The sequence below is a fragment of the Oscillospiraceae bacterium genome (assembly GCA_025758045.1).
Classification (GTDB): domain Bacteria; phylum Bacillota; class Clostridia; order Oscillospirales; family Ruminococcaceae; genus Gemmiger.
Genome location: CP107208.1, coordinates 1,608,726 through 1,666,396 on the forward strand (window position 1 = coordinate 1,608,726; position 57,671 = coordinate 1,666,396).

Genomic DNA, 57,671 nt, shown 5'->3' on the forward strand with positions numbered 1-57,671 from the left:
GAAAAGAAAGAGGGCAAACTCAAGGGCCACGATGACGTCGTGATCCAGGACCTGCCCGGTATCTACTCTCTGTCTCCCTACACGCTGGAGGAAGTTGTCGCCCGCGGCTACCTCGTCAACGAGAAGCCCGATGCCATCCTGAACATCATCGATGGTACCAACATCGAGCGTAACCTCTACCTGACCACACAGCTGATCGAGCTGGGCATCCCCGTTGTCATGGCAGTCAACATGATCGACCTGGTTCGCAAGAACGGCGACAAGATCGACCTGAACAAGCTCTCCAAGGAACTGGGCTGTAAGGCTGTTGAGATTTCCGCCCTGAAGGGCGAGGGCTGCCAGCAGGCTGCCGAGGCTGCCATCGCCGCCGCCAAAGAGGCCAAGGGTGTTGAGCTGCCCCATGTCTTTACCGGCAGCGTTGAGCATGCCATCGCTCATATCGAGGAGTCCATCCAGGGCAAGGTCGATGACCGCTTCCTGCGTTGGTACGCCGTTAAGCTGTTCGAGCGCGACGACAAGGTCGAGGCTGAGCTGAACCTCGGCAAAGACCTGCTGGATCACATCGGCCAGCATGTCACCGACTGCGAGAACGAGATGGATGACGATGCCGAGAGCATCATCACCAACCAGCGTTATGCTTACATCAACGGTGTTGTCGACAAGGCCGTCAAGAAGAAGGCCCGCGTCGAGCACCTGACCGTTTCCGATAAGATCGACCAGCTCGTTACCAACCGTATCCTGGCCCTGCCCATCTTCGCAGCCATCATGTGGCTGATGTACGCCATCGCCATGGGTACCTCTGTTGCTGACGGCGGCATCGGTATCGGCACCTTCGCTACCGACTGGACCAACGATGTTCTGTTCGGCGAGATCGTCCCCAACGCTCTGGGCGGCTTCCTGGAGGGCATCGGTGTTGCTGGCTGGCTGTACGGCCTGATCATGGACGGCATCGTCGCCGGTGTCGGCGCGGTCCTGGGCTTCGTTCCCCAGATGCTCGTTCTGTTCTTCCTGCTGTCCATTCTGGAGGACGTCGGCTACATGGCCCGTGTCGCCTTCATCATGGACCGTATCTTCCGCCGCTTCGGTCTGTCCGGCAAGAGCTTCATCCCCATTCTGGTTGGTACCGGCTGCGGCGTTCCCGGTGTTATGGCTTCCCGTACCATCGAGAACGAGCGTGACCGCCGTATGACCATCATGACCACCTGCTTCATCCCCTGCGGTGCTAAAATGCCCATCATCGGCCTGTTCGCGGGTGCCCTGTTCGGCGGCAGCAGCTGGGTCGCCACCTCTGCTTACTTCATTGGCTTTGCAGCCATCATCATCTCCGGCATCATCCTGAAAAAGACCAAGTTGTTCGCCGGTGATCCCGCTCCCTTCGTTATGGAGCTGCCTTCTTACCACGTGCCCGCCTGGGGCAACGTCCTGCGCGCCACCTGGGAGCGCGGCTGGTCCTTCATCAAGCGTGCCGGCACTGTCATTCTGGCTTCTACCATCATCCTGTGGTTCCTCCAGGGCTTCGGCTTCGAAGACGGCGTTTTCTGCATGGTCGAGGATCAGGACAATTCCATCCTGGCTATCGTTGCAAGCGCAATTTCCTGGATCTTCATCCCGCAGGGCTTCGGTGACTGGCGCGCAACCGTCGCTTCCATCTCCGGCCTGATCGCCAAGGAGAACGTCGTTGGTACCTTCGGTGTTCTGTATCACTATGCTGACGAGCTGTCTGAGAACGGCGACGAGATCTGGCCCGAGGTTGCTGCTAACTTCACCGCCATCTCCGCATACAGCTTCATGATCTTCAACCTGCTGTGCGCTCCCTGCTTCGCTGCTATGGGCGCCATCAAGCGTGAAATGAACAACGGCAAGTGGACTGCTATCGCCATCGGCTATATGTGCCTGCTGGCTTACTGCGCTTCCCTGGTTGTGTACCAGATCGGCGGCCTGATCGCTGGTGAGGTCAGCTTCAACATCTTCACGGTTGTTGCAATCGCCATCGTCGTCCTGGCCATCTACCTGCTGTTCCGTCCCAACAAGTACGAGGGTGTCAACGAAGTCAAGTTCGACGAGAAAAAGGCTGTTGCCTCCAAGTAATTGCTGAAGGAATGTCTGCCAACTCTTCAGAAAGGAGCGATTTTTTATGATGGAATTTCTGGCAACCAACTTTAACCTGCCTACGATCATTGTTTCGATCATCGTTTTCGGCGGTACGGGCTGGCTCATGGTTCACGAGCATAAGACCGGCGGCCTTGGCTGCTGCGACGGCTCCTGCGGGGGCGGCGGCTGCGGCGGCGGATGCCATAGCTGCGGTGGCAGTTGCCACGGCTGTGACGGCAGCTGCTGCCACGAAAAATAAGATTCCCAAAGAGTCCTAAGGCAACACCGCACAATTCCCGCCTTACGGCTTAAGCACCGCTCCGGCGGCTGCGGCACGGCATCTGCGTTGCCAAAATGCTCGATAATACACAAAGTATTATCTGCGCTTTTGGCTTAGCAGCTGCCGCACCTCGCTCGCCGTATCGGCACTTAGAATTGTGCGGTATTGCCCTAACGGGGGTGCGGGTGGATGCCCGCACCCTTTTTGTTGTAAAAGGAGGGAAAGCCCTTGACCCTGACCGATACAAACCTGCGGTATCTGCTGGCGATCTACCACCTGGCCAAAACCATGCCGGAGGTCACCCCCCTGGCAGTGGCCCAGGCCATGGGCGTGACCAAGCCTTCCGTTACCAGCATTTTAAGCTGCCTGATGAAACACGATGTCATTGTGCGCAAGCGCTACGGCAAAGTGTACCTGACCGACCGCGGTGTGCTGTATGCCCGCTACTACGACGACCTGCTGCAAAAAATTTTGCAGCACTTCCCGCTGGAGGGGGATTTTACCACCGAAGAAAAGGAAGATGCCGCCCTGGCCATGGCTGCCGCCCTGCCCGCACGGGAAGTGGATGCCCGCTGTGCGGTGTTGTACGGTGAATAAGCATAGGGCAACACCGCACAATTCCCGCCTAACGGCTTAAGCACCGCTCCGGCGGCTGCGGCACGGCAACTGCGTTGCCAAAATGCTCGATAATACACAAAGTATTATCTGCGCTTTTGGCTTAGCATCTGCCGCACCTCGCTCGCCGTATCGGCACTTAGAATTATGCGGTATTGCCATAGTTCTTTGCCGGCATTTGCTTGCAAAAAATTCCATGGCGTGGTATGATAAAGAAAATAAATTCCGTAAACCCGGAAAGGAGGCCACACCTGTGAATATTCACGAGTCGGCAGAAGATTACCTCGAAAAAATTTTGATGCTGCAGGAGCAAAAAGGCTCTGTGCGGTCCATCGACATTGCGGTGGCTATGGGGTACTCCAAACCCAGTGTCAGTGTGGCTATGAAGAATCTGCGCGAGAACGGCTATATCTCGATGGACAGCGACGGCTTCATCAAGCTGGAAGCCCCCGGTATGGAGATCGCCAACCGCATCTACGGCCGCCATCGTAAGCTGACCGCTTTCTTTATCGCCCTGGGCGTCGACCCCGACACCGCCGCCAAGGACGCCTGCAAAGTCGAGCACGACCTGAGCGAAGAGACCTACAGTAAAATGATCGCCTTCGCCGAGAAGAACCACGCGGAATAACTTAAAATAAGCAAGCCCTGCGCCATCAAAAGCGCAGGGCTTGTTTTGTTTGCTTTTACTGTTTCTCCCGGCAAATCTCCTGGATGATCTCCCGCTCCACAAAATGCACTTTTTTGCCTTCGATCAGCTGGTAATCCTCGTGGCCTTTGCCGGCAAACAGGATGATGTCCCCATCCTCGGCCATCCCGATGGCGGCGCGGATGGCACCGCGGCGGTCGGTGATGCAGGTGTAGGGGGCGCCCTCCGGCATGTGGGAGGCAATTTCTTTAATAACATCCTCCGGCGGCTCAAAGTCCGGGTTGTCACTGGTGATGATGCTGTAATCCGCAAACGCACCGGCGGCCTCGGCCAGCTCCCTGCGGCGCACCTGGGTACGCCCGCCCACCGAGCCGAACACGCAGAGCAGCTTGTGGGGGTTATAGGCCCGCAGGGTCTTCAGCGCACTGGTCAGCGCCAGGCCGTTGTGGGAGTAGTCGACGATGAAGGTCCGGCCGGGCAGTCCCTCCACGACTTCAAACCGCCCCTGCACCGGGGTGTGGGCCAGCGTTTGGGCGGCCTGGGCCGGGCTTACGCCAAAGGCCCCGCACAGCGCAATGGCGCACAGCGCGTCCGACGCGCTGAACTCGCCGGGGGAGAGCACCCGCACGGCGGTGGAACTGCCGCTATGCTCGCACAAAAAGTCGATGCCCAGCGCGGTCTCACTGCGGAACTGGGCCAGCGCAGTGCCGTGGTAGTCGGCGGCGCGCTCGATGCCGTAGCTGGTCTGGTGGCCGCCAAAGCCGATGCGCATGAATTCGCTGGTGTCGTCGTCGGCATTGTAGATCATTTCGCGAGCTTGGTAGTCCACAAACAGACGATGCTTCGCGTTTTTGTAGTCCTCGAAATCCGGGTGCTCGCCGGGGCCGATGTGGTCCTCGGACAGATTGGTGAAGGCCACTACCTCAAAGGGGATGCCGTCCACGCGGTTGTGGCGCAGGGCCTGGCTGCTCACTTCCAGCACCACATGGTGCACGTTGGCGTCCAGCATTTTGCGGAACAGCCGGTGCAGCTCCAGGCTTTCCGGCGTCGTATTGGCGGTAGCCTCGTGCACGCCCGCAATGTCCACGCCGTTCGAGCCAATGTAGGCACAGGGCAGGCCGGCCTCGGTCATGATGGCGGCGGTCAGCAGGGCGGTCGTCGTTTTGCCCTTGGTGCCGGTGATGCCGATGATGTGCAGCTGGTCAGCCGGATTGCCGTAAAAGTCGGCACCGATGACCGCCAGCGCGGCGCGGGTGTCTGCGGTGATGATTTGCGCGGCATCGGCAGGCAGATCCAGCGCATGCTCGCACAAAAAGGCGCGGCAGCCGTTTTTGTAGGCGCTGGCGGCGTAGGTGTGGCCGTCCAGCCAGGCACCCACCAGGCAGACGAACAGCGAACCGGCCGCCGCTTTGCGGGAATCGTAGGTGATGGCGGAGATCTCCGCGTCCGAAGCCCCGGTGTGGGGGATGTGCTGGACCAAATCGTTCAGTTTCATAGGAGACGTCCTCTTTTCACGTTGTCACAAAAGCACCGCTCCGGCGGCTGCGGCAGGCCATCTGCGTTGCAAAAATGCTAGGTAATACACAAAGTATTACCTATGGCAACACCGCACAATTCCCGCCTAACGGCTTAAGCACCGCTCCGGCGGCTGCGGCACGGCAACTGCGTTGCCAAAATGCTCGATAATACACAAAGTATTATCTGCGCTTTTGGCTTAGCATCTGCCGCACCTCGCTCGCCGTATCGGCACTTAGAATTATGCGGTATTGCCCTATGCTTTTCGCTTGGCAGCCGACACACCTTGCTCGCCGTATCGGCGCTTAGGAATGTGAGCTAAATATGTTAGTGCTGCTTCGGGTAGTAAGTCTTAAACTTCTTGAACTGGCGGCGCAGCTGTTCCAGCACGCAGGCGTAGCGCACCGGGTTCCAGGCCAGATCCGGCTTGTACAGCAGCGAGCAGGCCTCTTTGCCCTCGGCTTTCAACTGGCGGGCGTGTTCCACCAGGGCCTTGTCCTCGGTGTAGGTAAAGGCAACCTGGGCGGGCACATGGTGCCAGAACACCTCGTTGCGGTTCAGCACGCAGTCGCTGCCGCCGTCGTTCCACTTTTCCACCACCAGGCGGGCGATGTTCATGCCGGAGGCGGTGACATAGTAGTTGCTGCGGCCCTGGCGTAGGTTGATCTCAAACACGCGGAAGTCCGCCGGGTCGTCGCCTACCTTAATGTCAAAGTTGGAGAAGCCGGTGTAGTGGCAATCTTCCAGCATCCGGCGGATGTTCTCCACCAGGGGCAGGGCGGTGGTGTCCTCGGTCACGATGGCGGCATGGTTGCCCAGGCCGTGGGGGGTGTGCTCCTCGACCATCGTGTGGCCCAGGCACATGGCGCGGACCTTGCCGTTCTCGTCGGAGAAAGCAGTCAGCACCCGCATGTGGTCGTCGCCGCCCGGCACCATCTTTTGCAGGATCATCTTATCCGGGTAGCCGCTGGCGTAGATGTCCCGCACAATTTTGGCGGTTTCGTCCGGGCTTTTGGCGGTGTAGACTTTCTTCATGCCGTCAAAGGGAAACTTCCAATAGTCTACGCTGGAAGACGGCTTGACAATGATCGGATATGCAAAGCCCAGCTTGGCAGCAGACAGCTCGCTGGCCTCCACCGGCGCGGTCAGCACCTTGGTGGTGGGGTAGGGGATGCCGAACTTGTCGCACACTTCATAGAACTCGGCCTTTTTCTGCACGGTGGTGTACAGGTCGGCGGCGGGGCCGGGGGCGATATACTCCGGCAGCTCGGCCTTGCGGCGGATGATCATGGCGGCGTAGTCGTCAGTGCAGCCGAACAGATACAGCTTTTTGCCGGTGTGCTGGGCGGCAAACTCGTGCAGGATGCGCAGCATCGTGTCCTCGTTGTCCATGTCAGGCACGGTGGTAAAGTGCACGATTTTAGAATACTTGGTGGGGGCCATGGGGTAGCGGCCGTAGGCGTAGCTTTCCACGCCGTAAGCCTCGTGGAAGGCACGGGCGAAGTTGTAGCAGTTCAGGTCAGCGCCCAAAAATACGGGGATAATCTCGGACATTATTTCCATCTCCAAATGATAGGCGGGGCCGGGCGGCCCTGCTTAGAATTTACGCGTCAAATTTCTCAAAGAACTGTTCGTGCCAGGTCAGGAAGGTGTAGGCCGTCCAGATCTTGCGGCGCTCGTGCTTGGGGTCATCCAGCATGGCCAGCAGCTTATTCTGGTCAAAGTATTCCCCGGCTACGTCACCAGCAAAACTCTTGCGAACCTTGGCGGAAAATTCCGGGTCCTCCAGCCACTTGGCAATGGGTACGGGGAAGCCTTTCTTCGTGCGGTTGGCCCAGGCATCAGGCAGGGTCTTGTTGGCGGCGGTGCGCAGCACAGCCTTGGTGTCGCCCCGCAGTTTGTAGCTTACGGGGTAGGCTTCGGCCTCGCGGAATACCTCACGGTCGAGGTAGGGCACGCGCAGCTCCAGGCTGTGGGCCATGCTCATCTTGTCGGCTTTCAGCAAAATGTCGCCGGGCAGCCAGAGGTTCAGGTCAAGGTACTGCTTCTTTTCCAACTCGCTCAGGTCCTTCACGCGGTCATAGATCGGTGCAGCGACTTCGCGGGCCGTGGGGCCGACGCGGTACTTGGGTTTCAGGATGTCGTAGGCGTCCTTTTCCTCAAAGACGTGCGCCTGGCCGATGAACCAATCCTCGGGGCGGCCGCTGCCTTTAATAATGAAGTCGTGCCCCTTGAAGTAGGGCAGGTGCTGGCTCACATCGCTGGCCAGATGGCGCACACCGGCGGGCAGGCGCTTGTACTTCTGCATCAGCGGGGTGTCGGCGTACCACTCGTAACCGGCGTAGATCTCGTCGGCGCCCTCGCCGGAAAGCACCACGGTGACATGCTGGCGGGCCAGCTGGCACAGGAAGTACAGCGGCACGCTGGACGGGTTGGACTGCGGCTCATCCATGTGGTACTGGATGTCGGCAAAGGCGTCCAGGCACTGCTCTTTGGTCAGCATCTCGCGGTAGTTGTGGATGCCCAGCTTCTGGCTCAGCTCGCCGGCTTCGGTGGTCTCGTCGAATTTGTGGGTGCCGTCGGGGCTTTCAAAGCCGACCGAGAAGGTATCATCGGGCATCAGGCAGGCGGTGATATAGCTGGAATCCACGCCGCCGGACAGGAACGAGCCCAGCTTCACATCGCTGATGCGGTGGGCGGCCACGCTCTCCCGCACGCGGGCGTCGATCTCGTCCGCCGCCTGCTCGTAGGTCAGGCTGGTCTTGTGGCGGAAGTCCGCATCCCAGTAGCGCTCAATATGCATCTGGCCGTTCTTGTACTCAAACCAGTGGGCGGGGGGCAGCTTGTAGGTGCCTTTAAAAAAGGTCTCGTTCATGGCGCTGTACTGGAAGGTCAGGTAGGGGCGCAGGGCCTCGGCGTTGACCTCCCGGCGGAAACCGGGATGCTCCAGCAGGCTCTTGATCTCGCTGCCGAACAGCAGCTCCCCCTCGCTGGTCTGGGTGTAGTAGAACGGTTTGATGCCGAACATATCGCGGGCGCCGTACAGGGTATTCGTTTTGGTATCGCAGACAACAAAGGCGAACATGCCGCGCAGCTTTGCGGCCAGGGCGGTGCCGTATTCCTCGTAGCCGTGCAGGATGACCTCGGTATCGCAGTGGGTCTTGAAAATGTGACCCTTGGCCTGCAGCTCGGTGCGCAGATCCATAAAGTTGAAGATCTCGCCGTTGAAAACGACGACAACGGTGCCGTCCTCGTTATACATGGGCTGCTTGCCGGCGGCCAGGTCGATGATGCTCAGGCGGCGGAAGCCCAGGGCTACGGCGTTTTCGGGGGTGTCACCGCTCAGGTGGTAGCCCTCCATATCCGGCCCGCGGTGGATGATGCGGTCGGCCATCCGATGCAGGATAGCCTCACGCTCGGCGCGCATGCCGGTAAAACCAACAAAACCACACATAGTTTTTATTCCTTTCCCTTAGGGTGTATGTGGATGCTCACTACATTATATTTATAGGCTTTCCTATTGTACCACAAGAAATCCCCCCAGTACAATACAGAACCGCCAAAAACCGAAAAATGCCAACAAAAAAAGCCCCTGCTGCTGAAAAATGCGCAGGGGGAGCCTTTACCATACAAACTTGAATTTTCAAATTAGTCTTTGCAAATAACCTTTGAACCTTCACCATCAATTACAATTCCCTGACGGTTGTTAATTGGGCATAGATTCAAATCCGAAAACTCAGTCATTATTTTCTCGGTAACTTTCTTAAATGGTGCTGTAAGATAATGCGGAAGAACATAGAAATCAATCAAATCAAGCCCTGCATCATCTTCTTGTGAGTAGTCCTCCGGCTTTTCATCCATTTGCTCGATATATTGGATGCTTGGAGCGCATATAATTGCGCCTGCCGACTCGCCGATCATCAATTTTCCATTTGCCAATTCCTTTTTCAGCAGTCCATCAGTTCCCGTTTTACGGAGCTGGTCCATAAGAAAGAAAGAGTTTCCGCCGGTAAAATATATCACATCTGCTTCTTCAAAAACAGACTGTATCGTTGAATAAGCCTCCGTTGAAATATCAATTTCAGTTACGATCGCTCCCAACTTTTTGAATAATTTTCGAGCCGAGCCGACATAACCGGTGTAGCCTTCACGCAGTGAAGCTGTTGGAATAAATGCGACTTTCTTATTTTCAATTTCTTCCTTTATCAGACTTCCTACACTTGAAAAGTGCGAACATAAAAATAATTTCATCAATATTCTCCTTTATAAATTTCGATTTAGATGTCATCTTTCTTACGGTGAACAGAAGCCGGTGTATCAAAACCGTTTGGAAAACGTCTGTGCAGTTTGTCAAGATTCTCTTGAAATACGGTTTCCAACGGCACATCCAATGCGGTAGCTGCTTCTGCCAGATACCATGCTACGTCGCCAAGTTCCTTTATCAGATGTTCCTTGTCCAATTCGTGTCCCTGCATCAGCCATTTTTTCACAATATCAATTGCTTCCCCGGATTCACCGCATAAGCCCATTACGCTGTTGATAAGGACGTCTTTCCTGTCAAGCGTAGGATTCAAGGTGGTCATTGCAGACTTCTGATATTCATTGACATCCATTTACGATTCCCCCAAATACAACGCAAGCAAGAACGGACTTTTTGCACTGTGCTTTCTCCGGCTTTCGATTTATGGGAAAAAATCCCCGCGGTAAACACCATCAAAATTGTTAAATAAAAAACAAAAAAACGGGAAGGTTCAAAACTTTCTCAACTTCCCGCCCAGTATAGTTTAACAGATTTTTGTGCAAATTGCAATAGGTGATGCAAAAAAGTTTGTCTATTTTTCGGCTAAACTATTTAGCATTTTTTTAACAAACTACTGGAAATTCGTTTTGCAGTCTGTTATAATGGACTACGCAAACATGATATGTGATGCAAAACAAGTCACCCGGTGATGCAGAAAACATCACCCAAATTGGGAGGTAACTATGAGCAAGAAATTCTTGTATCTGTTCAAAGAGGGCCACGATGCCTTCGGCGGCGACCAGACCACCATGAAGAATACTCTTGGCGGCAAGGGCGCTGGCCTGGCAGAAATGACCCACGCCGGCATGCCGGTACCGCAGGGCTTCACCATCACCACCGAAGCCTGCACCCAGTACTACGCTGACAACCGCGAGATCAACGATGAGATCAAAGCGGACATCTTCAAATACATGGGCATCCTGGAGGAGCAGACTGGCAAGACCTTCGGCTCCATCGAGAACCCCCTGCTGGTTTCCGTCCGTTCCGGCGCACGTCAGTCCATGCCCGGCATGATGGACACCATCCTGAACCTGGGCCTGAACGATCAGGCTGTTGAGGGCCTGGCCAAAAAGACCGACAACCCCCGCTTTGCTTATGACTGCTACCGCCGCTTCATCCAGATGTACTCTGACGTCGTCATGGAGCTGGGCAAGAGCTTCTTTGAGGAGCGCATCGACGCCATGAAGGTGCGCAAGGGCGTTACCCAGGACGTTGAGCTGGACGCCGAGGATTTGAAGGAACTCGTCAAGGAGTTCAAGCAGATCTACCTGGAGAAGCAGGGCGAAGAGTTCCCGCAGGACCCCAAAGAGCAGCTGATCGGCGCCGTCAAGGCCGTCTTCCGCTCCTGGGACAACCCCCGCGCCAACGTCTATCGTAAGATGAACGAGATCCCCTACGAGTGGGGCACTGCCGTCAACGTGCAGCAGATGGCTTTCGGTAACTCCGGCATGCGTTCCGGCACCGGCGTTGCTTTCACCCGTAACCCCGCTACCGGCGAGAAGAAGCTGATGGGCGAGTACCTGATCAACGCCCAGGGCGAGGACGTCGTCGCTGGTATCCGTACTCCTTCTCCCATCAGCAAGCTGCATGAGGAGATGCCCGAGGTCTACGATCAGTTCGTTGAGATCGCAACCCGCCTCGAGAACTACTACAAGGATATGCAGGACATGGAGTTCACCATTGAGGATGGCAAGCTCTTCATGCTGCAGACCCGTAACGGCAAGCGTACCGCCCAGGCTGCTCTGCAGATCGCCTGCGACCTGGTGGACGAGGGCGTTATCGATGAAAAGACCGCTGTCCTGCGCGTTGAGCCCAAGCAGCTCGACACCCTGTTGCACCCGCAGTTCGATGCCGCTGCCCTGAAGGCCGCCCAGGCTATCGGCAAGGGCCTGGCCGCTTCTCCGGGATCTGCCTGCGGCCGCGTTGTCTTCTCTGCTGAGGACGCCGAGGAGAAGGTCAAGGACGATGCCTGGAAGAAGGTCGTCCTGGTTCGTCTTGAGACCAGCCCCGAGGACATCGTCGGCATGCAGGTCTCTCAGGGTATCCTGACCGTCCGCGGCGGTATGACCAGCCACGCTGCTGTCGTCGCCCGCGGCATGGGCACCTGCTGCGTTTCCGGCTGCGGCAACGACAACACCGTTGCTATCGACTATGATGCCAAGGTCATCACCATCAACGGCCATACCTTCCACGAGGGTGACTGGATGAGCATCGATGGCTCTACCGGCAACATCTACGAGGGCCAGATCGCTACCGTGGCTTCCACCGAGAATGCCAACTTCAAGCGCTTCATGGGCTGGGCTGACGCCAACCGCCAGATGAAGGTCATGACCAACGCCGACAACCCGCGCGACGCACAGAACGCCGTCGATATGGGTGCTGAGGGCATCGGCCTGTGCCGTACCGAGCATATGTTCTTCGCCGAGGACCGCATCGCTGCTGTCCGTGAGATGATCTGCGCTCGTACTGTTGAGGAGCGCAAGACCGCTCTGGCCAAGGTCGAGCCGTTCCAGGAAGCTGACTTCACCGCTATGTACCGCATCATGGGCGACCGTCCGATGACCATCCGTTATCTGGATCCGCCGCTGCATGAGTTCCTGCCCACCAAGGCCGAGGATATCGAGGCTTTGGCTAAGGACATGGGTATGACCACCGAAGAGCTGAACAACGTCGTTGTCAGCCTGCACGAGTTCAACCCCATGATGGGTCACCGTGGCTGCCGTCTGGCCGTCACTTACCCCGAAATCGCTGAGATGCAGACCAACGCTGTCATCAAGGCTGCCATCAAGGTTTCTGCCGAGACTGGCAAGATGATCACCCCGCACATCATGGTTCCTCTGGTTGGCGAAGTCAAGGAGTTGAAGTACGTCAAGGACGTCATCGTCAAGACTGCTGATGCCCTGATCGCCGCTGCCGGTGTTGACATGAAGTACGAGGTCGGCACCATGATCGAGATTCCTCGTGCAGCCCTGACTGCCGGTGAAATCGCCAAGGAAGCTGACTTCTTCAGCTTCGGCACCAACGACCTGACCCAGATGACCTTCGGCTTCAGCCGTGACGATGCTGCTAAGTTCCTGACCGCTTACTACGATAACAAAATCTACGAGAGCGATCCGTTCCAGCACCTGGATCAGATCGGCGTTGGCAAGCTGGTCAAGATGGCTGCCCATGACGGCCGCGAGACCAACCCCAACCTGGGTCTGGGCATCTGCGGTGAGCACGGCGGCGATCCCAGCAGTGTTGAGTTCTGCCACAACGTTGGCCTGGACTACGTCAGCTGCTCTCCCTACCGTGTTCCCATCGCCCGCCTCGCCGCCGCTCAGGCTGCTATTAAAGCTCCCAGAGCGAAGTGATTGATTTTTAACGAGTTATCGTTAAAAATTCAAGCCCGAAAAAGGCTGAAAATTGACTAAAATGTGCGCCGCTGCTTGTCAGCGGCGCACATTTGTTTTCCCGTCAAACATACACTTCGGCCCTCAAATCTGTCCAAGAACAGCGTCTGAACTGGCTCGGCATACCGCTTTTTTGACGATATTAACGTGCGGTTTCGAAGTTGATTCTGAATTTCAGCAGGGGATTCTGCTCGATTTTCGTCAAGTCGGTTCGTTCAGCGTGAGGAACCTGCGGACCGAAATTCAGCTTCCAGCGGTAGAGGTTGTCTTTGATAGGCGTGACAACCTCTACAAATTCCTGAATCAGTGAATCAGGCAACTTCGGTGCAGAAAGATCCACGATTCGATTCAGCGCAGCAGTCAGCTCCTTCATAGAAGGAGTGGCTGCTGCTTTTTGTTGTGCTGCCATTTCGGCTGGAGGGTGCTGCAAGGCACTGATTTCCTGCTCCGTCTTGGCGCACAGCTCTTTGTACTCATCACGCCCCAAGTCACCGTCTGCGTACATTTGAGCAAGCCGCAGTTTGCGATTTTTCAGCTTACTAATCTGGGCGCTGCTGCTGGCAACCGAGCAGGCAGGAGCCGCGCGGCTGCTGACAGAGTCTATCATAGCAACCGCTTTTTTCACTGCCGCATTTTGGTCGCCCCAGATACGGTCAAAAATCAACTTTGCCATAAGTTCCAGTTTCCATTCGCATATGGAAATTGCATCGCAGGATGACTGTCCTTGCAGATTGTGTTCCACGACAAAAGAACGGGAAACATTCACTGTGCGGTAATTGCATTGATACCCGTAAACCGGCGTTCCGTCTTTCAAAACGCGCCACTTGAAACGGTTAAACCCGCCGCCGCAGCGGCAACGCAGTTTTTGTGTCCATAGATGCATCGGACCAAGATAACCGGCGCGGCGTGTGGAGCCGTCCGGCATCCGATATGTGGCGATTTTTTGCTTGCGGATTCGATCACATTCGTGCCACAATTCCTCAGAAATAAGCGGCGGGAAGTTGCCCTTGACAAGTTGAATGCTATCTTCATTGAGATTCTTTACGCGAACCTTGTCAATGTAATTGGTGGTCTTGGACTTGTTGTAGCCTATGTACCCCATATAGGTGGCGTTGCGTAGCATCTTACTGATTTTGATGCAAGACCATTTCACATTGCCTTGGCTATCCTTATACCCAAGGCGTGTAAGCTCGTTGCAGATCAGACTTTGCCCGTAGCCTCTGGAGTACATATCAAATACAAAGCGAACGACTTTTGCCTGCTCCTCGTTGATGGTGTAGGTGTTATGGGCCTTGTCTAAATCATAGCCCAAAATGTTGCCATTCCCGTAGAGAACACCGTTTTGGCGGCTGATCATTTGACCGGCTAAGACACGTTCGGAAATCTTGCGGCTTTCCTCCTGCGCAAGAGAGGACATAATGCTTAGGCGCAGTTCGCCATCGCTGTCCAACGTCCAGATGTTGTCAGACACGAAGTAAACCTCCACACCAATGCCGCGAAGCTCTCTTGTGATGGAGAGTGTATCAACGGTGTTTCTGGCAAAGCGGCATACCTCGCGGGTGACAATCAGGTCGAATTTTCCGTTTCGGGCGTCGTCCAGCATTCGCATAAAAGAGGGACGCTTTTTTGCAAGCGTTCCGGTAATGCCTTCGTCAATGTAGCGCCCGACCAGTTGCCAATTCGCGTGGTACTTCAATTGGTCATCGTACCATTGCATCTGGTTGCTGAGCGCGTCCTTCTGCTGTTCGTGCTGTGTGGAAACTCGACCGTAAAAGACCATGCGGCGGTCACAGTTGCGGTCTAAATTCATAGACCCGAAATATAACTGTTGTTGTGTTGTCTGCATTTGCGTTACCTCCTTTCCTCGCAGTATATGGGAAGTTGAAAAACGATGGTAGGCTGTCGTTTTATTGCTTGACAGGCTTGACAAGCGTGGAATATTGCGCTGTGACCTGACGGTAAACCGTGTGGTTGATAAGACCCTCGCGGTAGAGAACAGCAACCAGTTTCACGGCAATGACATCACTGCTGATTTGCAAGGGAGAATCCGTGGGATGTGTGCATTTCATAGTATACCTCCTGTTCATTATGAATTTGATTCCACAAGCATAGCGGCCACCTGTGGAAAACAAGTGGCCGCCATAATCTGAAATCAAATTTTATACCCTATTCGACACTACTTCCCAGATATAAGGGCGAACCACCGACCCGGCTGCTGGAAACAGCTCCCACTTCCTGTACCACATTGTTGGCAGTACCGCCGACGCCTTGAGAGCATCGCCACGGTGTGTATCACGATTGCTGACCCTTCGCTTGAGGTATGTGTTCCACGCCACCTCTCCCGCCTCTGGGGGCGCTCCGCTGCGGTTAGGCAGCCTCATCGCGTCAGAGTCGGGACGCACCTGCCGACGCTCCTTGGGTTGCGGCAAGGTCAGTTGTATGTAGCCGGTGATTCGGATATTCGGTTATCAAGGTGCAGAAAAGGGGGAATGAGGGATTTTTTGTCCCTCTATATATGAATATCGCTTTAGGAAGGTAAAAGTTGGAGAAAAATCTGCAATTTTTTCAAAAAAAATACCGCCCTATCTCACGATAAGGCGGTAGATTGCGTTATTCTATGCTGCTCCTAAGTTTTTAGATAACAAATCACCATTGGCGGCGTTCTCAAACACTTCAAAAGTATCTTGCAGTTCTTCCAATCACAGCTGGTGTGTCTCTTTCCAGAGTATTTGTTTTCCGCAACATCATTTAGCATCATCAGAATAAAACCCGATGGCCTTTTGCAAAGCCAAGAAATGCTTTCCTGTGTATTTGATTGCCCTGTGCTCTCCTTGCATTTCTATCCTACAGGTAATCAAATTCTCGTCATTTTCTTTCACATGGTAATCTTGTATCATCGAAATAAGCTCAGACAGATTCTTCTTTCCGTAAATAAATCAGCGACGATGTTTTGCTTTTGAGGCATCGGGCGGACAGACGAAGCCAGACTCGCCGCCTACTCCGCGCAAAGCTCCGCCACCAGAGCGTCCATCTGCGCTTCGCTGGTTTGGTTCAGTGCGCCGCGCAGCGATACATCTGTTTCACACAGTCGGAGTTCCTTCATCTTTTCCAACTCGGCGCGCATCAGCCGCGCGGCAGCAGGGGCCCATGAGCCGTTTTCCATGAGGCCGATCCGGCGGTTTCGGAATCCCTTTGTCTGTAAATGATCCAAAAAGGCCTTCATGGGCGGGAACAGTCCTCCGTCATAAGTGGAGCAGGCCAACACCAGTTTCCCACAGTAGAATGCGCTGGTCACGGCATAGGAAAGGTCTGTTGCCGTCAGATCGCACATGGTGACTTGTGCACCTTTTCCCTTCAGCTTGCTCTTGAGGGCCTCCGATGCATATGCGGTATTTCCATGGATGGATGCGTGAGCGATCAGGATGCCCTCCGGTTTTTCCGGTTTCCATTGTGACCAGAGATCATAGAGCCGCAGATACTCCCCCAAGTCTTCTGTGAGCATGGGGCCATGGAGCGGGCAGATCGTTTTGATCTCCAGCGCGGAGATTTTTTTCAGCAGCGCCTGCACCTGTGCGCCATACTTTCCGACGATGTTGTAATAATACCGCCGGGCCTGCGGCGCCCAGGGGGCACGGGCAGTCCGTTCCAGTGAGCCGAAGCGGCCGAAGGCATCCGCCGAGAACAGGATCTTTTCCTCCTCTTCATACGCTGCCATCACCTCCGGCCAGTGTACCATCGGCGCCAGCAGAAAGCGCAGCCGGTGCAAACCCAAGGAAAGCGTATCTCTTTCGCCAACCTCCAGCATACGGTCTTCCGACAATGCACCTGTGCCGAAGAACTGCTTGATCATGGTAAATGTTTTCGCGTTTCCCACAATCTTCATCTCCGGGTACTTTTGTGCCAGCCGCATGAGGCTGCCGGAATGATCCGGCTCCATGTGTGTGACCACAAGATAGTGGGGGCTGCGCCCCTCCAACACCCGCGCCACATTGGAAAGCCATTCTTCCGCCGCCCGTGCGTCCACGCTGTCCATCACGGCAATCTTCTCATCCAGAATAACATAGGAGTTGTAGCTCACTCCCATAGGCTGGACGGGGTACTGGTTTTCAAAGAGTGCCAATGTGTTATCATCCACCCCTACATAGCGGATGGCATCTGTTACCGTTTGAATGGTCATAATACAAAACAACTCCTTATCATTTGTTCAGGACCTGCATCTCCGGGTTCTTCTCCCCAAATTTCTCGCGCAGCGCACTGCAGATATCCTCCCGGGACTTGCCCTGCTTCTCACCGTTTTTAATGAGCTTGTACGCCTGAAACAGCGCCGAGGGGCCGATCTCGCTGCTGAAAAAACCGATGCCCTGATTCCATGCCAGCAGTTCGAACACGTCGTCAAACGCGGAGCTCTCCACACCGTGGATATATGCCTTTACCAGCTCCCGCGCCGCCTGCCTCATCCGGCCTGCACCGACAGCGTTGGTCAGGGACAGCAGCAGCCGCGTTTCGTAGGGCAGTACGCGCTTCTCGCTCTGCCATGTGGTCTCCCAAAAATCCACGGCGATCTGCCCCAGCTTTTCATCGATCATGGGATAGTTCAAAAGAGCCAGCGGCTTGAAGGGAGCGGAGCTGTCGCCTTCCTTCTTCTCCACACGGCAGAACCAGACATGGAACTCCGCCTCACTCCGCTGCTCGGTGTGGTGCTCGTAGCCCAAGCCCTCCATGACAGCGTACAGTGGATGCGGCTCAAAGGTCTGGATGATGTGTAATCCTTCGCCCACCTCCAACGCCTCGGCTCTTTTCTTCAGCCCTTCAAAGAAGCTGCCCTGTATATGGCGCACATCCACGGTCTGAAACCCCTGCGCCTTATTCTTCCAGTTTTCGTAGCTCATGCGGTTATTCTCCTTTCTTCACTCGATAAAACCAGATGTGATATTCGCTGCCGCTCACCTTCTCCGTGTGATGCTCAAAGCCCATAAGGGCCAGCACCGGGTACAGTGGGACAGGCTCGAAGGTCTGGATGATATGCAGTCCTTCTCCGTTTTTCAGCGCGGCAGCCTTTGCCTTCAATGCGGGGAAGAAGTCCATCTTTTTGCCCCGCACGTCCATCACTTCAAATGTGCCGATTTTGTCCTTCCAGTTTTCATAACTCATAGTCTTTGCCTCTCTTGCAGAAAGCTCACGCCTCTTCGAAGCCCCTGTTGCTTTTGTGCGTTCATTGTACTATACTAAAAGCAACAAGTCAGTTGAATTTTCAACGAAAGAGAACTTTTTATGAAAAAATTTTTCCCGACGCTCCACGCCGCGGCGCTTTTCTCCGGTATTTCCGACGACGAGCTTGCCACCATGCTCTCCTGCCTCGGGGCAAGGATCGACACCTTTCCAAAAGGCTCCCGCCTGCTTCGCGCCGGAGAGGCGGTGGAGGAGGTGGGCCTTGTGTTGGCGGGCAGCGCCCTCATTATGCAGGAGGATATCTGGGGAAACCGCAACATCCTCTCCAAGACCGGGCCGGGGCAGACCTTCGCGGATGTGTTTGCCTGCGCGCCGGGAGCGGTGCTGAACGTGAGCGTGGAGGCGGAGAGCACGATGACGGTGATGTTTCTACACATAAGGCGCGTTTTGAGCGTGTGCCCCTCCGCCTGCTCCTACCATAGCCGGTTCATCCGCAATCTGCTGGGCGAGTTAGCGGAGAAGAACCTGCGGCTCAACGAAAAGCTCACCCACATGGGCCAGCGCACGACGCGTGCAAAGCTGATGTCCTATTTTTCCGCTGAGGCACTGCGGCGCGGGGTCTATGAGTTCGACATTCCGTTTTCAAGGCAGCAGCTTGCGGATTACCTCGGTGTGGAGCGCAGCGGGCTGTCCGTGGAGCTTGGAAAAATGCGGGATGAGGGCCTGCTCGACTTTCACAAAAGCCATTTCCTTCTCAAAACGCCGGAGGCTGACCGTCCCTTTCCTTCTGCGCGTTAAGGAGCCCCCTTTGGGCGTATTAGCAAGTGCGGATAACCCCGTCAGCCACGGAGCGTCGGGGTTTTGCAGATGGAAGAAGCAGCTACGGTCTGTAGAGATCGGCAGGACAGCGTCAGCTCGTACAATCTGATTTGATCATACCCACAGCCGCTTTGGCTGTGGGTATTTTCTGTTTGAACTCCAAAAGCTTTGCAGAGCTCAAGGAGCCTAATCGTACAACCGGAGCAGCGCCGCGCCGATTTTCTCAAATTATGTGACGCCATCACAGTAAAACCGCTTGTCACGCGGTATACTACGCATAAAAACACAGCCGCAGAGTACATCTGTGGCTGTGTTTTGTGTTCAGTTGCTCACTGTTGCGTGGACTGGATATGGAGAGACAACATATCTCCCGATCTTACATGGGTTATCTTATCTGCCATCACTCTGGCAGTTTGCCTTGCAGATATGTCGGCATCCCCACTGCGGTCGTATCCGGCATGACCTTAAACATGGCTTTTTCAATCTACATCCCTTATCGGTTTTCCGCGATATATTTCTCCGCCATGTGGACTGCCACCGCGCCGTCCGCCACGGCGGTGACCACCTGACGGAGGGGCTTCGTCCGCACGTCGCCCACGGCGTAAACGCCGGGAATACTGGTTTCCGTGGTCTCTCCGGCCACGATATAGCCGCCGTCGTCCAGCGCCAGTTGACCCACCGCCAGCGCCGTGGCGGGCTGTCGGCCCACGCTGACAAATACGCCGTCGCAGTCCACCACGCTTTCCTCACCGGTGACGGTGTCCCGCAGGCGGACGCCGGTCAGCCTGTCCCCGGAAAGCAGTGCGGAAACGACGCTGTTCCAACGGAATTCCACGTTTTCGGCCTGTGCCAGCGGCTCGTGATAGATCTTGGTGGCCCGCAGGGTGTCTCTGCGGTGGACGAGGATCACTTTTTTCGCCACGCGGCTGAGAAGGAGGGCATCTGCCGCGGCGGAATTGCCGCCGCCCACCACGACCACCGTTTTTCCCTTGTAAAACATCCCGTCGCAGGCGGCGCAGTAGGCCACGCCCCGGCCCACCAGTTCCGACTCTCTGGCCACGCCCAGCGTTCTGGGTTCCGCACCGGTGGCCAGCACCACGGTTTTCCCCCGGAAGATTCCCTCGCTGGTCTCCACGAGCTTGGGAACCGCCGTCAGATCCATGCGGAGGACTTCTGCGTATTCGCTGCGTGCCCCAAAACGCTCCGCCTGCTTTTGCATCTTCTCCGCCAGAGAGAAGCCGTCGATCCCGTTCTCAAAGCCGGGGTAGTTGTCGATCTGCTCGGTCAGGGCCATCTGCCCACCGGCGGACAGTTTTTCCAGCACGATGGTGTCCAGCCCCGCCCGTGCGGCGTACAGGGCGGCGGTGTAGCCGCCCGGTCCGCCGCCCACCACAATCATATCATAAACATGATTGTTGTTCATATCTGAATCCTCCGTTATTTCGCCAAGGCTTCCTGAATGAAACGGTCGATCTCTGCCTTTGAGCCGGGCGCGGTGATGGAACCCACGGCCTTTCCGTTCCGGAACAGCACCAGAGTTGGGATGACCTTGATCCCCTCGGCCCCCGCCAACTGCGGCTCCTCGTCAATATTGATCTTGCCGACGGCAAGGCTGTCCGCGTATTCCTCTGCAATCTTCTCATACGCAGGGCCGATCCTCCGGCAATAGCTGCACCAGGGCGCCCAGAAATCCACCAAAACAGGCTTTTCCTCCCGGATCAACTGCTTAAACTGCTCCTGATTCATGTCCATAGCTGCCATATCTGCCAGCTCCTTTCCTTTGTTTTCTTATAAATCGTCTATTAGTGCGGTACTCTTGGCGTAGGCGGTACTGCGTGCCTCAAAGAAATCGGTCTTGACCATGTTGGCGTCGGCGTACTGGCTGACCCATTCCATGCTCTCCGGTTCGCTCTCAAAGCCCGGATACAATGCCGGATAGCCAAGGCTCGTCCAGCGAAGATTGCCGAGATAGCGGATGTAATCGCTGATCATCTGCCGGTTCAGTCCCGGGATGTCGTCGCCGATCACATAATGCCCCCATGCGATCTCCTGCTCCACGCCCTCACGCATCATCTCGCGCAGCGCTTGTACGCTCTCGGCGGTGAACAACTCCGGCTGCTCCTTTTGCAGCTCCGTGATTATATTGCGGAACAGCCACAAGTGCGTGTTCTCATCGCGGTTGATATAGCGGATTTCCTGCGCCGAGCCGGACATCTTCCCGTTTCGGGAGAGATTGTAGAAGAACATAAAGCCGCTGTAAAAATAGATGCCCTCCAAAATATAGTTCGCCATCATCACGCGCAGCAGCGTGGGAGCGTCCTTCCGCTCCTGAAACTCGTTGTAGCAGTCCCCAATGAAGGTGTTGCGGCGCAGCAGATGCTCGTCAGTTTTCCATTGGTAGAGGATGTCATTGCGCTCCACGGGGGAACAGATGGTGTCGAGCATATAGCTGTAGCTCTGTGAGTGGACACACTCCTGAAACGCCTGAATGGACAGGCAGAGATTGACCTCGTTGGCGGTAATGTAGGCGCCGATATTAGGCAGGTTCGCTGTCTGAATGGAATCCAAAAAGACAAGAAAACTCAAAATTTTATCGTAGGCGCTGCGCTCGGCTGACAGCAGGCGGGGATAGTCCTTCACATCCTGCGAGAGATTGATCTCCTCAGGAATCCAAAAGTTGTTCATGGCCTGCCGGTACCAGTCGCTGACCCAAGCGTACTTCATATTGTTGAAGTCGTTGAGGTTGGTGGTATTGCCGCCGATCATGCGCCGCAGGCGCACATCAGGGTCGCCCTCCGGGTTAAAGAGGGGCTTTTTCTTCAGTTCCATCATGCTATCCTCCTTATGACGAGCAGCTTTCGCAGGCCTCGACCTCAAGGGCCTTGCTGCGGACATAGTAAATTGTCTTGACGCCGGCCCTCCACGCCTCCAAATACAGTCTGAGCACCTGACGCATGGAATAGTCGTTGGTGATATAGAGATTCATGCTCTGCGCCTGGTCAATATGTCTCTGGCGAAGGCCCGCGGCGCGTACCGACCAGCTTTGGTCAATCAAATGCGCCGCCTTATAGTACCACCATGTATCCATAGAAAGCTCCGGGGCAACGCGGGGCAGCATGCTACCCTTTTTCTCCTCTAAGAAGAATTTCTTCATAATTGGATCGATGCCCGCCGACGTGCCGGAGAGGATAGATGTGCTGGAGGTCGGTGCGACCGCCAGCAGATAGGCGTTGCGCATTCCCTGCACCGCCACCGTTTTCGCAAGCACCTGCCACTTTTCGGAGGTATAACCCCGCTTTTCAAAATACGCGCCCGTCTGCCAGTCGCTGCCCTCAAAGAGTGCGTAACGACCCTTTTCCCGTGCCAGTGCTGCGTCCGCCTTGACGGCGGCGTAGTTGATGTGCTCGAACACCGCGTCGGTGAAGGCAAGGTGCTCCTCGCTCTCCCAGCGGATGCCGCGCTTTGCCAGCATGTGGTGGTAGCCGCTGACGCCCAGGCCGATGCTGCGGTACTTCTGATTGGTAAGCCGCGCGTATTCCAACGGGTAGAAGTTGAGGTCGATCACATTATCCAGTGCGCGGATGGCCGTTTCCACCGTGCGTTCCATATAGGCCTCGTCCTCCACCGGCAGATTACCGAGAGACAAACTCGCCAGGTTGCAGACCACAAACTCACCGGGGCGTGTGGCCGTCACCACCACTGTGTCGCCGTTCTCCGTGTGCACCTCAGTGCTGATATGCTCGATGGGCGCCATGTTCTGCGCGATCTCCGTGCAGAGATTGGAGCAATAGATCATTCCCGTGTGGCCGTTTGGGTTCATACGATTTACGCTGTCGCGGTTGAAGGCGAAGGGCGTGCCGGTCTCCACTGCCGAGCGAAGCACCAGCCGCACGATGTCCTTGACGGTGACGCTGCGCTTTTCGATGCGCGGGTCATTGACGCAGTCCAGATACCGCTTCTCCCATTCCGTACCCCAGTAATCCTCCAGAGCGTAGCCCTTGACCGTGAGGATCTCATGCGGACACATGAGATGCCACGGCGCGTCTATGTTCTCCTCCGCCAGTCGCCAGAAGAGATCCGGATAGCACACGGCAGGAAACACATCATGCGCCTTCATGCGGTCATCGCCATTGTTAGTGCGCAGTTGAAGGAATTCCGGCAGATCCCGGTGCCATGCGTCTAAGTAAACCGCCACAGCGCCCTGCCGCATACCCAATTGATCCACCGCCACGGCGGTGTCGTTGACCAGCCGAATCCAGCGGATAACACCACCCGCCGCCCCTTGAAAGCCGCGGATGGTGCTGCCTGCAGCGCGCACCTTACCGAAGTACATCCCCATTCCACCGCCGAATTTAGAGACCTTTGCGAAGTTGTCCAGCGAGCGGTAGATGCCGTCCAGACTGTCCGGCACAGTGTCCACAAAGCAGCTTGAAAGCTGATGGTAAGGCTTTCGCGCGTTAGACATGGTAGGTGTCGCCATCGTGACCTCCATACGGCTGAGCATATCGTAAAAGCGCTTTACCCACCCCATGCGGTCAGAGCCTTCGTTCATAGCAAGATGCAGCGCGATACCCAAAAACATCTCCTGCGGTGTTTCCAGCGGCACGCGGCTGCGTGACTGGATCACATAGCGTTTGAGCATAAGGTCAAGGCCGGAGTAGGTGAACAGCTCGTCCCGTTCCGGGCAGAGAAAGTCCTCCGCCATGGCAATCTCCTCGTGGGTATAGTGGGCAAGGATATAGTCACCGTAGAGTCCCTTATCCGTCAGATAGCGAAGCCTGCCATAGAGGTCGCCGACGCCGCGCCCCTCCCATTCCTGTGCGTTGCGACAGCGAAAGGAGTGGTTCAGAAGCCGCGCCGCGATGAACTCCCACTTGGGTGCCTCTGCCGTAGTCAGCTCTACCGCCGCCTTGGTCAGAGCCCCAGTCCGCTCATCCTCCGTCATGCCCGGGCGACAGAAACTCTCAAACTTCATTTGAAGCGCCGCGAGGGAGTAGACTTCCTCGGTAAAATCCATCTGGATGCGGCGCAGCACCTCGTCAAGCGAGTCATCCCCAACCGTCCGCGCGATGGTATGCCGGACACGGCGCAGCGCAGACCGCTTTTCGCGGTAGAGGATGTACGCCTTGGCCACCTCATAGTGTCCGCGCTCCATGAGCGTTCGCTCCACCTCGTCCTGCACAAGTTCCACGGTGAGCGGCACTGTGACGGAGAGATTGTCGAGAACGGTGGCGAGGATCTCATCCAGCTCGCTGCTCCCGATCTCCCGGCCCTGTCCGTCAAATGCCTTTTTCATGGCGTTGAAAATTTTCTCCTGTTGAAAGGGAACAGACTCCCCGTTTCGTTTTCTGATCTCCATTTCGATTCTCTCCTCTTCTCCGGTCACTTGCCTAATGGGTTAACTTCTCCATTCCGCAGGGATAGGCGCTCCGCGCTGTCTGCCGCTCTTGTGTTACGACCTGATAAAAACTGTATCCGCCGGAGAGATGGGAACAGGTGAACCCGTACTGCGTCAAAAGTCGGCAGGCCAGATAACTGCGAAGCCCTGTCTGGCAATTCACATAAACAGGCTTACCCCGGTCTAACTCGTCCAAGTGCTCCCGCAGATCGTCCAAGGGAATGTTCCGAAAGCCGTCCAGATGACCCCGCTGATACTCCCACGCCGTGCGGACGTCCAGCAGCGTCGCACTGCCATCGCAAGGCAAGTTCTCAACATCATTCCAATTGAACTGCCGTACCTTCCCGCCCTCTAAATCCTCGATCATAAAACCGGCCATATTGACCGGGTCTTTGGCAGAAGAATAGGGCGGTGCATAGGAAAGGTCAAGCTCCGTCAGTTCCAGAGCTGTCATTTTTGCGCGAATGGCCGTTGCCAGTACATCAATGCGCTTGTCCACACCGTCGCCGCCAACGATCTGCGCACCGAGCAGCCGCAGGCTTTCTTTTTCATACAGCACTTTCATTACCATAGACTGTGCACCGGGATAATAGGCCGCGTGGGATGCCGGGAACAATACGACTTTGTCGTAAGCAATCCCTGCTGCCCGCGCTGTCTTTTCATTGATCCCCGTAAAGGCCGCTGTCAAGCCATATAGTTTCAGAACAGACGAGCCTTGAGAGCCGTGATAGCGGCTGTTTCCGCCGCAGATATTGTCAGCGGCAATTCGTCCCTGCTTGTTGGCAGGCCCCGCCAGAGAGATCAATGCTTTCTGGCCGGTCACGAAATGGCTGACCTCTACGGCATCGCCCACAGCATAGATGTCCGGCGCGGAGGTTTCCATCCGCTCGTTGACAGCGATGCTGCCACGAATACCAAGTCTGAGTCCGGCTTCTTTTGCCAAATGCGTATCCGGGGTAACACCGATGGCCAGCAGCACCATATCCGAATGTAGTGGTTCACTTTCTTCCAACAGGGTCAGCACAGAATCTCCGTCCTGTCGGAATCCGGTGACGGTTTCACCCAACCGCAGAGCCACGCCGTGTCTGCGCATTTCCGAATGGACAAAGCTCGCCATATCCGCATCCAGCGGCGCTAAAAGCTGCTGGAGAAGCTGGACGATGGTGACGGAAACACCCATTTCTGCAAGGTTTTCCGCCATTTCCAGACCGATAAAGCCGCCGCCAGCCAAAACAGCGGTTTTCGGCTTCTGATCCTCAACAAAGCGCCTGATGCGGAGGGTATCCTCCACGGTGCGCAGCGTAAAAACTCGCTCACTGCTGACGCCGGAAAGCGTGGGAACCGTCGGCTTTGCGCCGGGGGCAAGAAGCAGTTTGTCATAGGTTTCCGTGTATACCTTCCCACTGTCCAGTGCACGGACGGTGACGGTTTTCTCTGCGGGATTGATCGCAGTTACTTCCTGCCGTACTCGTACATCAATGCGAAAGCGATCCCAAAAGCTCTCCGGAGTTTGCAGCGTCAGTTCTGCTTGCTCTTTGATCACACCGCCCACATAATACGGCAGGCCGCAGTTGGCATAGGACACATAGCCGCTGCGCTCGATCATGATGATCTGCGCGTGTTCATCCAAACGGCGGATGCGGGCAGCGGCCGAAGCACCACCCGCCACACCGCCTACGATCACAACTTTCATCTTGCGCTCTCCACCATTGCGGTGATCTCCGACTTAGGCCGATAGCCCACCGACTTGGCAACGGCTTTTCCGTCCTTGAAAACGACCAGCATCGGAATGCTGGATACCTGAAAACGCATTGCCAGCTCCATCTGCTCGTCTACATTGATCTTGCCCACCTTGAGGGCACCGCTTTTTTCTTCGGCAAGCTCATGCAGTATAGGAGAGAGCATTTTGCACGGTCCGCACCAGTCCGCGTAGAAATCCAGCAAAACGGGTTTGTCGGAATGCAGTACCTCGTTTTCAAAATTCGCAGCAGTAATTTTCAGTTCAGTCATGAGAGTGACTCCTTTCGTTGATCTTTTATGCTTCTTTGTTTTTCAGCTTGCAAATACCCTGCGTCATGGTTGATTTCCATGTTCGCCACATCTTTCTTGTTTATTGATTGTGGCTATATCATACCGCAGGACAAAGTATTTTTCTGTAACGAGGTCACATTAATAAAAAAATCCGGTGCTCAAAAAAGCACCGGATTTTTGAAAGATGAATTACGCTTTCCACAGACTGTGGAGGTTGCAGTAGGCGTAGACCGCCTCGACCTCATCGCCCTCGCAGAGCGCGAAGCAGACCTCCGGCTTTTCGCCGGGATGCAGTTCCTTACGCTGATTGCCCTGCTTGGTCTGGAGAGATACCCATTCGATGTAGTGCTCCGGCAGCATGGGGTGCTCCACGGAGCCGACCTTGACATGGACGATGCCGTTTTCCACCGTCCAGACAGGGACGTGCTTCTCCACGGCGGCGTCGGTGGTGCCGGGAACAATCTCGCTCATCGGCTTACCGCAGCAGACGACAGGAACGCCTACGTCCTTAACTTTGGCAATGATGTTACCGCAATGCTCGCAAATGTAAAACTTCTGATCCATGATAATTCTCCTTTTCTTTACTTTAATAGTTTTCTGCGTGAATTTCAAAATAGCTCTGGGGATGGTTGCAGGTGGGGCAAACCTCCGGGGCCTTCTCGCCTACGACGATGTGACCGCAGTTGCGGCACTCCCACACCTTGACCTCGCTCTTGGCGAAGACCTCCGCCATCTCCACATTGTGCAGCAGGGCACGGTAGCGCTCCTCGTGGTGCTTTTCAATGGCGGCGACCAGGCGGAAACGCTGCGCCAGCTCATGGAAACCTTCCTCATCGGCTGTTTTGGCAAAGCCGTCGTACATATCCGTCCACTCGTAGTTCTCGCCCTCAGCGGCGGAGAGAAGGTTTTCGGCGGTGTCGCCAATGCCGTTCAGCTCTTTGAACCACAGCTTGGCGTGTTCCTTCTCATTATCAGCGGTTTTGAGGAACAGTGCCGCGATCTGCTCGTAGCCTTCCTTCTTGGCCTTGGATGCAAAATAGGTGTACTTGTTGCGCGCCTCGGACTCACCGGCAAAGGCAGCCATCAGGTTTTTTTCGGTTTGAGTTCCTGCGTATTTCGTTTCTTTCATGTTGGATACTCCTTCCTGCTTTTCTGCTTTTATTATAGCAAATCTATGATTTTCTTCTGTAACGAAGTCACATTTCTTTTTATTTTAGACGATTTAGTCTGTTCTTATCCCGCAGCGTGATTGCACCACGCTTCAGCTCCACCAGCCCGTCCTCCGAGAAGCTTTTGAGCATCCGTGCCACTGCCTCCCGTGCCGAGCTGATGTGCTGGGCGATCTGCTCATGGGTCATGCGTATCGTGTCGGAGCCGGTACGCTCCGCTTCGGCAAGGAGAAATTCTGCCAGCCGCTGATCCAATCCCTTGAACATAATCTGCTGCATCGCCCACATCACATCAGAAAAGCGTTTCGTTGCCAGTTCATAGAGAAAACAGCGGACATGGAGATTTTTCTCCTTGAGTGCAGCAATGACAATTGCAGGGATAATCAGAACGTCCGTATCCATTCCGGCAGTCATTTGCGTATCAAAGGTGATCTGACTGATCACGCAGGAGGCGGAAAGCACGCATAGTTCGCCCGGATACAGGCGGAACAGCGTTACCTCCCGCCCCTCATCAGAGAGAAGATAGGTGCGGATCTCGCCGGAAAGAATAAGCAGCATTCCGAGACATTCATTGTCGCTGCTGTGAACGAACGCACCCTTTTTATAATGACGGACAAAGGCACTTCGGCGTAGCGTTTCTTGCTCCTGTTCGGTCAAGGATGACCAGAACGGAAGTTGTGTCAGTGTGCGTTCCATATCAATGGCAGCTGTGCTTGCCGCAGCCGTGGTCACCGCAGGAGTGACCAGCCTCGCCGTGCTCATGGTCATGGTGGTCACAGTGAACATTGGGATCGTAGCCCAAACTTCCGTTGAGCAATGCGCTCACCGCCGCGTCAGCGTCCCCGCTGACACCGCCGTAGAGCTTGATGCCCGCTTCGGCGAGTGCTGCCTGCGCACCGCCGCCGATGCCTCCGCAAACCAAAGTGTCCACACCGTGCTGCATTAGGAAACCTGCCAGTGCGCCGTGACCGCTGCCGTTGGTGTCAACGACTTTCGCATGAGTGATTTTTCCGTCCACAGCTTCATAAAGCTTGAACTGCTCTGTGTGACCGAAATGCTGAAAGATTTGACCGTTTTCATAGGTAACTGCAATTTTCATAATGGAATCTCCTTTGCAAGTTTTGCCTGATTTTTCCATGTTGGCGCTCTGCATCCGGCAGCAACGGCCGCAGTGAGCTGCCTCCTGTCCTCCGCAGATGCGGTAGTTTCCCCCGGTGATGTGCAGCGGTTTCCCGTGGACAAGACACGCTGCGATCTTGCTCCGTGCGCTTTCGTAAATCTCCTGCACGGTAGAGCGGGAAATGTCCATTTGAGTGGCACACTGCTCGTGGGTTCGCTGCTCCAAGTCAACCAGCCGAATGACCTCGTATTCGTCCAGCGTCAGCAGGATCGGCTCGGTATTCTCGCACCCGTTGGGACAGAATGTATCGACCTGTGGTACGCCACAAATTCGACGGCACCGTGACGGTCTTGGCATGGGAGCTTTCCTCCCTTTGTATTCGGTATATTCCGATTATAGCACTTTGAACAGAAGAAAGCAATTTTTTCAAAAGCTGCTCTTGCACCATTCCCTTGTCCATCGACCCATTAAGCAGCTTAAAAAAGGATCGTTCCTTAAATGTCAAATCACCACTATCGAATGCTACTTTCACTATGTGTTGCGGAGACAGTGGTTCATTAACACTCCAAAGATTGTCTCCCTCAATTCATCCTGCCTCCGTCATCTCTGCGTCACTTGCTGGTTAGCAATAACCAAAGCGCAATTCTTTTGGAATGGTGCAAAAAAGCGGTGGAGAACAAGCTCCACCGCCCAAAATGCTTAGACCTTGAATTCTGAAATTGCTCTCCAGAACTCAATCAGCAAGACCTGATAGAGATCTTCATCCACGCGACCGTTCACGCGGCTGCATTTGTTCAGGAGCGATTCATACTGAACAAACAACTTTTCCACAGCGTCCTCATCACCGCGCTTTGCGCGCAGAAGCAAATCCTTGAAACCTTCCATAGTATTATTCCTCCATCGCATTGCGAATCTTGTCGCGGGCATTCTTGTGATGCGTGCTTACGGTACTATCATCTACCTTCAACTTGGCTGCGGTCTCCCGCACGGAAAGATGATCTACATATAAGGAAATCATAACCTCGCACTCTTTCGGCGTCAGCTTGTGCAGGTACTTTTTGATTCCTTCCCACATCAGCTTGGACTCGACGCTTTCCTCAATCGGGTTCATCAGCCGCCTGTACACTGTGTCCACCTCGTCGCGGCATTCCTCAATGGAAACCTCGCGCTTTGCCTTAACCATCAGTGCGCGAATGTAAGAAGCGCGCCGGGCATACAGCACCTTGGTCATGAACTTCGTAAAGCGCGCAGCCAGTTGCGCGTCCTCACCACTAAACCATAACTTGTTTTTCTTTTCCATCGTAAACCTCCTGAATTTTGAGTTTCATTGAATAGACCTCAAAACTCGGAGGGGCGCGGGCAGAAAACGGCAGTCCTCTGCCGCCAAAGCAAAAAAGGAAGCAAAAAAATACGCCAGATGGTCACAAAAACCATCTGGCATACGAATAATACACGAAAAACTACGCGGCGAAGGGACTTTTGAAAGTACACAGTGGCGCTTGAGGGGGTTTCTGCCTTAATATGGCATAGCTCCGCTTACCGGAGAGTCAAGCACATCTACCATGCAATACGCCTTTCCACTAAATATGTCCCACAAAAAGAAAAAGCCCGGCAAAGGAAGAGGGTGAAAAATGGCGCAAATTCGTGATATTGGCAAGCGTACTGCCCTTTATGAGAGACTGTCGAAAGACGATGAACAGCAGGGTGAATCAAACTCGATATTGAACCAAGAGTTACTACGATTAGATGCAACATTTTTTACGGACAAGAGAAATCGTCATAACATAATTAGCGAGGCCGGCCATGTGCGAACACTGGCCGACCTCATATCATTCATTTACTTTTATCATACGATAGCCCACACCAATATGTGTTTGGATGTATTGCGGGGACTCCTCTGTTGGCTCCAGCTTTTTGCGCAGTGTTGCCATAAATACCCGCAGGGAAGCCACATCGTTATCCCAACTGTGGCCCCAGATATTTTGTGTGATAAAGGTATGGGTCAGTACCTTGCCGACATTCTTGGACAGCAGACACAGCAGCTTATACTCAATGGGTGTCAGGTGAAGTTCGTTTTCATCCAGATAAGCGCATCCCCCGGCATAATCCACTTTCAACTTACCATTCACAAATACAGAACTGGCAGTAAACATCTCTGCCGTCATCAGAGAGAGTCTTCGCTGCGTCACACGAAGTCGTGCCAGCAGTTCTTCTACCGAAAAGGGCTTTGTCAAATAATCGTCCGCTCCGGCATCCAGCGCCTTGATTTTATCGTTATCCTCGCTTCGGGCGCTGATTACAATAATCGGAACATTGGACCAAGAGCGAACCGTTTGAATGACTTGGACGCCATCCATATCCGGCAAGCCCAAATCCAGTAAGATGATTTCAGGATTGTGCGATGTGACCTCCATAATGGCTGCCGAGCCATTGGGTGCTACCACATAACGATAATCATTTGTTTTTAAAGTGGTCGTAATGAGATTTCGTACAGACGGGTCATCCTCAACCACTAATATCAAAGGTTTATTCATGAAGTTCTACCTCCCCTGCGGGTAATGTAAATGTGAACACAGTGCCATTTGGCTGATTGTCTGATACGGAAATCGTGCCGCCGTGGGCGGTCACAATGGACTTACAGAGGGACAGCCCCAATCCAAGGCTTCTGCGGCTGTCGACCACTTTATTGGCCCCACTATAAAACATATCGAAAATACGGGGTTTCTGCTCATCGGGAATCCCGGGGCCGTTGTCGGAAACGGAAACCGTGACCCATTGCTCTTTTTGATCGGTGTGTATTTCAATTACTGAACCGACAGGGGTATATTTGATGGCGTTGTCAACCAAATTGATAATCACCTGAGCGATCAGCCTCGCGTCAATGTGGGCAAGGATAAAGTCTTTACCGCTGGTCACACGAATGGTGTGTTCTTTACTTTTTCTGTTGATGTGCTTCAGCGCTTCAGAAACGACCTCATCCATGAGTTCGACACTCCGAGTTAGATTGACCTGTCCGCCCTCAATTCGTGTGACTGCCAACAAATTTTCAACCAGATTGATTAGCCACATGGAATCGTCATAAATATCAGTAAAGGTCTGCTCCCGTAGTGCATCGTCCATTTTTTTATAATTTGCAAGCAAATTGTCTGCGCTGCCGGAAATCGCTGTCAAAGGCGTCCGAAGATCATGGGAGATTGCCCGCAGCAGGTTGGCACGAAGTTGTTCATTTTGTGCCAGAACAGCCGCTTCCTCCTTCTCCTTGGCATTTTTGATGTTTTCCAGCGCCAATGCGCACTCGCCAAGAATGGAAAGAAGCACGCTATTTTCAAAAGAGTCCAATTGAGTACCGTTCACAGCAATACCAGCCACTCCATATACATGCTGGTTGACCCGAATCGCAAGGTATAGACACTTTGCACTGGATAATGTATCTGTTGTGGCACCGGCGTGTTTATTGTTTCGGAAGGCCCAATCGGCGACTGCTTTCTCGTTCTCAGAAATCAAATCCTCTTGCGTGCTATGAACCGTACGAAAAACGTGGGGGGTGGCAAGTTCTTTACCATCAGACAGGTAGACGACGATATCTTTTTTCAGCAACTTCATGAGCTGCCCTGCCGTAGCGGTGATTACCGCATTCTCATCCTGCTCTTTTTGCAGAAGCTGGTTGGTTTCAAAAAGAATCTTTGTACGGTAAGCTGTATGGGCAGATTGTTTCGCATTTTCTTTCAGCCGGGTAGCGAGAGATCCGGAAAGCAGTGTTACTATAAACATAATGGTAAAGGTAACAACATAGTTCGGATCGTCAAAATGGAATGTCAGTCTCGGAGTGGTAAAAAAGAAGTTGAAAACCAGCACACTGACAACCGAGGTCAGAATCCCGCACAGTCGGTTGGTTGTGATTACAGCGGTCACAAGTACGCCTAATATGTAAACTGCGATAATATTACTCTCCGTGAACCCAAGAGCGTCAAAGCCACAGCCAATCAGTGTAACTGCCAGCAATACGACTATACTCTTCAGAACATCACGCAGTGGCATCGCATCTAGCTGCGCCTTTCTCTTTTTTTCCTGATAGCTGGTTCCTGTGCTGGCATCCGGTATCACATGAATATCCAGATTAGGTACGCTGGAAATCAGGCGTTCCGTCAAGGTGGGCTTGCTGAAAATATTCTTTCGTGCAATGGTACTTCGTCCAATTACGATTTTTGAGATGCCGGAAAGACGGGCAAATTCCGCAATCTGATAAGGCACGTCATCGCCATAACTTGTCTCAATCGCAGCGCCAAGTTGCTGGGCCAGACGCTTATTATCCTGCAAACGCTTTTTATCATCGTCACTCATCGCCGCTGTATTTGGCGTTTCCACATAAAGAGCGATAAATGTTCCCCGAAAGGCTCTTGCCATCCTTGCAGCTGTCCGAATGATTTTTGCGTTGGATGGCGACGAGGAAAGACATGCCAGGATGCGCTCGTCTGTATGGTAATCGCCTCGGCTCTGTACTCTGGCACTTTCCGTCAGCAAGTTCACCCGGTCGGCGCACCGACGGAGGGCGATTTCCCGCAATGCGGTGAGATTTTCCAGCGTGAAGAAATTAACTGTTGCCCGCTGCGCCTGATCTTCCCGGTACACATTTCCACTTGCCAGTCGTTCCAGCAACTCCGCAGGCTCAATATCCACCAGTTCTACCTGATCTGCTTGATCAAAGGTGGAATCCGGAATGCGCTCCCGCACAAGAATTCCGGTGATAGAGGCTACTGTATCGTTGAGACTCTCGATATGTTGGACATTTACAGTCGTATAGACATCAATTCCAGTATTTAGCAGTTCCTGAACATCCTGATACCGCTTCGTGTGCCGACTGCCTTCGGCGTTGGTATGGGCCAACTCATCCACCAGTATGAGCTGGGGCTTTCGCTTGAGCGCAGCATCAATATCAAATTCACGAAGGGTCATTCCTTCGTAAGCAACTTGTTTCACAGGAAGCTGCTCCAAGCCGTCCAGAAGTGCCATCGTCTGGGGTCGGGCATGGGGTTCTATGTATCCAGCAACCACATCAATGCCACGCTCCTTAGCCTGATGAGCCGCCTGAAGCATGGCATAGGTCTTTCCGACACCTGCGGCATAACCGAAAAAGATTTTGAGTTTTCCGCTTTTCTTAGTGGATGCATCGTTACGGATCGCACGAAGAAGCTGATCCGGATCTTGTCTTGGCAGTTCCATTTTAACCATCCTGTCTGTCACTCATGCAAAAGCGATTCCCTTTTTCCATATTATAACACACAACGTCAAAACCTACATCTGCGGCTGATCCACGGCAAATTTGTTCAGGCATCCAATGAAAAAATCGACGACAGGTGATTTTTGGGAATCCCTCCATAGTGCTATTTGTGTGATTTGATTCCGGGTGATCGGCTCAATGGGCAAGTCAGCATATTCCATCACAACTGGGGCGCAACGAAGAAGCACCATCCGTGCATTATAATGAGTTTTTTTTGATATGTCTGTATTCTCTGGTAAAAAAATTATGTCCAATTTGTGTGTTTCCAGTTCTCTGCACAATTCACTTTCTTCTCCGCTGAAAATATGGATAGAGACATCCGGATGCTGTTTGCCGTAAGTCTCGAAAGCATCTGCGAGACCGCCTGCCATTAATGGGTTGGAAAAACCAATTCGCAAGCTGTTTTCGCCGTAAGTCAGAGCATTTTCTTGCTCATTCCGATTGTTTTCCAGAAAAGCATCCAGTTTATCCATCAGAAAATATCCAAAAATACATATAGCGGATGTACTTACAAGTAAAATAACATCCCGCATGGATTTACCTCCAATTTCCTTGATTTTTTGAAATCAAGTATGAAAGCACTTTTGCAAATTTCTGTTGCTTCCCAATGCCAACATGGTATCCCCTGCTTTCAGCACGGTGTCTGAAGAAATAGATAACTCCAGCTTGCCGCTTTTCTTGATTCCCATAATGTTAATATTGAATTTTTTACGAATATCAAGCTCTCCAATCGAATGGTCCGTCCAATCTTTGGGAATGGGAATCTCAAATATAGCATGATTTTCATCCAGTTCTATGTAATCGAGAATGTGATCCGCACTGTAACGGATTGCTGTCCACTTTGCGAGCTGTTTTTCCGGGTAGACTACTTCATTGGCACCGTTACGCAGCAAAAATTTTTCCTGAACATCAGTTGCAGCTCTGGAAACTACAAACCTCGCTCCTAATTCACTGAGCAGAGAAGTTGTTTCCAACGAACTTTGAAAGTTGTTGCCGATGGCCACAATGCATACATCATAGTTGCGAACACCGAGAGATTCCAAAAAATCGGCATTCGTACTGTCTCCGATCTGTGCATTGGTAACAAGGGGCAGAACAGCCTCTACACGTTCCTCCGAAGTATCTACCGCCATCACCTGATGACCCAAATGATTTAAGTGCAGGGCAATATGCTTTCCAAATCGCCCCAGACCAATTAGAAGAATTGATTTCATAATGTCACCTTTATCCTACTGTTATTTTTTCCATTGGTAGTTTTGAAACTTCCTTTTGTGCACTGGACAAGGCCGCAAAAATTAATGTAAGGCCACCGACTCGTCCAAAAAACATCAGCAGGATCAAAACACTCCGTGAGAGCAGATTCAGTTCCGGCGTAATTCCCAGTGACAGGCCGACTGTGCCAACAGCCGAGGCAGTTTCAAAAAGGCAGGTAAGCATGGGAAGTCCTTCGGAAACGCTGATGATAAGGCCACCGGTACAACATAGCGTGATATACATAAGCGAAATTGTCGCTGCATTTTTTACGACATCATCATCAATGCGACGTCCAAAGAGGTTTGCATTTTCTCTGCGCCGAAAGGTGGAAATTGCAGTAGTAAGCAAAACAGCAATGGTTGTTGTTTTCAAACCGCCTGCGGTAGACCCGGGACTACCGCCGATCAGCATCAGCACAAGGGTGATAAATTGTCCCGCCTCACTCAAATCCGTTAAATCCACCGTATTAAAACCCGCCGTTCGTGGTGTCACGGCTTGAAAAAGAGAAGATAAAAGCCGTTCCTTTCGGGTGAGATCAGCAACTCAAAAAAATAAAAGTACATGGCCGGAACGATCAATAAAACCGCTGTGGTACAAAGAATCACCTTGCTCTGCATCCGATATTTGTGCAAATGCAATCGATTTGTCCGAATATCATCCCAAGTCAGAAAGCCAATGCCGCCAAACACAATCAAGAACATAATCGTAAAGTTTATGACTGGATTCGCTGCATAGCTGGTCAGGGAGGAAAAGGGAGTGCGCACACCCAACAGATCAAAGCCTGCGTTGCAAAAAGCAGACACGGAATGAAACAGTGCCATCCAAAGGCCGATTTTCCCGAAATCACGGCAAAACACCGGTGCCATCACGGCTGCACACAGCAGTTCCGTCACCAGTGTCACCCTGACGATAAAGCCGGTCAGGCGAACGATTCCCCCTACCTTGGGCGCTGAAATCGCCTCCTGCATGGTACTGCGCTGCATCAAAGAAATCTTCCGCCCGGAAATCATGGCAAAGGATGCGGCTACGGTAATAACCCCCATGCCTCCAATCTGAATCAGCAGTAAAATGACAAACTGGCCGAAGGCCGACCAGTAGGTTGCCGTATCATGTAGAACGAGTCCGGTTACACAGACTGCTGAAGTAGAAGTAAACAATGCCTCCGAGAAAGGTGTCGCCAGTCCGCTGCGGCTGGAAAACGGTAACATCAAAAGGAAAGTGCCGAAAAGGATCACCCCGGAAAAACCGAGGATGATAATTTGAAACGAAGTCAACTTCCTTTTTAACAACACTACTCCCATAACTGCAATCCTCCTTTATACCCCTTTATGTGCCCTTAATTATAAATCAAAGGAAGTAAAGAAGGTAAAAGAGAATGCGTATCTGTATTAAGGCCGTCTAAAGATGCAGGACTTATGGCGACACCGCACAATTCCCGCCTGACGGCTTAAGCACCGCTCCGGCGGCTGCGGCACTTAGAATTATGCGGTATTGCCTTATTCTTTTTTATCACGAGCTTGTGCCAGAAATTCAATCAGCCGTTTCCTTGTCAGAATCCCGCATAGAGTGTTCCGGCCATCAACGATGGGGACAAAATTCTGATTCAGCATTGAAGTTACAACCTGCTCGGAATCTGCATCTATTTGTAACGCAGGGCAAAAATCTCTGCGAACAATGCTGCCAAGTCGGTATCCCTCCTGTACTTTCAAGTCTGTTGTTTGGCAAGCAAGAAGGTGGCGGAGGAAATCTCCCTCCGTCACGCTTCCAATATACTGTTCCTGATCATTCAGTACCGGGACAGCGGTATAGCCATGTACCATAAACCGTTCCAATCCCTGACGAATCGTATCCTTTTCATGAAGAAATACAGTGGAGATTTTGGGAATCATGATTTTGGCTATGTTCATTTCACCCTTCCAGAATACCGTCCAGCATCAGATTGACTTTCAGCACATTGACGGTCTCTTCACCAAAGATGCCAAGGAATCGTCCGTCGGTGCAGTTTTGGATGATCTCACGCACTTCATCTTCGGTCATATCATTTGCCTTTGCAATGCGTGCTACCTGATATTCCGCTGCTGCCGGGGAAATATGGGGATCAAGCCCACTGCCGGAACAGGTGACAAGGTCCACCGGAACAGCTGTTTCATCCATATCCGGGTCGGCAGCGCGGAGCTTTTCCACCCGCTCTGCCACGAGCTGTGCATATTCCTCACTTGCCGGAGAGAGGTTGGAGGGGGCGGCATACATCAGCGCCTTTCCGTTTTCATCTGTATAGGTAGAAACATCGATATTCATAATGCGCCCCCACATATGGGACTCATCCGTATATTGCTGCCCCAGCAACTCACAGCCGTATTTTTTCCCATCTACTTCAATGATACTTCCATTGGCATGATCCGGGAAAATAAGCTGAGCAATTCCTGTGACAACACCCGTATAGATCACGCCGCACAGCAGCGTAAAGATCAAAAAGATCATACCTGCCTTTGGTAATACACTTTTTATTGTTTTCATGATAGATCCCCTTCTTATACCAGGCCGGTGAACACCAGCAGAACATCAATCAGTTTCACAAAGATAAAGGGAGCCGCCAGACCGCCCAGACCATAAACCAGCAGGTTCCGTGACAGCAGCTTTCCGGCAGCAACTTCACGATATTTCACACCTTTCAGCGCCAACGGAATGAGCGCAATAATGATGAGTGCATTATAAATAATCGCAGAGAGGACAGCACTTTGCGGGGAATGCAGCCCCATAATATTCAGGGCAGACAGTCCCGGATAAAGTCCCATAAACAGCGCCGGAATAATGGCAAAGTATTTTGCCACATCGTTGGCAATGGAGAAGGTCGTCAGGCTGCCTCGTGTCATCAAAAGCTGTTTGCCGATGCGCACAATGTCGATCAGTTTTGTGGGGGAAGAGTCCAGATCCACCATGTTGCCTGCTTCTTTGGCCGCTTGTGTGCCGCTGTTCATGGCAACTGCAACATCTGCTTGTGCCAAAGCCGGAGCGTCGTTGGTGCCGTCGCCTGTCATGGCGACCAAATGACCCTTGGCCTGATAATCACGAATCATTGCCAGCTTTCCTTCCGGCGTTGCTTCCGCAAGGAAGTCATCCACACCGGCCTCGGCAGCAATGGCCGCAGCAGTAATCGGATTGTCGCCGGTGATCATAATGGTCTTGATGCCCATTTTCCGCAGATCTGCGAATTTCTCCTTCACACCCTGCTTGATAATATCCTTCAAATAGATAACGCCGAGAATCTTGTGGTTCTTAGCCACAACCAGAGGTGTGCCGCCCTTGGACGCAATAGACTTGACAACTCGATCACAGTCCGGAGAATATATTCCGCCTGCATGGGTCACATAACTCTGCATGGCATCTGCTGCGCCTTTTCGGATTTCGTTGCCGTCAAAGTCGACGCCGCTCATACGAGTCACGGCAGTAAATGGGACAAAGTGCATATTCTTGTCCTGAAGGCTTCTGCCACGAATTCCAAACTGCTCCTTTGCCAGCACAACAACGCTTCTGCCCTCGGGGGTTTCATCGGCCAGAGAAGAAAGCTGAGCGGCGTCCGCCAGTTCCCGAATGTCTACACCATCTACCGGAATGAACTCCGATGCCTGTCGATTGCCCAGGGTGATGGTTCCGGTTTTGTCAAGCATCAGAATGTCTACATCACCGGCGGCTTCAATGGCACGACCACTCATGGCCAGAACATTTGCCTGGTTCAGTCGGGACATACCGGCAATACCGATGGCGGAAAGCAAGGCACCGATGGTAGTAGGCGCAAGGCACACCAACAGCGCTACCAGCGTTGTTACAGAGGTGGGATTCTCAATTCCCGCCAGCTTTGCAGAAAAAATGGAATACGTGTAGAGAGAGACTGTCACCAAGATAAAGATAATGGACAAGGCTACCAGAAAAATCTGCAAGGCAATTTCGTTGGGCGTCTTTTTCCGGGCAGCACCTTCTACCATCGCAATCATCTTGTCCAGAAAGCTTTCTCCGGCTTCGTTGGTCACTCTGACAACGATCCAGTCCGACAGTACAGTGGTGCCGCCGGTTACAGCGCTGCGGTCGCCGCCTGCCTCACGAATTACAGGAGCGGATTCGCCGGTGATGGCGCTTTCATCCACAGATGCCGCACCTTCTATGACTTCGCCGTCTGCCGGAATCTGCTCTCCTGCTTTGACGATCACCAGTTCCCCTTTTTTCAGCAGGGCAGACGGAACCACCGTCACGCTGTCCTTCTGCGATACGGAGGGAATTTTATGTGCGTCCACATCCTTTCGGGATGCCCGGAGAGAATCTGCCTGTGCTTTACCACGACCTTCTGCAATGGCCTCGGCAAAGTTGGCAAACAGCACGGTAAACCAAAGGATAACGGCAATCGCCAGTGTATATCCGCTTGGAGCGTCTTTTAACCCGAACAGGGATGCCACCCAAAGGATACTGGTCAAGATCGCAGACACAAAAACCAGAAACATGACCGGGTTTTTTGCCTGTGTTTTCGGACTTAATTTTGCAAAAGAATCTTGAATTGCCCTGCCGAGCATTTTCCGGTCGGCAAAAGCACTTTTCTGTTTGGTACGCATATCTGTAAACCTCCTTTACGCAACGCTGCCAAAGAACTCAGCAAGCGGACCAAGGGCAAGCGCCGGGAAGAAGCTCAGCGCACCGATCAGCAATACCACAACGATCAGCAGGAAAACAAACATTCCGTTTGTGGTAGACAAGGTGCCCGCAGTCGTGGCAATTTTCTTTTTCCCGGCCAGGCTGCCTGCGATGGCAAGTGTGCCGATGATGGGCAGGAACCGGGCAAAGAGCATCACCAGTCCCAGGCTTACATTCAGAAATACGGTATTCCCATTGAAACCGGCAAAGGCAGAGCCGTTATTGCCACCACAGGATGAGTAGGTATACAGCATTTCAGAGAAACCGTGGGCACCGCCGTTATGCAGGCTATCCATGACAGAGGGTACTACGGCGGCAAGGCCGCTGCCGACCAGAATTGCAATGGGTGTTGCAAGGCAAACCAGTACCGACCATTTCATCTCATAAGGCTCAATTTTCTTGCCAAGGAATTCCGGAGTGCGGCCTACCATCAGACCGGCAATGAACACCGTCAGAATAGCAAAAGCAAGCATACCGTAAAGGCCGCAGCCCACGCCGCCGAAAACGACCTCGCCGAGCTGCATCAGCAGCATAGTCACCATGCCGCCAAGAGGCGTGTAGCTGTCATGCATGGAGTTTACAGCGCCGTTGGAGGCTGCTGTGGTGAAAGCTGCCCATGTAGAGGACCCTGCAATGCCGAAGCGAGTCTCCTTGCCCTCCATATTGCCGCCTGCCTGTTCGGCCATTGACATATTGACTGCGCCGTTTTGTGCAAGCTGGGGGGTGCCAACCTGTTCAGTGACGGCGATACAGCTCAAGGCAACAACCAGGCAGATAAACATTGCCATAAAGATCGCAACACCCTGCTTCTTGTTCTTTACCGCAGAACCGAATGTGAAACACAGTGCCGCCGGAATCAGCAGAATGGAAATCATTTCGATCAGATTGGTAAAGGCATTGGGATTTTCCAAAGGATGTGCGGAGTTGACGCCCATATAACCGCCGCCGTTGGTGCCGCTCTGTTTGATTGCGACCTGGCTGGCCGCAGGACCCATCGGTACGAACTGCTCGGTGACGATCTGTGCATCCGAAACGATTTCGCCATCTACAGTGACGGTTTCGGTGTCTAAGTCAATTACCGCATCCTCAAGGATTTCGCCTTCTGCACTGACGGCAATCGGTTCTACAAGGGATACTGTTTCTGCACTTTTCAGGTTCTGGATCACGCCGCCGCCTACCAGCAACAGAGAAATGACCAGATTCAGCGGGAGCAGGATGTGAACCACAATGCGGGTCAAGTCCACCCAAAAGCTTCCCAACCCGGAGGATTTCACCTTGATAAAGCCACGGATCAATGCAAATAGAACGGTGATACCTGTAGCTGCGGAAACAAAGTTCTGAACAGTCAGACCTAAAGCCTGAGTGAGATAACTCAATGTGGATTCACCGGAATATGCCTGCCAGTTTGTATTGGTAATGAAACTTGCAGAAGTGTTAAATGCCAAATCCCATTTCACACCGGAAAGATGCTGCGGGTTTCCGGGAAGAACACCCTGCACAAGTTGAAGCAGGAACAGAAAAACAAGCCCGACACCGGAAAAGGTCAATACACTTACCGCATATTTTTTCCATGTCATCTGTTCTTCTCTGTCTACACGCATAACCTTGTAAATCAGGTTTTCGCACGGTGTCAGAACTTTGGACAAAAAAGTTTTCTCGCCGCTCATGACGTTTTTTATGTATGCGCCCAGCGGAATTGCCAAAACGACCAGAATGGCAAGGTATAAAACATACTGAATCATGGCGCTCATGCCTGATCATCTCCCTTCATTAAAATATAGACATACCACAGCAGCATTGCTGCCGCACATACACCTATGAGTGCAATTAGCATTTGCATAAGAGCTATCCTCCTTTTTTGATGTCCCCAATATCATAAACCCTTTCCTCTAAAAATGGCATTAGTGATCTTTTGCGCGTTTAAAGATGAAATAAAGATTACAACCAACCCAAAAGCCATGCCATAGGAAGGGCGACAACGATCGTACTGATACAGACACACACCAAAACCAGTAATGGCATTCCAACAAAGATGGAGATGAAGCCAAGTAGCGGATGATGCCAAATAAAGCGCTCCGCTTTTTCGTCAAATCTCTGTTCAAATCTTCTCGCCACATTTGTAATGCTCATAATTGTTCACCTCATTTCTTTCTTGCAAGGCCATAATACCACTTAAAGTATTAAGTGGGGAAAAGAATCCTGCAATCGAAACTAAGACTGTATAAGTCTTTAAGAAAAAAGAGTCAGACCCGGAAGAGGACTGACTCATTCATATGAACGATATTACAAACAGGACATGATTTCCATCACATCGGATCAATGAAACCAGTCGGATTCACCCTGACCCCGCCCTGCATCACCTCAAAATGCAGGTGGTTGCCTGTGCTGTCGCCGGTGCTGCCTACATAACCTATAACCTGCCCTGCCGTTACCGCTTCCCCTGCGGTGACGGCAGTTTGCGTCATGTGGGCGTACCGCGTGGACAGGCCCGCGCCGTTATCCAGCAGCACCTGATTGCCGTAGCTGTCGTTCCAGCCGCTGACCAGCACCGCACCGCTGTGGGCGGCGAGGATAGGCGTACCCTCCGGTGCGGGAATGTCCGTGCCGCGATGCCCGGCATTGCCGAAGGCGTCCGTTTCCCCGAAGTGGCAGGATATATAGGTGTGACCCGGCAGCGGCCAGCACAATTCACCGTCCGCAACAGCAATCCCGCCGCACAGGGCAAGCAGACTGGGGCGCATTTCCTCGGAAAGCAGCTGGTGCAAAATCTCCCGCTGGTCTTGCGTAAAGCGGTACAAATCCGCCAGCGCGTCCACCGATTTGCTGCTGACCGTGATGTGCAGAATGTACTCCGTGACCGGTTCCGGGTCAGGTTCGTCCTCGGTCGGTTCCGGCGTGGCGGTTATTTCCTCCACCTCGGCGCTTATTTCGTGCATCGCCCAAAAGGTGTCCTGAATCAACTGCTTCTTGCTTTCGTCTATGACGACCACATCGCCGTCGTTGTTCAGGTTGTACTGTACAGCAAAGACGGCCAGCACTTCGGGCCAGTAGCTTGCCCATGTGTGGCCGTCCTCGTAGTCGTAGGTGATGGTGGTTTCGCTGCACTCCGGGTGGGCGGATACGATGTCATTGATGACCGCGCCGAAGTCGGCGTTGGTGTCGGCTACGATTTCGGCAATAGGGATGCTGTTGGGATCGCCGGATTCATTCGCAAACAGGATGCCCATCGGTGAGCCGATCACCGCCGCAGCCGCGCCTATGACCATCGCCAGCAACAGCACCACGCCGCCTGCGCCAAGTAACGCCAGCAGCGATTGCGCGGCGCGCCGCACAGTTTGGGAGAGCAGGGCTTTGATTTTGGCTGCGATATAATGAACGCCACGGCTGATTGCTTCAACCGTGGCTTGTTTATTGCTGATTGTGGGCAGCTTGGGTGCGTGGGTAACGATGGGAGCGGTATTGCCCGCCGCTGTGGCAGCCGTCTGCTTTTGCAGATAGCGGCGCACAGCCTCGCGGCTCAGGTGCTGCCGCTTTAAGCGCTGCTGCATTTGGGCTCGGTAGGGCGGCGGTGCTGGTGTGTCCGATGGCGACACAGGGGCTTGCGGCGCTGGTGTTTTGGCTGAGATGGCCTTTTGCCGGAAACGCTGCTTTTTGAACATTTCCCTGCGCTCGGTCTGCGTGGGAACAGTGACTTTTTCTTTTTCAGTCGGCTTTGATGCAGATTGGGTGCTGCACCGCAAGGTGAGATTCTTCCGTTTCTCCTGCATTGCACGAAACTTGCGGTAGCTCATGCGGGCGGTGCTTTTGGCGGTGTTGCCTGTACGGGCAGCCACATCGGAAATGCCCTGCTGCACCTCGGTTTGTGCGTATTCTTCGGGTGATTCCTGCCGCTGCTCGGCGGGGCGTTCGCTCTGCGCCTTGGACCGCATAAGTGTTTTGCGCACAAGCTGCTTGCGCTTTGCTTTAATTCCGGGCATCGTCAATTACCACATCGTCCAACTGGCGCGTATATTCCGGGGAGTTATCCATCACCTTGCAGCGGTTAAGGTGGGTTAAGTATGCCCTACGATGGGGAGGGGTCATAAATTTGGGGTCGGTCATGGTGGTATCCTCCTATTTTATATAAAAGTTGTGCTTCTTGATTTCTACGGCGAGCGGCACCCCGCTTTTTGTTTGTGCAGAATCATGGTGTTAGCGCTCCCCGTGGTCGATGGGCTTGACTTTCAGTTTGTTGCCGTCACGCTGGAATTGTTCGTACTGTTCGGGGGTGCATTTCATCGGCAGCAGACCGTGCAGCGTGGGAAGAAAGACGATTGGGTGATGATACATTTTTTCATAGTGTCCAAACTGCTTATCGGTTAAGCTGACAAAATCCCCCCTGCGACTACCACAAACGAAAAAAGAGCCTGCAAGAAAGTCTGTATGTCCATAAAGACGGTTAGGTGGTAACTTGTCAATCTTTCCAGAATCATTGCAGACAATGCAGACGCTATCTCTCCACGGGCAACAACATTCAATATTGCCGCCGACAAGTTTCTGTGATGCGCTTAACGTGTTAGGGATTATTCGCTCTTCCGGGTATTTACCGGGCTGCACATACAGCACACGGATTTCTTTCTCGCTCATAATTATCCCTCCATTTCACCGGGTTTGGTCGTGAGCAATTTGTAAGTCTTAGTATCCTTGGGCTGGGGGTTGTTGAAAGGGATAAGGCTGTTGCCCATTTTGATAATGCCCTCGCCGGGTTGTGCCAGCAGCAGATATTTCCGCTGCGGCTCGGACAGGCCGTACAGTTCTACCACACTGTCAATGTCCTTGGTTTGGCGCAGCATGACCACAAATTCGGAGTTTGCCAGCATGGCATAGGCGGTGTCATTGGTAAGGCAGTCCTGCACATTTTGCGTGATGCCGGTGGCGTAGGCGTTGTACTTTCTGAATCGCTTCCAACTTGTGTACAGGAAATTGGCGCTCAAAGAATCGCGCAGTAGCAGATAGATTTCATCAAAGTACACCCATGTGGCGGCCTTGGGGTCGTTGCGTTCGTTGCTCATAACGGCGGTGTTGATGTACTCCAGCATAGAGAGCATGGCAACAGGTTTTAACTGCTCTCCCAAACTTTGGATATTGAAGCAGATAAGGCGGTTGCTCATGTCCACGTTGGTGGGCTGGGCGAACGCTTGCATACTGCCGGTGGCGAAAATCCGCAATGCAAGCGCGATTTCCTTTGACCGTTTATCGCGCTGATTGTTCAGTGCCATCCACAAGTCCTTGATAGTCGGGCATGGCGCGGTATAGTGGGATGCCATCAAGGGTTTGTAGATGTTTTCAAGGGCATCATCAATCAGACTTTTATCACCGGCCAGAATATGCTCCTTGCCCATTATCTGCTCACACAGGCTCAATACAAATTCTGCCTTAGCAACATGGGGAGGTATTTTCGTTGCCTTATCGTATTTGAAGTCCAGCGGATTAAAGTGCGTAGCGCTGTCCACCGAGATATTCACAACCTCGCCGCCCAATTCCTGCACGAGGGGCGCGTACTCATTTTCGGGATCTACGACATAGAAACGTGCTTTTGTGAAGCGCAGGTACAGCATAAGGATTTCCAACTTAACAAACATTGATTTGCCGCCGCCGGAGGTAGCGACAACCATTGCATTGCCGTTCACAAGGCTAGTGCGCAGCCCGATGATGAGATTGCCTGTCACGGCGTTTCTGCCGTAACAAATGCCACCCGGTGTGAGAATTTCTTGCGTATTGAACGGTACAAGTGCTGTCAGCGATTTCGTCAGCATCGTGCGCACACTCTCGATGCGGCGCAGACCGTAGGGCATGGCCGTGTCAAAGGCGCGTTCCTGCTGAAAGTACAACTCGGTGAATCGGCAGTTATAGTTTGCCGCCGTGGTTTTCAGTGCATCGGTTTCCAGCGCGAGATCTTCCAGTGTGTCAGCAAAGTAAGTGACGGTGAGCAGGCTCAAAAACATTTGCTGGTCATTTTCCGTCATTTCTTTACGGATGCTGGCAATGATGCGGTCCTGTTCCTGCGTCCGCTGCGGTACGGAGGAAGTGAAGTCCAGATTTTCCACGGATTTCTTATTGAAACGGACTTTCTCGGCATCGGTTTTCATCTGCGCATTGTCAATTTCTTTGAAAGCATCCTCGGTTTCCACCGGCTCAATGTCGATTGATAACACAATGTATGGCACTTGCTGGAGCAGAGCGGAGATAAACTTATCATCAAGCTGCTGCGGGTACTCGCTGATCGTCATGCACTTGGCATAAAAATCCTCGATTTCAATATGCTTTTTGCAAAAGCGGATGCAGTCCGGGGCGATAGAATCGCGGAAGTCCTGCCCCAGTTTGGCGCAATTATCAAAGTCGAAGTTAAAACGACCCTCCTCGGAAATGCGGAAAAACTTGTGCAGTACCTCCAGCCGTGCGCGGTTGTCCAGCGGCGTGACGGCACATTCCAAGGCGGAAAATGCAGACAGCAAATGCCCCTGCACCTGTACAAAGCGTTCGCGGGCCTCTTTTACACCGGGTTTGTTCGTGGACACGATGATGTATTTATGCTGCACCACATTTCCATTTTCGCGGGCGTTGGCCTTGATTTGGCGGTTACGCTCGGCGCGGAGGGCATCAAAGCCGTCGTTCTCGCGGTGGTACAGCACATCACGGGCAAAGGCTTTTTCATCCATGCGCTGGCTGACGATGCAGACTTGCATCCAGCAGTCAGCGGGGATGCCCGCGTAGACCGTGCCAAGCTGCGTTAGAATATTCTGCTTGGCCGCGTCACTCTGCATGGCGTAGTTGATGTCGCTGATTTGCCACATCAAGCTGAACACATTTTCCGATTGCCAAACACCGTCTGCATAGATTCTGTCGATGGGGATGCTCTGCTGCACGGAACGGGGCATTTTATAGCTGCTGCGTGTTTTTCGCGTAGATGCGTACTCACTTAATCTCAATGTTTATCACCTTTTTTCTTTTTGCAATATTTGTTTTCGGTTTTCCACAACCGCCAGTCGTTACGGATAATTGTGCTGTCTATTACAACAAGCAGGAATTTTTCAAAGGTCAGACAGTCATAAGTAAAAAATCCTGCTGCTGCAATCGGCGCAGCGGCCACAATGCAGATCCAGCCCGCCGTTTCATGACCCAACAGCGGGGTTAGCCCCAAATAGACCGCAACTGCCACGGCAATGGCCGCGCCGGAGCAAATCATCTGCCGCAGATTCAGCCCCAAAAAGATTTCCTCTTGGTAATGGCGGATTTCTTTATTTATCGGAATTTGCATATTACAACCCCATCATTTCATGGATAATTCGGTCGGAGCCTTTTATCAGCCCCACAAGTACGAGCATATTGAACACGGTTTCCGCAAGATAACTCCACACAATAGTGGTCGCTTCACCGCTGGTTACTGTCGGCGTACTGACAAACGCCGAGTAAATCACACAGGCCAGCACAATGACCGCACCCTCTAAGCACACGCCAACATAACTTTTCAAAAACGATATGCCCACGGATTGTGTGCTTTCCCCCGCAAAAGCCGCCAGCGGCAGCGGAGCCAGCGCTGTGTACATATACAAACGGAAGAAGCGGCCATACACGGTAAGGATCATTACAAAGGAAAGCACCGTAATGAACAAGCTGCCGAGAATCGTTACGAGCCATAGCGGTATGCTGGCGAGAAATCCCACATTTTCGATAGCGGTCTGCATTTCTGCGGGCAGCGACACCATAGCTTCTGAGATACCGCCCATGCTGTCGGCCATATCTGTGACGATGCCGTTACAGATGGAAAACACATTCAGCATAATGTCCATGCCGTATCCCACAAGCGCTTTTGCTGCCACAAAGCGGAGAAAGTAATGGATTGCAGCTTCGGGGCGTTTTAACTCGTGAAAATTCATTGTGTTTTTGCATAGCGATATAGCAAAGAACAGCACGACCAGTGCATAGCCAATGCCAACCATACCATTGTGCAGTGTCTGCATCACGCTCCACACTGCGCCACCCTTAAAAGTTTGGGGGCCGGTTGTCACCAGCCCCCATAACTCACCCAGCTTTCCATTCCATGTGCTGAACGCATTGTTTAGATTCTCGACAATCCAGTTTTGATTCAAGTTTTCACCTTCTTTCGTATTTTGATAACAGATGAGTAGTTGACTTGTGATAGCATTTGTGCTATCATAAGCATAAAGAAAAGGATTTGGAGTAGTTCAATGTACACAGTTGAATTTTACGGAAAGGCAGACGGAAATGAACTGCACCCCATTTGTTAGACAGTATGATATACTATCTAACAAGTGGGGTGTTTTGCTATGCCAAAAGGAGTACCAAACAAACGATATACGCCGGAATTCAAGAGAATGGTTGTAGAAACCATGGAAAAAGAACATCTGAGTATCCATGCAACGATGCAGGAATTCGGAATTAACGACCATAAAATTATAGAGCGTTGGGAACGCATTTATTTGGAAGAAGGGCCGGAAGGCTTGTCGGTTGAGCGACGGGGCCGCAGCAGCACTGGTCGGTCAAAGAAGCTGCCAAAAGAGGTAGAAGAAGATCTGCTGGCCGAAGTGCAGCGACTGCGTGCGGAGAACGATTACCTAAAAAACTTGCAAGCCTTGGTTTTGGAAGACGAGCGACGCCAGCGTAGAAAACACAGGTAGTTCAAAAGCTGAGGCAAAGACATTCTCTGGATATTCTTCTCTCAATCGCTCAACTACCCCGTGCCACTTTCTACTACCATCTGAAGCGGATGAACAGTGCAGATAAGTATAAAGCTGTCAAAGCGGAGATCACGGCCATCTACCACGAAAACAAAGGAAGATACGGCTATCGCCGCATTACAGCAGAACTTCACAAGCGCAATTTCCTCCTGAACCACAAGACTGTCCAGCGGCTTATGAAGGAGCTGGGTTTGGTTTGCCGTGTCAGGATGAAAAAATATCGTTCTTATAAGGGCGAAGTTGGTAAAATCGCACCAAATCTGTTAAACCGGGACTTCCGCGCCGAAAAGCCAAACCAGAAATGGGTCACCGATGTGACAGAGTTCAGTTTGTTTGGAGAGAAGCTCTATCTCTCGCCCATCCTTGATCTGTGCAGCAGCGATCTGGTCAGCTATACCATCTCCGACCGTCCTGTTCTGAGTATGGTTACGACTATGCTGGATAAGGCTTTTGAGAAGATACCGGATGGAACCGGGTTGATCCTTCATTCTGACCAGGGCTGGCAATACCAGCACAAGCAGTACCAGCGAATGCTCCAGAAGAAAGGTGTTCAGCAGAGCATGAGCCGGAAAGGCAACTGTCTGGACAACGCTGTGATAGAGAATTTCTTTGGCTTACTCAAAAGTGAACTGTTGTACTTACAAGAGTTTCAGTCCATGGAACACTTCAAGCAGGAACTCGTTGAATATCTGGATTACTACAACAACCGCAGAATCAAGGCAAAGCTAAAGGGCTTGCCGCCTGCAATTCACAGACAGCAAGCCCTTTCGGCTGCTTGAACAATTTTTGCTTCAAATTATTGTCTAACTTTTGGGGGGCACTTCAACTTAAGTAATCAGGGGCTTTTTGTATGCAAAAATGCCCTTTGTCTATGTGCTGGACAATGCGGTGGTCTGCAAGGTAAAATGCGTAGGAAGCGAAAAGCTGGCGGATTGTACCCCACCAGTATGCCAAGAAACCGAGGACGCAGAATGACCGGCAAAGAGTTTGAACAGATCATCCGCATAAGCTTCGAACGAAAAAAAGTTTACGAACTTGATAATCGACAAGAAGCTGTTCCGGAACTTTGCGCACGTCTATTGCAAAAGCGCAGTGCGCCCTGGCATGTTTTATTATAACTTAAAGAAAAAGACCGAAGTTGTAAAGCCCTTTTATGGCTTTTACTTCGGTCTTTCTTTTTTAGGGGATGTGCAACAGCCCCGTCCTGTTTTTCCGCTTGATGTGTATGCACCGAAAATCATTTTTCAAACAGATGCAGCAGATATCCGTAGCCCTCGGCTTCCATTTTTTCATAGGGGACGAAGCGCAGGGCCGCGCTGTTGATGCAGTAGCGCACGCCGTTGGGCGACTCCGGGTCGCCGGTGAACACGTGGCCGAGGTGGGAGTCTCCGGCGCGGCTTCTGACCTCCGTGCGGCGCATCCCGTGGCTCAGATCCTCTTTTTCCACTACGGCAGGGCCCTCAATGGGCTTTGTAAAGGCAGGCCAGCCGCAGCCGCTTTCGTACTTATCCGTGGAGGAAAAGAGCGGCTCACCGGTGACGACATCCACATAGATGCCCTTTTCAAATTTATCCCAGAACTCGCCTGTGAAAGCGCGCTCTGTGCCGCTTTCCTGCGTAACACGGTACTGCTCCGCCGTCAGCTTGTCCCGGATGGATTCCGCCGCGGGCTTCTGATAGTCGCCCGGATCGATGCGCAGCCGGGAAAACAGCTCCATCTCCGCGCGCGGGATGTGGCAGTAGCCGTTCGGGTTCTTTTCGAGGTAGTTCTGGTGGTACTCCTCGGCGGGGTAATAGTTCTTGAGTGGACCTGTCTCCACGAAGAACTTTTCACTGCGTCCCCGCTCGATCTCCGCGATGCGCTCCACCGTTTCCTTCGCGCTTTCGTTGGTGTAATAGACACCGGTCTGATACTGACTGCCCCGGTCGTTGCCCTGCTGGTTCTCCACCGTGGGGTCGATCACATAGAAGTAGGCCAGTAGCAGGGCGTCGAGACTCACCTGCCCGGGGTCATACTCCACCCGCACGGTCTCCCGGAAGCCGGTGTTCCCTTTGCAGACGGTCTTGTAATCGGCGTCCGCCCTGCAGGTGCCGTTGGCATAGCCGCTCTCGGCATCGATGACGCCGGGGATGGACTGCATCAGCTGTTCCATGCCCCAGAAGCAGCCGCCCGCCAGATATATGACATTTTCCGTGGTATCCATATACATGATTCCTTCACCGGACATATCAGAGGGCTGTCCGGTCATTTCCTTCTCGTCCGTTTTCTGCGGCATATTTTTCTGCCCGGAGGCGCAGCCGCTCAGCAGCAGTACCGCGGTGAGCAGAAGCGGCAATACTCTCCGATACATGGTGTATCCCTCCCTCCTGAGGAGATGAATCCGTTTGTCAGCCCACATCGGCGGCAAGAGCCTGGTCGATGAGCTTTTGCAGCGTCTCTGCCTGCTTCTTTTCCGTGAGGGCGCCTACGATGGGTTCACCCACGATATTGCCGTTGCGGTCAACCACGTAGGTGGTGGGATAGGCAAAGATGTTGGTGGTAAACTTTCCCGCCTCACCGTCGGAGTCAAAATACACATTCTGATAGGTGGCGCCCTTCTTGGCAAGCACATCCTTCGCCTCGGAAATTGCCGTTTCGTCGCCGTCCAGCGTGAAGGTGTTGACGCCGATGAGAGAGCCGCCCTTCTCCGCCAATTCCTTGTTCAGCGCATCCAGATCGGAAAGTTCGCCTACACAGGGATTGCAGGTGGTGAACCAGAAATTCACCACGGTGACGGCGTTGGCGGAGAACAGCTCGTCGCTCTTCACCGTGTTGCCGTCCAGATCTTTCCCTTCAAAGGCGGGGAACTTCTGCATACTGCCGTCGTCGGGAGGGTTGCTCGTGTCGCTGCCCGCGGGCATGCTCATATCGCCGTCCGTGGATTTCTGCATGATCTCGGGATACTTCTCTTCCAACTCGGTCAGCCTGTTTTCAATATTGCTGATCTCCGTGGCTGACTCCTTCAGCCACTCATACTCATTGTCGGCGAACTGCTCTTTAGCGGCCTCGATGGTATCCAGCAGGAAGTCGCCGTAGTTTTTCCCGTCCTCGACCATGGCCATGCCCTTGTCAGCCTTCATAAAGACCTTTTCCCACAGCTCGGTATTTTCCGACAGGATCGCGTTCTCCTGCTCCAGCAGCTCCTTGTGCAGGGTGAGCGCCTCCTCGGCGTTTTTCGGCTCGTCAGTCATGGCGGAGCCGTTGCCGCTCATGTCGCCCATCTTGTCATTGTTCTTCGTGCCGCAGGCCGCCAAGGCCAGCAACATCAGTACGGCAAAAGCCAGTGCAAAAATTCTCTTCTTGTTCATTTTGATTCCTCCATCGTTGTTTTCTTTGTTGTTTCTTTCCCGTTGCCGAAGCTGTAGCGGAAGCTCACGGCGTTCGTCGGACAGGCGCGGATGCACATCCCGCAGCGGATACACTCAGTATGGTTGGGCGTTTTCGTCACGTCCACATCCATCTTGCAGGCTCTGGCACATTTTCCGCAGGAGACGCACTTATTCTTGTCCACCTTCATCTGGAAGAGGGACACCCGGTTGAACAGCGCGTAGAATGCGCCAAGCGGGCAGAGCCACTTGCAGAAGGGACGGTAGAACAGCACGCTCAGCACGATCACCGACAGCAGAATGCTGAATTTCCATGTAAACAGCTTGCCCAGCGCCGCCCGGATGCCGGAATTGGCAAGGGACAGAGGAATGGCCCCCTCCAGCACGCCCTGTGGGCAGAGGTATTTACAAAAGAACGGATCACCCATGCCTACATCGTTCACAAGGAACGCCGGCAGCAGGAAGACCATCACCAGCAGTACAGCGTACTTGAGATAGGTCAGGGGCTTGAGTTTCTTTGTGGAGAGCTTCTTCGTCGGGATTTTATGCAGAAGTTCCTGAAACCAGCCGAAGGGACACAGAAAACCGCAGATAAAGCGTCCCAGCAGGACTCCCAGCAAAATGAGGAAACCTGTGATATAATAGGAAAAGCTGAACTTGGAAGACCCAACCACCGCCTGAAACGCACCGATGGGACAGGCACCGGAGGCCGCTGGGCAGGAGTAGCAGTTCAACCCCGGCACGCAGACGTTTTTCCCTGCGCCCTGATACAGGCCTCCTTTGAGGAAATTCGGCAGGTGCAGGTTGGTCAATAAGACTGCCCCCGCCTGTATCCAGCCCCGGAAGCGGGACAGGAGTTGTGACGCGCCCGAAGATTTCTTACCCAATGCCCACACACTCCAGACATAATTTAATTGCTTTGCTCAGCACCGTCGCCGTCTCGCCGCGCCATACGCCGAAACACAGCATAGCGATACCAACAACCAGCAGCGCGGCCTGCACGGCCGACTTTTTTACATGGCTCAATTCCATCACCCTTTCACTTTTTCTGCCACCATCATAGCGCAAGAGAGTTAAAGTCACTGTTAAGAACGAAAATTTAATGCAAACCTTATCTAATTTTGCTATAATTAAAACAACATAAAAATAAATAAAAAAGGAGGGCTCTCATGCACCTTTTAGTAATTGAAGACGAACGCGCCCTGTGTGAAACCATCGTCCGCAGCCTACGGCGCCAAGCATACAGCGTGGACTGCTGCTACGACGGGGAGAAGGCGTTGGAGCTTCTGGGCGTGGAGCGCTACGATCTGGTGCTGCTGGATCTGAACCTGCCGAAGAAGGACGGCATGACAGTGCTGCGCACCCTGCGGCAGACCGACCGGGAGACAAAGGTGCTGATCCTCTCCGCCCGGGGTGAGGTGGAGGACAAGGTGGAGGGGTTAGATGCCGGGGCCAATGATTATCTGGCAAAGCCCTTTCATCTTGCCGAGCTGGAGGCTCGCATTCGCAGCCTGACCCTGCGGCAGTTCACCCAGCAGGATGTACTGCTGACCTGCGGGGACCTGACCTTTGACACCCGCTCCCGTACCACCACCGCCAACGGGCAGACGCTGACGCTCACCCGCAAGGAAACAGGGATACTCGAATACCTGATGGTGCATCAGGGACGGCCCGTGAGTCAGGAGGAACTGATGGATCACGTTTGGGACAACAGCGTGGACAGCTTCAGCAATTCCATTCGCGTCCACATCTCCGCCCTGCGCAAAAAGCTCCGCGCCGCGCTGGGCTATGACCCCATCCGCAACCGCATCGGCGAGGGCTATCTGATGGGAGGTGAGGAGGAATGAAGCGGCTTTCCTTGCAGTGGCGCATCACACTGATGTCCGTCCTGCTCATCGGCATCACCTGTGTGGTCATGAATTTGCTGCTCTGTTCCTCCGGTGTGTACTATATGGACACCATTGCGGACAGCTTACAGGGCGGCAGCACGGTGATCCTGAATGAGGGTGGAGCGGCGAGCTTTGACCCGGAACTCATAGCGCCCAACGAGGAGTTGACCATCGTCGTCGATGGGGCGCAGGGGAGCTTCCGCACCACCAACTGGTACATCACGGCTGTGGTAACGCTACTCAGCGGTATGCTGACCTATTTTGTCAGCGGACGCGCGCTCAAGCCCCTGCGCAGCTTTGCCTCGCATGTGGAGCAGGTGCAGCTGAACAATCTTGCCGATATGAGGATCGATGAAGACGTCATTCCAGAATTCCAGCAGCTGAGCCACTCGTTCAACCAGATGCTGGAGCGGCTGAACAATGCCTTTGCCGCCCAGCGGCAGTTCACCGGCAATGCCGCCCACGAGTTGCGCACGCCGTTGACGCTGATGCAGGCGCAGCTGGACCTGTTTTCCTCAGAGCACCCCGACGTGCTGCCGGAGACTGCGGAGTTTCTCGCCCTCCTGCGGGAGCAGACGGAACGGCTGACCCGACTGACCAAGACTCTGCTGGAGATGAGCAATCTGCGGCAAGTGGCACGGAACGAGCAGATCCAGCTCGCTCCCATGATCGAGGAGATCTTTACGGATCTCGCGCCACTGGTGGAAAAGCGCGGCATCACGCTGGAGGCGGATGGCGACGGCGTTATTACCGGCAGCGATGCGCTGATCTACCGGCTGATCTTCAACCTGACAGAGAACGCCGTCAAGTACAATCGCCCCGGCGGCTCGGTGAGGGTCTGCGTCATACAGGAAACGGAAAAACTCCTGATTCGCGTTTCCGATACCGGCTGTGGTATTCCGGATGAGTATCAGCAGAGCATCTTCCAGCCCTTTTTCCGTGTTGATAAGTCCCGCAGCCGCGAGTACGGCGGTGCGGGGCTGGGGCTCTCGCTGGTGTGGGAGATCGCCAATCTCCACGGCGGCTCCGTTTGGGTGGAGGAGAGTTCGGAGAAGGGCACCACCATTGCGGTGGAGCTGCCGGTACAGTGATATTGCACTTGAAATCTCCGGTGAGCAGTTTGCAGAATACAGAATCTGTATCTCGTTACAAATAAATAGGCTGTGCAGCGGGAGCGACTTTCGGGTCGCTCCCGACTTTTACTGTGTTTCCGGTTCTCAAACCCGAAAGGGAAAGATGCGGCACTTAGAATTACGCGGTATTGCCTTTAACAAAAAATCCACCGGGGGCGTTCTGCCCCCGGCGGAAATAAGTTGCGCTTATGACGTTAGATTGACGTTGGATATGCCGTTTAGTTATCCATATCCTCAAACGCTTCCAGCCCTTTTTTGGCCTCTGCCTTGGCGTCGCCGTGCTTGACGAAGCAGATGGTCACAAAGCTCAGCGCCACAAACAGGGCGGCGTAGGGGAACAGCACACGGTAGTCAATGGCCCGCATCAGGGAGCCGGCCACGATGGGGGTTACCACCTGGGCGGCCATCGAGAAGGTGTAGTAGTACCCGGTAAACTTGCCGATGTCGCTGCCGCGGCACATCTCCACCACCATAGGCAGGGAGTTCACGTTGATGGCGGCCCAGGCAAGGCCCACCAGCGCGAACACCACGTACATAATGGGTTGGATGGAACTGTAAGTGGTGGTCAGCACGTAGCCCAGCATAAAGCAGGCGGCCAGCAGCACGATACCGCACTGAATAGTCCGCTTGCGGCCGATCTTAGCGGCCAGCGCACCGATGGGAATGTACGAGACAATAGCGCCCGCCGTGGCAACCAGCAGGCAGGTGGAGGCCCCGCCCAGGCCCTCGCCCATGACAGCCTCCACATACTTGGTAAACCACGTAGTAACGCCGTTATAGCCAATGAACCACAGCGAGATGGACACCAGCAGAAAGCTCAGGCTGCGCTTGACCGGCGCAGGCAGCACCTCGTGGCCGGTGCCGTCGTCAGTGGCAAGGTTCCACTCGGGATGAGCGGCTTCCAGCTTTTGGTTTTCTGCTTCCAGCTTGGGCTCCTTGATGGTCAGATACAAAACGACCACCGCCACGACCATGATCATCGAGACGATGAAGAACAGCGGCCGGTAGCTGACATGCTCCACGCCCTTGGTTTTGGACGCCGGGTACAGCACAGCCGCCAGCCCCAGGTACAAAATGCCGCCCACGGCGCCCATCAGGTTGATGATGGCGTTGGCGCGGCTGCGCAGGGGCTTGGGGGTCACGTCGGGCATCAGGGCCACGGCGGGGGAGCGGTAGGTGCCCATGGACACCAGCAGCAGCCCCAGCACAATAATGAACAGCACTAATATACCGGTGCTGGGGCTGGCGGCGTAGCGGTCGTCCAGCAGCGGGATCAGGTTCATCAAGATGGCTGCCGCTGCGGTGCCGCCCACGATAAACGGCATGCGCCGCCCGATGCGGGTGCTGGTCTTATCGGACAGCGCCCCGAAAAACGGCAGCAAAAACAGCGCCAGTACGTTGTCAGCAGCCATAATGGCACCGGCAAAGGTTTCGTTCAGCTTAAAGGTGTCGGTCAGAATTAAGGTCATAACGCTGTCGTACATCTGCCAAAACGTGCAGATCGACAAAAACGCAAGACCCACCAGAATGGTGCGGCGGCTGTTCAGTTTCACGGCGATTCTCCTAACTTTGGGGCGCAGTTGGCTCCTGTAATTGATTTTATTGTAGCATTGATTGTGCGAAATGTCTACAATTTCAACATCGCGGACGAGAACTTTACTTGAAATTGACGAACAAAAGCACATGCCCACCCGGATTATGAACATTTTCCAAACAATTCTGCAACCCTCTTGCATCCTGATGCAGGAGGGACTATTATTATCACGATGAAATAATTAACACATGATAATAATTAACAGGAGGTGCTTTATGCCAGGTTCAGAGATCCCGGATCTGCAGGGGGTGTTTCGGTTTGTCTCGCGGCTGCACACAATGTCCAAGCGCGGCATGCGCGGCGCGTTGGCAGACTGTCCCAGATGCCATTTCGGCATGCTGGAAAACCTGCACATTCTAATCGAGCAGCGCGGCGTAGAGGGTGCAATTTATGTTTCCGAGGTGGCCCGTGCTATGCGGCAGCCTATGCCGGCCGTTTCCCGCGGGCTGCGCATGATGGAACAGGATGGCAGCATCGTGCGGGAAACTGATCCCAACGACCGGCGCAAAACTTTCGTGCGCATCACCCCACAGGGCGAGCAGGCGCGCCTGCAAAGCGAGGCGGCACTGAACGCCTACTTTGGCCGCATCATGGCACGGATGACACCGGAACAGATCGATCAGATGTACGCCCTGCGCGGTGTGCTGTTGGATGCAATTGAAGCAGAAAACGACGCCATGCAGAAAAAAATCAGCGCACAAAAACAGGGAGGACCTGTCGATGACGAAAATATTTAAACAGCTGGCACGCCATTGGGCGGCATGCCTGGCCGTGGCGGCCCTGCTGATCGTGCAGGCCTACTGCGACCTGTCCCTGCCGGACTACACAAGCAAGATCGTGGATGTTGGCATCCAGCAGGGCGGTATCGAAAGCCCGGTACCGTATACCGTCCGCGATACTACCCTGCAGGCATTGGAACTGCTGATGACCGAGGACGAGGCCGCCTTGGCCGCCCAGTGGTACAGCGAGCCTGACGCCGATGGTCTGCGTTATCTTTCTAAGGATGCCGACACTGCTGCGGCGGAGTTGGAATCCGCTTTCACCACACCCGATGTGGTGTTGTACATGGCTGCGGCCCAAAATGCTGCCCGGGTCGCCGGCAGTACCGAGACGGTGACCCCCACCACCTACGACCTGGATGCCGTCAGCCAGCAGTTTGCGGCGATGGTTCAGGCACCCGGCGCACGGGAGATGC

At 53.4% G+C, this 57,671-nt stretch carries 53 protein-coding genes and 3 pseudogenes (2 of these 56 cut by a window edge); 14 read left to right on the top strand and 42 right to left on the bottom strand.

The window, feature by feature from the left end:
- The 4 genes from feoB to OGM81_07610 form a co-directional block, all read left to right on the top strand.
- Positions 1-2,088 carry the 3' portion of a ferrous iron transport protein B gene (gene feoB, locus OGM81_07595; GenBank protein UYJ42218.1) on the top strand. The gene continues 111 nt to the left of window position 1, outside the view, so 2,088 of the gene's 2,199 nt are visible here — the last part of the coding sequence; its start codon lies beyond the left edge, outside the window; the stop codon is at positions 2,086-2,088.
- 46 nt (positions 2,089-2,134) lie between these two features.
- Positions 2,135-2,350, top strand: a complete 216-nt coding sequence (locus tag OGM81_07600; GenBank protein ID UYJ42219.1) for a FeoB-associated Cys-rich membrane protein — start codon at positions 2,135-2,137, stop codon at positions 2,348-2,350.
- A gap of 249 nt (positions 2,351-2,599) precedes the next feature.
- A complete protein-coding gene (locus OGM81_07605) occupies positions 2,600-2,968 on the top strand; it encodes a MarR family transcriptional regulator (GenBank protein ID UYJ42220.1) in 369 nt (122 codons plus the stop codon).
- 271 nt (positions 2,969-3,239) lie between these two features.
- On the top strand, positions 3,240-3,614 hold the full coding sequence (locus tag OGM81_07610; GenBank protein UYJ42221.1) for a metal-dependent transcriptional regulator: 375 nt from the start codon (positions 3,240-3,242) through the stop codon (positions 3,612-3,614).
- A gap of 55 nt (positions 3,615-3,669) precedes the next feature.
- Here OGM81_07610 and OGM81_07615 read toward each other — a convergent pair whose 3' ends face one another.
- The 5 genes from OGM81_07615 to OGM81_07635 form a co-directional block, all read right to left on the bottom strand.
- Positions 3,670-5,127, bottom strand: a complete 1,458-nt coding sequence (locus tag OGM81_07615; GenBank protein ID UYJ42222.1) for a UDP-N-acetylmuramoyl-L-alanyl-D-glutamate--2,6-diaminopimelate ligase — start codon at positions 5,125-5,127, stop codon at positions 3,670-3,672.
- Between the two features lie 347 nt (positions 5,128-5,474).
- Complete coding sequence (locus OGM81_07620) at positions 5,475-6,701, bottom strand: ATP-grasp domain-containing protein (GenBank protein ID UYJ42223.1); 1,227 nt, start codon at positions 6,699-6,701, stop codon at positions 5,475-5,477.
- Positions 6,702-6,750: 49 nt separating this feature from the next.
- Positions 6,751-8,601, bottom strand: a complete 1,851-nt coding sequence (gene asnB / locus OGM81_07625; GenBank protein ID UYJ42224.1) for an asparagine synthase (glutamine-hydrolyzing) — start codon at positions 8,599-8,601, stop codon at positions 6,751-6,753.
- A gap of 194 nt (positions 8,602-8,795) precedes the next feature.
- Complete coding sequence (locus OGM81_07630) at positions 8,796-9,398, bottom strand: peptidase E (protein UYJ42225.1); 603 nt, start codon at positions 9,396-9,398, stop codon at positions 8,796-8,798.
- Between the two features lie 26 nt (positions 9,399-9,424).
- A complete protein-coding gene (locus OGM81_07635) occupies positions 9,425-9,760 on the bottom strand; it encodes a nucleoside triphosphate pyrophosphohydrolase family protein (GenBank protein ID UYJ42226.1) in 336 nt (111 codons plus the stop codon).
- A gap of 370 nt (positions 9,761-10,130) precedes the next feature.
- On the opposite strand from OGM81_07635, the gene ppdK reads away from it, so the two are divergent.
- A complete protein-coding gene (gene ppdK / locus OGM81_07640; protein UYJ42227.1) occupies positions 10,131-12,800 on the top strand; it encodes a pyruvate, phosphate dikinase in 2,670 nt (889 codons plus the stop codon).
- Between the two features lie 181 nt (positions 12,801-12,981).
- Here the strand turns inward: ppdK and OGM81_07645 are convergent, their stop codons facing one another.
- The 5 genes from OGM81_07645 to OGM81_07665 form a co-directional block, all read right to left on the bottom strand.
- Positions 12,982-14,685 carry a recombinase family protein gene (locus OGM81_07645; GenBank protein UYJ42228.1) on the bottom strand — a complete coding sequence of 568 codons (1,704 nt, stop codon included), beginning with the start codon at positions 14,683-14,685 and terminating at the stop codon, positions 12,982-12,984.
- A gap of 61 nt (positions 14,686-14,746) precedes the next feature.
- A complete protein-coding gene (locus tag OGM81_07650; protein ID UYJ42229.1) occupies positions 14,747-14,908 on the bottom strand; it encodes a hypothetical protein in 162 nt (53 codons plus the stop codon).
- Between the two features lie 926 nt (positions 14,909-15,834).
- Entirely contained in the window at positions 15,835-17,016 is a 1,182-nt protein-coding gene (locus OGM81_07655; GenBank protein ID UYJ42230.1) for an FprA family A-type flavoprotein, read from the bottom strand.
- Between the two features lie 19 nt (positions 17,017-17,035).
- Entirely contained in the window at positions 17,036-17,728 is a 693-nt protein-coding gene (locus OGM81_07660; GenBank protein UYJ42231.1) for a DUF2249 domain-containing protein, read from the bottom strand.
- 4 nt (positions 17,729-17,732) lie between these two features.
- Complete coding sequence (locus OGM81_07665) at positions 17,733-17,990, bottom strand: DUF2249 domain-containing protein (protein UYJ42232.1); 258 nt, start codon at positions 17,988-17,990, stop codon at positions 17,733-17,735.
- A gap of 120 nt (positions 17,991-18,110) precedes the next feature.
- On the opposite strand from OGM81_07665, the gene OGM81_07670 reads away from it, so the two are divergent.
- Positions 18,111-18,806 (top strand): Crp/Fnr family transcriptional regulator, encoded by a 696-nt coding sequence (locus OGM81_07670; GenBank protein UYJ42233.1) that lies wholly within the window; start codon positions 18,111-18,113, stop codon positions 18,804-18,806.
- Positions 18,807-19,320: 514 nt separating this feature from the next.
- Here OGM81_07670 and trxB read toward each other — a convergent pair.
- The 12 genes from trxB to OGM81_07730 form a co-directional block, all read right to left on the bottom strand.
- The gene (gene trxB, locus OGM81_07675) at positions 19,321-20,250 is read right to left on the bottom strand and encodes a thioredoxin-disulfide reductase (protein ID UYJ42234.1); all 930 of its coding nucleotides are present in this window, start codon (positions 20,248-20,250) and stop codon (positions 19,321-19,323) included.
- 14 nt (positions 20,251-20,264) lie between these two features.
- The gene (gene trxA / locus OGM81_07680) at positions 20,265-20,588 is read right to left on the bottom strand and encodes a thioredoxin (protein UYJ42235.1); all 324 of its coding nucleotides are present in this window, start codon (positions 20,586-20,588) and stop codon (positions 20,265-20,267) included.
- A 27-nt stretch (positions 20,589-20,615) separates the two neighbouring features.
- The gene (locus tag OGM81_07685; GenBank protein UYJ42236.1) at positions 20,616-21,659 is read right to left on the bottom strand and encodes a ribonucleotide-diphosphate reductase subunit beta; all 1,044 of its coding nucleotides are present in this window, start codon (positions 21,657-21,659) and stop codon (positions 20,616-20,618) included.
- Positions 21,660-21,669: 10 nt separating this feature from the next.
- Complete coding sequence (locus OGM81_07690; GenBank protein UYJ42237.1) at positions 21,670-24,186, bottom strand: ribonucleoside-diphosphate reductase subunit alpha; 2,517 nt, start codon at positions 24,184-24,186, stop codon at positions 21,670-21,672.
- A gap of 31 nt (positions 24,187-24,217) precedes the next feature.
- Positions 24,218-25,918: an FAD-dependent oxidoreductase gene (locus OGM81_07695; protein UYJ42238.1), complete on the bottom strand. Its 1,701-nt coding sequence runs from the start codon at positions 25,916-25,918 to the stop codon at positions 24,218-24,220.
- Positions 25,915-26,235: a thioredoxin gene (trxA, locus tag OGM81_07700; protein UYJ42239.1), complete on the bottom strand. Its 321-nt coding sequence runs from the start codon at positions 26,233-26,235 to the stop codon at positions 25,915-25,917. The genes OGM81_07695 and trxA (OGM81_07700) overlap by 4 nt, the downstream gene beginning before the upstream one ends.
- Before the next feature lie 210 nt (positions 26,236-26,445).
- Complete coding sequence (locus tag OGM81_07705; GenBank protein ID UYJ42240.1) at positions 26,446-26,820, bottom strand: desulfoferrodoxin family protein; 375 nt, start codon at positions 26,818-26,820, stop codon at positions 26,446-26,448.
- A gap of 22 nt (positions 26,821-26,842) precedes the next feature.
- A complete protein-coding gene (locus OGM81_07710) occupies positions 26,843-27,385 on the bottom strand; it encodes a rubrerythrin family protein (GenBank protein ID UYJ42241.1) in 543 nt (180 codons plus the stop codon).
- A 79-nt stretch (positions 27,386-27,464) separates the two neighbouring features.
- Positions 27,465-28,121 carry a Crp/Fnr family transcriptional regulator gene (locus tag OGM81_07715; protein UYJ42242.1) on the bottom strand — a complete coding sequence of 219 codons (657 nt, stop codon included), beginning with the start codon at positions 28,119-28,121 and terminating at the stop codon, positions 27,465-27,467.
- A gap of 1 nt (position 28,122) precedes the next feature.
- Positions 28,123-28,902, bottom strand: a complete 780-nt coding sequence (locus tag OGM81_07720; GenBank protein UYJ42243.1) for a DUF134 domain-containing protein — start codon at positions 28,900-28,902, stop codon at positions 28,123-28,125.
- 342 nt (positions 28,903-29,244) lie between these two features.
- Positions 29,245-29,430: a helix-turn-helix domain-containing protein gene (locus OGM81_07725; GenBank protein ID UYJ42244.1), complete on the bottom strand. Its 186-nt coding sequence runs from the start codon at positions 29,428-29,430 to the stop codon at positions 29,245-29,247.
- Between the two features lie 4 nt (positions 29,431-29,434).
- Positions 29,435-29,845, bottom strand: a complete 411-nt coding sequence (locus OGM81_07730) for a sigma-70 family RNA polymerase sigma factor (GenBank protein UYJ42245.1) — start codon at positions 29,843-29,845, stop codon at positions 29,435-29,437.
- A 340-nt stretch (positions 29,846-30,185) separates the two neighbouring features.
- Between OGM81_07730 and OGM81_07735 the strand changes: the two are divergent.
- Positions 30,186-30,284, top strand: a pseudogene (locus OGM81_07735) (resolvase).
- Positions 30,285-30,374: 90 nt separating this feature from the next.
- Here the strand turns inward: OGM81_07735 and OGM81_07740 are convergent.
- The 15 genes and pseudogenes from OGM81_07740 to OGM81_07810 all read right to left on the bottom strand — a co-directional run bounded on the left by OGM81_07740 (position 30,375) and on the right by OGM81_07810 (position 47,886).
- Positions 30,375-31,079: a response regulator transcription factor gene (locus OGM81_07740; GenBank protein ID UYJ42246.1), complete on the bottom strand. Its 705-nt coding sequence runs from the start codon at positions 31,077-31,079 to the stop codon at positions 30,375-30,377.
- Positions 31,072-33,765 carry a sensor histidine kinase KdpD gene (locus OGM81_07745; protein ID UYJ42247.1) on the bottom strand — a complete coding sequence of 898 codons (2,694 nt, stop codon included), beginning with the start codon at positions 33,763-33,765 and terminating at the stop codon, positions 31,072-31,074. Before OGM81_07745 ends, OGM81_07740 begins: the two co-directional genes overlap by 8 nt.
- Before the next feature lie 72 nt (positions 33,766-33,837).
- Positions 33,838-34,296: a hypothetical protein gene (locus tag OGM81_07750; GenBank protein UYJ42248.1), complete on the bottom strand. Its 459-nt coding sequence runs from the start codon at positions 34,294-34,296 to the stop codon at positions 33,838-33,840.
- Between the two features lie 93 nt (positions 34,297-34,389).
- Positions 34,390-35,037: a TrkA family potassium uptake protein gene (locus OGM81_07755; protein UYJ42249.1), complete on the bottom strand. Its 648-nt coding sequence runs from the start codon at positions 35,035-35,037 to the stop codon at positions 34,390-34,392.
- Positions 35,038-35,047: 10 nt separating this feature from the next.
- Positions 35,048-36,378 (bottom strand): annotated as a pseudogene (locus OGM81_07760) (Trk family potassium uptake protein).
- A gap of 195 nt (positions 36,379-36,573) precedes the next feature.
- Positions 36,574-36,984: a CBS domain-containing protein gene (locus tag OGM81_07765; GenBank protein ID UYJ42250.1), complete on the bottom strand. Its 411-nt coding sequence runs from the start codon at positions 36,982-36,984 to the stop codon at positions 36,574-36,576.
- Between the two features lies 1 nt (position 36,985).
- Entirely contained in the window at positions 36,986-37,594 is a 609-nt protein-coding gene (gene kdpC, locus OGM81_07770) for a potassium-transporting ATPase subunit KdpC (GenBank protein ID UYJ42251.1), read from the bottom strand.
- 14 nt (positions 37,595-37,608) lie between these two features.
- Entirely contained in the window at positions 37,609-39,678 is a 2,070-nt protein-coding gene (gene kdpB, locus OGM81_07775) for a potassium-transporting ATPase subunit KdpB (protein ID UYJ42252.1), read from the bottom strand.
- 15 nt (positions 39,679-39,693) lie between these two features.
- Positions 39,694-41,508: a potassium-transporting ATPase subunit KdpA gene (gene kdpA / locus OGM81_07780; GenBank protein ID UYJ42253.1), complete on the bottom strand. Its 1,815-nt coding sequence runs from the start codon at positions 41,506-41,508 to the stop codon at positions 39,694-39,696.
- A gap of 187 nt (positions 41,509-41,695) precedes the next feature.
- On the bottom strand, positions 41,696-41,887 hold the full coding sequence (locus OGM81_07785; protein UYJ42254.1) for a hypothetical protein: 192 nt from the start codon (positions 41,885-41,887) through the stop codon (positions 41,696-41,698).
- 188 nt (positions 41,888-42,075) lie between these two features.
- Positions 42,076-42,498: pseudogene (locus tag OGM81_07790) on the bottom strand (M23 family metallopeptidase).
- A gap of 1,450 nt (positions 42,499-43,948) precedes the next feature.
- On the bottom strand, positions 43,949-44,383 hold the full coding sequence (locus tag OGM81_07795) for a DUF3846 domain-containing protein (GenBank protein ID UYJ42255.1): 435 nt from the start codon (positions 44,381-44,383) through the stop codon (positions 43,949-43,951).
- A gap of 2 nt (positions 44,384-44,385) precedes the next feature.
- Positions 44,386-46,674 carry an ATP-binding protein gene (locus OGM81_07800; protein UYJ42256.1) on the bottom strand — a complete coding sequence of 763 codons (2,289 nt, stop codon included), beginning with the start codon at positions 46,672-46,674 and terminating at the stop codon, positions 44,386-44,388.
- A 47-nt stretch (positions 46,675-46,721) separates the two neighbouring features.
- Positions 46,722-47,054 (bottom strand): PrgI family protein, encoded by a 333-nt coding sequence (locus tag OGM81_07805; GenBank protein UYJ42257.1) that lies wholly within the window; start codon positions 47,052-47,054, stop codon positions 46,722-46,724.
- A gap of 1 nt (position 47,055) precedes the next feature.
- A complete protein-coding gene (locus tag OGM81_07810; protein ID UYJ42258.1) occupies positions 47,056-47,886 on the bottom strand; it encodes a hypothetical protein in 831 nt (276 codons plus the stop codon).
- A 198-nt stretch (positions 47,887-48,084) separates the two neighbouring features.
- Between OGM81_07810 and OGM81_07815 the strand changes: the two genes are divergently transcribed.
- From OGM81_07815 to OGM81_07825, 3 genes are all read left to right on the top strand, one after another.
- Entirely contained in the window at positions 48,085-48,435 is a 351-nt protein-coding gene (locus OGM81_07815; protein ID UYJ42259.1) for a helix-turn-helix domain-containing protein, read from the top strand.
- Between the two features lie 44 nt (positions 48,436-48,479).
- Positions 48,480-49,274: an IS3 family transposase gene (locus OGM81_07820; protein UYJ44985.1), complete on the top strand. Its 795-nt coding sequence runs from the start codon at positions 48,480-48,482 to the stop codon at positions 49,272-49,274.
- 192 nt (positions 49,275-49,466) lie between these two features.
- Complete coding sequence (locus OGM81_07825; GenBank protein ID UYJ42260.1) at positions 49,467-49,613, top strand: hypothetical protein; 147 nt, start codon at positions 49,467-49,469, stop codon at positions 49,611-49,613.
- 119 nt (positions 49,614-49,732) lie between these two features.
- Here OGM81_07825 and msrB read toward each other — a convergent pair whose 3' ends face one another.
- The 4 genes from msrB to OGM81_07845 are packed head-to-tail and all read right to left on the bottom strand — an operon-like array spanning position 49,733 to position 52,892.
- The gene (msrB, locus tag OGM81_07830) at positions 49,733-50,845 is read right to left on the bottom strand and encodes a peptide-methionine (R)-S-oxide reductase MsrB (GenBank protein UYJ42261.1); all 1,113 of its coding nucleotides are present in this window, start codon (positions 50,843-50,845) and stop codon (positions 49,733-49,735) included.
- A 37-nt stretch (positions 50,846-50,882) separates the two neighbouring features.
- Positions 50,883-51,842, bottom strand: a complete 960-nt coding sequence (locus tag OGM81_07835; GenBank protein ID UYJ42262.1) for a TlpA family protein disulfide reductase — start codon at positions 51,840-51,842, stop codon at positions 50,883-50,885.
- Positions 51,839-52,747: a 4Fe-4S binding protein gene (locus OGM81_07840; protein ID UYJ42263.1), complete on the bottom strand. Its 909-nt coding sequence runs from the start codon at positions 52,745-52,747 to the stop codon at positions 51,839-51,841. Before OGM81_07840 ends, OGM81_07835 begins: the two co-directional genes overlap by 4 nt.
- Positions 52,740-52,892 (bottom strand): CD1871A family CXXC motif-containing protein, encoded by a 153-nt coding sequence (locus OGM81_07845; protein UYJ42264.1) that lies wholly within the window; start codon positions 52,890-52,892, stop codon positions 52,740-52,742. Before OGM81_07845 ends, OGM81_07840 begins: the two co-directional genes overlap by 8 nt.
- A gap of 137 nt (positions 52,893-53,029) precedes the next feature.
- Between OGM81_07845 and OGM81_07850 the strand changes: the two genes are divergently transcribed.
- A complete protein-coding gene (locus tag OGM81_07850) occupies positions 53,030-53,707 on the top strand; it encodes a response regulator transcription factor (GenBank protein ID UYJ42265.1) in 678 nt (225 codons plus the stop codon).
- Positions 53,704-54,840 (top strand): ATP-binding protein, encoded by a 1,137-nt coding sequence (locus OGM81_07855; GenBank protein ID UYJ42266.1) that lies wholly within the window; start codon positions 53,704-53,706, stop codon positions 54,838-54,840. The genes OGM81_07850 and OGM81_07855 overlap by 4 nt, the downstream gene beginning before the upstream one ends.
- Positions 54,841-55,100: 260 nt before the next feature.
- Here OGM81_07855 and OGM81_07860 read toward each other — a convergent pair whose 3' ends face one another.
- Complete coding sequence (locus OGM81_07860; protein ID UYJ42267.1) at positions 55,101-56,435, bottom strand: MFS transporter; 1,335 nt, start codon at positions 56,433-56,435, stop codon at positions 55,101-55,103.
- A 256-nt stretch (positions 56,436-56,691) separates the two neighbouring features.
- On the opposite strand from OGM81_07860, the gene OGM81_07865 reads away from it, so the two are divergent.
- Together OGM81_07865 and OGM81_07870 are read left to right on the top strand one after the other, a co-directional pair.
- Entirely contained in the window at positions 56,692-57,213 is a 522-nt protein-coding gene (locus tag OGM81_07865) for a MarR family transcriptional regulator (GenBank protein ID UYJ42268.1), read from the top strand.
- Positions 57,197-57,671: the 5' portion of an ABC transporter ATP-binding protein/permease gene (locus OGM81_07870; protein ID UYJ42269.1), read on the top strand. It continues 1,742 nt past the right edge of the window; 475 of the gene's 2,217 nt are visible here — the first part of the coding sequence; it begins with the start codon at positions 57,197-57,199; the stop codon falls past the right edge of the window. The genes OGM81_07865 and OGM81_07870 overlap by 17 nt, the downstream gene beginning before the upstream one ends.

Coding starts and splice junctions, on each gene's coding strand:
- OGM81_07600 (UYJ42219.1), top strand. CDS start 2,135: ATGATGGAATTTCTGGCAACCAACTTTAACCTGCCTACGATCATTGTT.
- OGM81_07615 (UYJ42222.1), bottom strand. CDS start 5,127: ATGAAACTGAACGATTTGGTCCAGCACATCCCCCACACCGGGGCTTCG.
- OGM81_07620 (UYJ42223.1), bottom strand. CDS start 6,701: ATGTCCGAGATTATCCCCGTATTTTTGGGCGCTGACCTGAACTGCTAC.
- asnB (UYJ42224.1), bottom strand. CDS start 8,601: ATGTGTGGTTTTGTTGGTTTTACCGGCATGCGCGCCGAGCGTGAGGCT.
- OGM81_07630 (UYJ42225.1), bottom strand. CDS start 9,398: ATGAAATTATTTTTATGTTCGCACTTTTCAAGTGTAGGAAGTCTGATA.
- OGM81_07635 (UYJ42226.1), bottom strand. CDS start 9,760: ATGGATGTCAATGAATATCAGAAGTCTGCAATGACCACCTTGAATCCT.
- ppdK (UYJ42227.1), top strand. CDS start 10,131: ATGAGCAAGAAATTCTTGTATCTGTTCAAAGAGGGCCACGATGCCTTC.
- OGM81_07645 (UYJ42228.1), bottom strand. CDS start 14,685: ATGCAGACAACACAACAACAGTTATATTTCGGGTCTATGAATTTAGAC.
- OGM81_07650 (UYJ42229.1), bottom strand. CDS start 14,908: ATGAAATGCACACATCCCACGGATTCTCCCTTGCAAATCAGCAGTGAT.
- OGM81_07655 (UYJ42230.1), bottom strand. CDS start 17,016: ATGACCATTCAAACGGTAACAGATGCCATCCGCTATGTAGGGGTGGAT.
- OGM81_07660 (UYJ42231.1), bottom strand. CDS start 17,728: ATGAGCTACGAAAACTGGAAGAATAAGGCGCAGGGGTTTCAGACCGTG.
- OGM81_07665 (UYJ42232.1), bottom strand. CDS start 17,990: ATGAGTTATGAAAACTGGAAGGACAAAATCGGCACATTTGAAGTGATG.
- OGM81_07670 (UYJ42233.1), top strand. CDS start 18,111: ATGAAAAAATTTTTCCCGACGCTCCACGCCGCGGCGCTTTTCTCCGGT.
- trxB (UYJ42234.1), bottom strand. CDS start 20,250: ATGAACAACAATCATGTTTATGATATGATTGTGGTGGGCGGCGGACCG.
- trxA (UYJ42235.1), bottom strand. CDS start 20,588: ATGGCAGCTATGGACATGAATCAGGAGCAGTTTAAGCAGTTGATCCGG.
- OGM81_07685 (UYJ42236.1), bottom strand. CDS start 21,659: ATGATGGAACTGAAGAAAAAGCCCCTCTTTAACCCGGAGGGCGACCCT.
- OGM81_07690 (UYJ42237.1), bottom strand. CDS start 24,186: ATGGAGATCAGAAAACGAAACGGGGAGTCTGTTCCCTTTCAACAGGAG.
- OGM81_07695 (UYJ42238.1), bottom strand. CDS start 25,918: ATGAAAGTTGTGATCGTAGGCGGTGTGGCGGGTGGTGCTTCGGCCGCT.
- trxA (UYJ42239.1), bottom strand. CDS start 26,235: ATGACTGAACTGAAAATTACTGCTGCGAATTTTGAAAACGAGGTACTG.
- OGM81_07705 (UYJ42240.1), bottom strand. CDS start 26,820: ATGGATCAGAAGTTTTACATTTGCGAGCATTGCGGTAACATCATTGCC.
- OGM81_07710 (UYJ42241.1), bottom strand. CDS start 27,385: ATGAAAGAAACGAAATACGCAGGAACTCAAACCGAAAAAAACCTGATG.
- OGM81_07715 (UYJ42242.1), bottom strand. CDS start 28,121: ATGGAACGCACACTGACACAACTTCCGTTCTGGTCATCCTTGACCGAA.
- OGM81_07720 (UYJ42243.1), bottom strand. CDS start 28,902: ATGCCAAGACCGTCACGGTGCCGTCGAATTTGTGGCGTACCACAGGTC.
- OGM81_07725 (UYJ42244.1), bottom strand. CDS start 29,430: ATGGAAGGTTTCAAGGATTTGCTTCTGCGCGCAAAGCGCGGTGATGAG.
- OGM81_07730 (UYJ42245.1), bottom strand. CDS start 29,845: ATGGAAAAGAAAAACAAGTTATGGTTTAGTGGTGAGGACGCGCAACTG.
- OGM81_07740 (UYJ42246.1), bottom strand. CDS start 31,079: ATGAATAAACCTTTGATATTAGTGGTTGAGGATGACCCGTCTGTACGA.
- OGM81_07745 (UYJ42247.1), bottom strand. CDS start 33,765: ATGGAACTGCCAAGACAAGATCCGGATCAGCTTCTTCGTGCGATCCGT.
- OGM81_07750 (UYJ42248.1), bottom strand. CDS start 34,296: ATGGATAAACTGGATGCTTTTCTGGAAAACAATCGGAATGAGCAAGAA.
- OGM81_07755 (UYJ42249.1), bottom strand. CDS start 35,037: ATGAAATCAATTCTTCTAATTGGTCTGGGGCGATTTGGAAAGCATATT.
- OGM81_07765 (UYJ42250.1), bottom strand. CDS start 36,984: ATGAACATAGCCAAAATCATGATTCCCAAAATCTCCACTGTATTTCTT.
- kdpC (UYJ42251.1), bottom strand. CDS start 37,594: ATGAAAACAATAAAAAGTGTATTACCAAAGGCAGGTATGATCTTTTTG.
- kdpB (UYJ42252.1), bottom strand. CDS start 39,678: ATGCGTACCAAACAGAAAAGTGCTTTTGCCGACCGGAAAATGCTCGGC.
- kdpA (UYJ42253.1), bottom strand. CDS start 41,508: ATGAGCGCCATGATTCAGTATGTTTTATACCTTGCCATTCTGGTCGTT.
- OGM81_07785 (UYJ42254.1), bottom strand. CDS start 41,887: ATGAGCATTACAAATGTGGCGAGAAGATTTGAACAGAGATTTGACGAA.
- OGM81_07795 (UYJ42255.1), bottom strand. CDS start 44,383: ATGAGCGAGAAAGAAATCCGTGTGCTGTATGTGCAGCCCGGTAAATAC.
- OGM81_07800 (UYJ42256.1), bottom strand. CDS start 46,674: ATGCCCCGTTCCGTGCAGCAGAGCATCCCCATCGACAGAATCTATGCA.
- OGM81_07805 (UYJ42257.1), bottom strand. CDS start 47,054: ATGCAAATTCCGATAAATAAAGAAATCCGCCATTACCAAGAGGAAATC.
- OGM81_07815 (UYJ42259.1), top strand. CDS start 48,085: ATGCCAAAAGGAGTACCAAACAAACGATATACGCCGGAATTCAAGAGA.
- OGM81_07825 (UYJ42260.1), top strand. CDS start 49,467: ATGACCGGCAAAGAGTTTGAACAGATCATCCGCATAAGCTTCGAACGA.
- msrB (UYJ42261.1), bottom strand. CDS start 50,845: ATGTATCGGAGAGTATTGCCGCTTCTGCTCACCGCGGTACTGCTGCTG.
- OGM81_07835 (UYJ42262.1), bottom strand. CDS start 51,842: ATGAACAAGAAGAGAATTTTTGCACTGGCTTTTGCCGTACTGATGTTG.
- OGM81_07845 (UYJ42264.1), bottom strand. CDS start 52,892: ATGGAATTGAGCCATGTAAAAAAGTCGGCCGTGCAGGCCGCGCTGCTG.
- OGM81_07850 (UYJ42265.1), top strand. CDS start 53,030: ATGCACCTTTTAGTAATTGAAGACGAACGCGCCCTGTGTGAAACCATC.
- OGM81_07855 (UYJ42266.1), top strand. CDS start 53,704: ATGAAGCGGCTTTCCTTGCAGTGGCGCATCACACTGATGTCCGTCCTG.
- OGM81_07865 (UYJ42268.1), top strand. CDS start 56,692: ATGCCAGGTTCAGAGATCCCGGATCTGCAGGGGGTGTTTCGGTTTGTC.